We start from the raw sequence: 48,596 nt of genomic DNA, 5'->3' as shown, positions 1-48,596 counted from the left end.
TTTTTATTCATAAAAAAACTATTGATTATCTTATCAATACTTTTAGTTTATTATTCTCTATTTTTATAAATTAAATCATTTTCAGATCATTATTTATGACGAAAATACTTAAATATTTATACTATAATTTAAAAAGATTTTTTATAATATCACCTATATCATCTGAAAAATCCTTATCAAGGTTAATATTTTTTCCTTTTATACTATTATTCTCAGACAATGTATTTTTCACCACTTTATTATATTTATTCACTAAACTTCCTAAATTATTTATATCTAAATTGTGTTTGTTAGCTTCTTCTACTTTATGAGCTTTTGCCTCTTTATTACTAATTCTATTTATAAATGCTTCCCATTTTCCCTTCGCGTTATTTTCAACACATAGATTTTTTAAATTCTTATTTTCAACTTGTTTAAAATTAATTACTAATGCACCACATTTCCTACAGTACTCTTCATTATGTTTAATTACAGCTCCACATTTTCTACAAATCATAACTATCCTCCCTGTTTGTTTATAAACGCTACCTCCTGAAACTATATTATAATTTTAAATCATTGCACAATAAATGTCTTTATTTTAATTTAGAAATTAAATTATTTCTACTTAACATATGCTAAATATGGTTTTATACTTATTATATAAAATGAGTAAAAGTTATATAATATATTAAATTGTAATTGGAGGATTATTATGATCATCTATAAATTCTTTGCCCTTGGCGAGTATGAGAAAGAAGAAGAATGGATAAACAACATGTGCTCAAATGGTTATGCTTTAAAAAATTTTAAATTTTGCAGATATAATTTTGAAAAATGTATTCCCAATGAATATTATTATTTTCTTGAATTGATTGAAAATCTTCCCTCTTCTCCCAATCAGGAGGACTTTCTTAATTATTTAGAAGATGAGTGGAATGTTGAATATGTCTGTCACTACAGAAATTGGGTTTTTTTTAGAAGAAAAAGAATGCTTGGTAAATTTAGTTTATTTTCTAATGTTCAATTTAAAATTTATTATTTTAGGAAGATATTAATTTTCAGATTTTTAGTAGTTATAGCATTAATTTCTTTTGGAATATTAAATATTTTGTTTTCTCCTAAAGAGTCCACAGATGCAACTTTCGCCCTATTATTAATTCTAATAGCAATAATAGTTATAGCTGTTAATATACCTACTTTTATGAAATATAACAAATTAAAAAAATCAGATAAATCCTAAGATTATCTTAGTTTTTATCTGATTTTCCTATTATATAATCATTTGGTAAAAATACAGAAAAAGTACTCCCTTCTTCCGTAGATAATACTTTTATGTATCCATTTTCTTTCTTAATAATTTCTCTACTTAAATAAAGGCCTATACCTATACCTTCCTCCTCTGATACGTTTTTACCTCTATAAAATCTAGAAAATATTTTAGGTATCTCTTCTTCTGATATCCCTCTTCCTTCATCTTTAATATCTATCTTTGTGAAAATTTCATATTTCTCAATAACAATATTTATAACAGTATTTGAAGGCGAATACTTTATGGCATTTTCTATTATGTTAAAAATAGCTTCACAAGTCCATTTTTTATCGTGATATATATTAACTTTATCTTTTTCTTCAAAGTTAATATGAATATTTTTCAGCCCAGCTTTTTTATGAAGTTGAGAAATAGCTAAAATAACTGTATCATTCAAATCGCTAAGCTTAGGTTTAATACTAATCACTGAACTTTCTAATCTAGACATTTTTATCATGCTTTCCACCAAAAAACAAAGCTTATCTAATGATAAAAGTATAATTTTATTAAATTCTTCTTGCTCTTCTTTTGTTAAATTTTCATCTTGTAAAAATTCACTATACATTTTCATATTTGCTAGAGGAGTTTTTAATTGATGAGCGATATCAGAAATCAATGTTTTTATCTCATTTTTATCTTTTTCAATTCGCTTATTTTGTGACTGTAATACTTTTGTTAGTTTTATAGTTTGGTGTTGTAGTTTTGAAAACATCGAATCATCTATCATTGTAAAAACTTCTTTTTCTCTTAAATCACTTATGGTAGATATCATGTCTGATAGTTTCTCAAGTATTTCAATCATATAATTTTCAAAAATTTTGTCATAAATAAAAAATCCTATTATAACAATTAAGGAAAATCCTATTGTTATATACATTATTAGGCTATCCTCAGTATTTAAATATATTAATATATTAAAAAATAAACACAATACAATTAGTAAAATCTTAAAAAGTTTACTTTTTTTTTCAAAATCATTATTCATTTTCTACTCTCCTAAAATATATCCAATACCAAATATAGTAATTATATACTCTGGATTTTTTGAATCATCTTCAATTTTTTTACGCAGTCTTCTTATATTAACAGACAAAGTATTTTCATCCACATAATTCCCATTATTGTCCCACAACTTATCTAATATTATTTCTTTTGTCATTGCTCTTCCCTTATTTTTACTTAGTAGCTCTAAAAGCTTATACTCCGTTACAGTTAGATATATTTCTTTATCTTTTTTATAAACTTTCCTACTATCAAAATCTATTTTCAAATCTTTATATTTAAAAATATTTTTAGTTTCTCCACCCTTTCTTTTTAAAATCGCATTTATTTTCAGTTTTAAAATATCTATGGAAAATGGTTTCGATATATAATCATCGCATCCACTCTCAAATCCTTTTATCATATCTTCTTCTGTATCATTTGCTGTTAAGAACACTACAGGAAAATCCATTTTATCACTTATTTCTTCACAAAAATCTAAACCACATCCATCAGGTAGATTTACATCTAAAAGCAATAAGTCTATTTTATTTTGCAAAATAGCAACTTTTCCTTCTTCCTTTGTGTATGCACTAATCACGTTGTAGCCTTCTTTATTTAGAAAAAAACTGACTCCCTTATTTAAAATCTTATCATCTTCCACTATTAAAATATTTTTCATTATACTCCCTCCTACCCATGTCTTATTTTTCTAATGTTATCTTTAATTATATCAATAGTAGTAGATTATTCAAACCTACCACTACACTTTAACTACTTTTCAATTTCTCTAAGTCTTTCTGTTACAGTTTTTTTACTACTATATTTGTAAGCCATAACCGGTGTAATTAAACAAACAGTAAATATTAAAGTTATTAATGATATAAGTTCCATGCCTGGGAACACAAACTCTGCATAATCTGCTATATTTTTAGTCAACTGAGCTATAAGGTAAACCATCCCCATGCCTAAAGTACATGTTAGTAGGGTAGTAATGCTTGCATAATATGCTCCTTCTATGGTTAACATATTTTTAATTTGTTTCTTTGTCATTCCTATGCTTTCCATTATGGCTAATTCTTGTAATCTTACATTAACATTTGTAACCATAACATTTATAAAGTTTAGCAGTCCTATAAATATTAGTATTATGGATATTCCTCCACCTACAACATTCATCATCACGGAACTTTTATTGAAACTTTCTATCTTGTCTGTTTTTGATTCTAATACTAAACGACTTTCACTTGCTATTGTTTTTAATTTACTTTTTACCTTGCTATCATATTTATCATCCACATCAATGTATATTTTATCAACATTTAAATTCTTGTCTAATTTATTAAGAGCAGAAGAAGATACATATATTGTAGGAACTCCAAGTACATTTGATCCATTAAAACTTAATATTCCACTTTCATCATTGAAAAACATTCTAGTATTAAAACTCATCGTTTTATTCTTATCTGCATTCTTTAAAGTTATTTTTTTACCTGAAAAATCTAATTCCTTCCCTTTAGAGTAATAAAAACTTTCTATTAATGCTAATTTCCCATTTTTAAATGCTTCAAGATCTATCTTCTCTTCATTCTCTTCATTAAATCTCTCTATGGTTTTATCTTCTACTCCTACCACCCATGGCGAGAATTCACTTGGATTCTTCTTCACCTTATCTAAATAAGTTTGAAGTGCTGATTCATCTTCTCCATGTCTTTCATATGCTGCTTTTAATAATGGTTTTATTATTTTTTCATTCATATCCATTTGTAACATGGAAGCCTTTAAAGTTTCTACAGAGTTAATTCCTTCTATTTTTTCAATTTCATTTATTACTTTATTATCAATACCACTATTATCATCATAATAAGCCTGCAGTTCAAAATCATTATTTAAATATCTATTTGCATAATTTTCTACGCTTACACTATTTATAAATGTATTAACTCCTAAAAATGCCATAATTCCCATAAATAATGATAAGAACACTAATATAGCACGTTTTTTATCTCTAAAAACATTGTACCAAGCCATTTTGTAAAGTTTTCCACCCTTAGTAGAATTTCTATTTTTCTTTTCTTTTTTTGTTTTTTGTCCACTATATTTCATAGCTTCTATAGGAGATATACTACTTGCTATTTTAGATGGTTTTTTGCAACTTATAAGCACTGTGAATAGTGAAAATAATATTGATAGTATAAATACTATTGGCTCAAAATATATTTTATTTTCCATCATTTTTTCATAATAAGTACCACTAGCCATACCTTCTAAAGCAAGAGGTACTATTAAGTAAGATACTATTACTGCTAATATGATTCCTATCGGTATACCTATAATAGATAATTTCAGTCCTTCTGACTTAACTATCTTTTTAATCTGCTTTGGTGAAGTTCCTATGGTTTTTAATAGTCCATAAAATTGAATATTTTTAGTTACTGCAATATATAAAATATTATAAATAATTAAATATCCACTTATCACAATAAAAGCACCTATAATACTACCTATCATCACAGCTGCAACTTTTATACTATTTGAGTCTTCTTCTGCATCGTAATTATATTCAAATTTTTGATTTTCATTTAAAGATACTTTTGATTTAAGAAGATTTGGTGCTTCAGCTTTTTTGTTGTTTTGTAAAGTTATTAAAAGTTGTCCATTTTTCTCCAAAGATAAATTCTTGTTATATACAAATTTTTCAGATACAAACATATATCCACTATCTTTTATATAATCATAAGAAGTGAAGTAACCACTTAAAATAAATTCTTTTTCAACAGTTTTTCCATTCATATCATAAGATATTTTTATTTTATCTCCTATTTTAGAATTTTCTTTATTTAAAAATTCCAAAGCTAACTTTGATAACATAATTTCATTTTCTTTTGTAGGATAATTTCCTTTTATACCACTTATACATGGAGTTAATTGATTTTCCCAGTTTTCTTTATCCAAATATTTTATAAATATATTGGTTTTATTGTTATCCAAAGATTCTTTAGATACGTTACCTACATTAATTTCTTGACCTATGTTTTTAGATATATCCAAGTTTTCTATTTCTTTAATTTGTTTATCTGTAGGATTAGCAAGAAAAGTTGTAGCTGTTGTTCCTTGATCCCTTAAATTCATTATCTGATAATTTTTTGCATAACTTATAGCTAAAGTAAATATGGCAGAAATCATAAATGTTGTTAAGACTATGGCAATAACTGCAAATATATTTCTAATTTTATTTGCTTTTAAAGACCTTTTTGTAATTTTCTTTATTATATCTTTATTATTATTTTCAAATTTCATCCTTATACCCCCGTTACTTACTTACAACTTTACCGTCTTCTATTCTTATAACTCTGTCAGCAAGCTGTGCTATTTCTTCATTGTGCGTTATCATAACCATAGTTTGGTTAAATTTTTGTGAAGTCATTTTCAGTAACCCTATAACATCCATGCTCGTTTTGCTATCAAGATTTCCTGTAGGCTCATCTGCTAAAATTATGGCTGGCTTTGTTGCTAAAGCCCTAGCTATTGCCACACGTTGTTGTTGTCCTCCTGATAAATTATTTGGCATATTTGTAAGTTTTGAACCAAGCCCTAAAATGTTTATTATTGAATCCACATATTCTGTATCAACCTTCACACCATCTAATTCTATGGGAAGAACTATATTTTCATATACATTTAAAATTGGTACTAAATTATAATTTTGAAAAATGAAACCTATATTTCTTCTTCTAAAAATTGTTATTTCCTCATCACTCATATTGCTTAATTTTTTATCATTTATAATTACTTCTCCATCAGTTAATCTATCTAAACCACCTAACATATTTAATAATGTAGACTTTCCACTTCCAGAGGTACCTACTATAGCAACGAACTCGCCCTCATTTATTTCAATATTAACATTATCTAAAGCTTTTACTGTATTTGATTCTTGACCATACATCTTTACTAAATTTATTCCTCTTAATATACTCATATAATTCACCTCTATATTTGTTTTTATTTTCAATTTATATATTAATAAACACTTATTACAATCTTGTGACATAAATAAAAATATTTAATTTATTGGTATATCTACAATTGATTTATAGATACTTATAGATTCATCTAATGTTTTTGCTGGAGCTGAAATCATATAATTACCTTTATAAATACAGATTTCTTTTAAATCTTTGGTTAAAGTAATCTCATAGTCAGATACTAATTCATCTTTCTCCTCTGTCAATATACCTTGCATAATTCCATCTTTCATTACACTAGAAGCAGATATATAGTATTTTTTACTACCAATACTTACAGATCCTTTTAACTCCTTACTAAATTGAAAATACCTATATACAAAGTGTGTATCAGACAAAGCACCTTCAATTTTTATATCTGTATTTTCTATGATTCTATCATCTTCAACCACAATAGTGTTTTTAAAGTCTTTATTAATCTTTATTACTTCTTTATGGTAGTTAAGATATAAGTTAAAACAAAGGAAAATCGATATTAATATTAATATCACCACAATAGTTTTGTTTTTTATTTTCATAACTATTTACCTCCATATCAATTTTATAATTATATAATATCTATCTCTTCTGGCAATCTTGTGACAGAATAAAAAAAGAGTTATTACACAAAACTTGTGTTATAACTCCATCTTAGATTGCTTATTTAGCTTTGATTTCATAATATTTTATAAGTATCTCTATACAATATACTATAATATTTTTTCTTTTAATTTTTCAAATAAATTACCATTATAATATCCTAAAGTTCTTGCATCCTCCCCAAAACTTGCTAAAATATGAAGTTCGCCACTACATAAACCAAGCTTGCTACTAATAGGCGTTTCTCTTACATTAATATACTGTACTTTTTCATATTTAATAATACTAATTTTCTTTGCAAAAATCCCCCAGGATACAGCCATATTTTCATCTCCCATATAAACTCCGCGAGTTATATATGACAAATAAGTAAATAAAACAAGAATTAAAAATATAAATAAATCTACAAGCAGATATATTATCCATGGTACTGTTGTATTAATCATATAAATAGCAAATAAAATTAAACTGCATATACTCATACCTATTATAATATTAGCGATTTTTATTATATGATGATTTTTAGATTCTCTTTCTAATTTAAAATCCCCCTCCAAATTTAATTCTGGGAGTAATATTTTCATATTTTTTATAAAATCTTCTTTATCACTAGACAACAAAATTTGTGATCCTTCAGTATCATTATCTCCCACACCAATAGTTACTATATCGCTTTGATATCTTTTAAATATTCTAGATATGGCAGATTGTTTAATATTTAAAGCATTTATTCTATCTATTGGAACAGTAAATTTTTTAAGTCTAAATAAACCATAACTTATATATAGTTTATCTTTTTCACGTTTAATTGAAAATTTATAGTATTTAAATAAATCTCCAAGGAAAAATTTTAGTATAGAAATACATGAAGTAATTGCTATTAACCCTACTGCAACAAAACCGTCTGAGCCGTCTGCCCGTATGGAGATAAACACCACAAAACATATCATAGCTAAATTAAATATAAATCCAAATATTGATAAATTATAAAAGCAATGTTTTAGCACATCATTTACAGAATAAACTATATCATATTCTATATTTTCATCCTCTAAATAACTCTCATTTCCTATTTCACTACCATACATATTATTTTCATCATCTTGGATATTCTTTAATTTTTCACTATTCATAAGAGATATAACTTTATTCTTAAAATCATAAGCATTTTTCTTAGAAAGTATAATTTCTATATCTGTGGAGTTTGCTGTAGACAAGCTGTCTGTATCAATCTTTATTTTATATGTACCTATTATTCTTTCAAAAATATTTTGCTCTAAATTTACATTGGATATATTCTTTATTCCAAAAGTGTTTACTTTAGAGTTAATTGTATTTCTTTGAATAACTATTGTATTTTCTTCTATGGTTATAAAAGTTTTAGCCCAAACTATAATATTGTAAATCAAAATAAGAGTTAATACTGCAAAAACACCACCTGCAATTAATAAGTTCTCACTACTAAACCCTTCTTTTACTATTTCTTTCACATCATCTAAACTTGTTATAAAGATAAAAAACAATGCTGTAATAACTCCGCATGTCTTTTCCACAATAATACTTGGATGACATCTAAATTTTTCTTCATTCATAAATGTCACCTCTTATAATAAATTTTCTTGCTTTTCTAATCTTGACTTAATTGCTATCTCATTAATCTTTTTCTTAAGAGCATCTGCAATAAACTCTGACTTTTCATCTTCTAAAAATCTAATTGTTACATCTCCACCAGCTGTAGTAACAATTACTTTTGCCAAGTTAAACATTCTGTCTATAGGACCTTTTTCTATGGCTATTTTGTGCAACCTTTCAATAGGAACTATACTTCTTTCTATAAATATAAACCCTTCTCTCACATCTATAGAATCTTCTGTGATGGAATATCTATACCTTTCATACCTAACCTTTGGTGATACTATTAAATATAAAAAATCTAGGATTACTAGTCCTATCATAATATTTATAACTATTTGTGGTAAATATTCCCCAAATATAAACCAAATCACAAATAAAATACTTGTACTTATTAAAAATTGCACTAAGGTAGCTACAAACATACAGCTTGTAGCTTTTTTACTTAACTTTTCATATTTCATTAAATTTCCCCTTTCAAAATAAATTACTTATCTAATTAACAACTTATTTTTTATTATATTATAAAAAACAGCTGATTCCCATAAAATTATAGTCATCAGATGTTAATATTTAGTTAATTATGAATTTATATCTAAAGTCCTTCTTCTTATAAATAGATTCTCATACATATATTCTTTTCTATATTTATATATAAAAGCAATAGAAACTAACAATGTGATAACCTCCACGAAAGGAATTACAAGCCATACTCCATTTACTCCCATAAATTTAGGTAAAATCATTATCCCCAGTGCAAAGAATACGAAAGTTCTAAGTAAAGAAAGCAATGCCGAAACTTTTCCATTAGAAAATGCTGTAAACATGCCTGATGAAAATATATTTATTCCTCCAACTAAAAAACTAGTTGAAAACAACATTAATCCATTACGAGTTATACTAAATAATTCTGTTCCTCTATCTGAAAATAAAGATATTAAAACATCTGCCATAGCTCTACACATTATAAAAGTACTCACTCCAAATACGCTTATTATTAAAATACTGTATTTTATTAACTTTTCAAGTTGTTCTTCATTCTCACTTCCATAATTATAACTTATTCTTGGTTGTACGCCTGAAGTAAATCCTATATATGCTGCATTTAATAACATTTGTAAATATAAAGTAATTGTTATTGCTGCCACACCATCTTCACCTAAGTACTTAATCATTACTATATTAAAAATAAAAGTAGTAATAGCTGATGCCAATTGTGTGACCATCTCTGAAGATCAACTATCTTTTATCACTTTAAAGTTGAATTTCGGTTTTACAAAGTGAAGTGCATGCTTCTTATTCATAAAATATATTATTCCAACAAAAGATGGAACTATATATCCTATACAAGTAGCAAGGGCTGCAACCTTCACCCCCAAATTAAGCTCTACTATAAATACATAATCTAGTACTATATTTATAAGTCCACCAACTATACCACTAATTAATCCTAAGTTTGGTACACCTGCTGTAACAAGAAAATAATCAAAATATAATTTTAGTACTACAAATGGTGTAAAAATAACCATATAAAATAAGTATTCTTTGCAATTATCATACAATGCCTCTGTAGAACCTAAAACATAAATAATTTCTTTCATAAAAGCAATACTTATAACTGCAATAATACATCCTACAACTAAAGCACTTATTGTAATAAGAGTAAAATCTTCTTTTTCCTCTTTATTTTTTCCTTCTCCCATTTTTTTTGCAACAATGGCGCTACATCCTATTACAAACATAATTCCAACACCTAAAATAAGACTTATTACAGGGAAAACTATATTTGTAGCAGATAATGCATTAGACCAGATAAACTTAGAAATAAACATCCCATCTATAATTGTATAACATGAGAAAAGTACCATCATAACAATCGTAGGAAGTATATATTCAACTAATGATGTTAGTGTCATTTTTTTATAATGAATTTTCCATAATACCCTCCTTGAAATTCATATCGATGTAATATATAATAAACTATCCCGCAACAGGATAGTAAATAAGGAGGATTGTAGTAATTGAACGAGAATAATACAAAATATTTTTCCACTGGTGAGTTTGCAAAATTATGCAAGGTACATAAGAAGACCCTTTTTTATTATGATGAAATAGGACTTTTTAAACCTGAAAAGGTTCTTGAAAATGGGTATAGATATTATTCAACTTATCAGTTAGAGGTTTTTAATGTAATTTATACTTTGAAAGATTTAGGAATGCCACTGAAGGAAATAAAAGAATTTATGGATAAAAGAACTCCCCAAAATGTGGTTGAACTTTTTACTTATGAAACTAATGAAATTGAAAAAGAAATAAATAGACTGAAAAGAAAACAAGAAATAATCTTCAATAAGATAAAGGTTATAAATAAAGCAAAAAATATTACAGATAAAATTTTTATAGAAAAACAAGATGAAGATTATATTATTCTTACTTCTCCCATAGATAAAAGTAAATACCCTTACGATACAGATACCTATATGAGTCACTTGGACTATTGTTATAGTAATGATTTGTATATAGGGTATCCCGTAGGTTCTATAAAAACCATAGAAGACTTAAAAAGTGAAAATCCTTATGATTATAGTTATTACTATACAAAGGTAAATAAAAATTCAGTTGATGAAAACGTGATTATAAAGCCAGAAGGTACTTATGTAGTTGGATACTTAAAAGGTTATTATGAAAACACACCTACTATTTACAATAAAATTTTAAAGTATATTAATGAAAACAATTTAACTATTATTGGATATGCTTATGAAGATGTTTTACTTGATGAAGTAACCGTAAAAAATATTAATGAATATGTAATAAAAGTTTCTATACAGGTAATGTAAAAAAGATGAGCCTAAAACTCATCTTTTTATTATCTTAATATTAATTTTAAATGTTCTTGTAGGATATGTATACCTGTAGTATTTTCTCCACCTCTTGGTATTATTATATCCGCATGCTTTTTAGAAGGTTCCACAAATTGCTCATGCATTGGTTTTACAGTGTTAACATATTGTGATAATACTGACTCAACACTTCTACCTCTTTCTTTTGTGTCTCTTAAAATACGACGCATTAAACGCTCATCTGCATCTGTATCAACAAATACTTTTATATCCATCAGATCTCTAAGTTCAGGATCTTCAAATATTAGTATTCCTTCTACTATTATAACTTTTTTAGGGTGAGCAAGTACTGTTTCTTTAGCTCTAGTATGTTTAGTGTAATCATAAACAGGAACTTCCACTTCATTTCCTGCCTTTAATTTTTTTATATCTTCTATCATTCTTTTTGTTTCAAAAGATGATGGATGATCATAGTTTAAATTTTTTCTTTCTTCAAGAGTTTTGTCGTCGTTAGCTTTGTAGTAGCTATCATGACATATTAACTCTATATCATCCTTAAAAAACTCTTTTATATAACTTACTATAGTTGATTTTCCTGATGCAGTTCCTCCTGCTATACCAACAACACTCACTTGTTTCATATTATCTTCCACCTACTCATATATTTTTACACTTACTTTTACCCAAATGTAAAAGTCCGTTAATTATCTATATCTGCAATATTTTATCACATTTTTATATAGAATTAACATGGGAAAAATAACCATATATTTTTAATTATACAAATAATTTCATTCCACTTATGTTATGTATCTTATAAATTTTTATTAAAATTCTTTTAACATAATTAATTTTATTTGTATTATAAATAGTTACCATTTCAACTTATTATAACATAAGAGATTAATATTTTACCATTTTTTTACTTAGGACTAATTATTATTAATATTTTAAAATAATCAATTTTTAAGACAAAAAACTACTGGATTAATTTCCAGTAGTTTTTTATATTAAAATTGATCATTACTATAATGAACATCTTCATAGGAAGGTAATTTTAAATTCCCTTCTTTTTTTATTTTCTTGCTTACTTTTTCATTTTCATCTTCTATTAAATCAGTTAAATCTTCAAAAGTTCTTGCATGGTTAACAAAGTCAGTTATATTACTTTCATGGAGTTCTTTTTTACTTTGATTTACTTTTCGCATTTTTACCTCCTTTTTGAATCTACAATAATCATAGATTTATTATAGATTTCCACATAAAGATCTTTTTATTACTAATAAAAACAAGAAGTCATTTCCAAAGCTTAAAGTTTTTTAACTTTTATGGTGTTTTTTTGAATATAATTTATGTTTATCATTGAAGGATTTTTTATAAATATAATAGAAATTATACTTATATCACAATAAGAATCGCAGCTCCCCCAAATAGCTGTGATAATACAATACATCTTTTTAAATTTCCCTAAAAATAGTTTATTTTAAAATGGTTAAACTTAGCCATTTTAACAACTCTTTTATATACGAAAAAAAGCTACCTCCATGCAATGATTATTGTATCATTCATCAAGATAGCTTTTTTTTTATATATTCTTCCATAAACCGATTGGTGTCCATATTATTACCCTTTTATTATATCCTTGTTTTTATTAAATATATTATTTACCAGTTCTTTATCTAAATCCCATATTGATACAGGATCTTTTATATCATCTTTAAATTCCTGTAATGCTTTATTCATCCAAATTACATCTATCCATTTATTATGTTTATACACAGAATTTTGGAAAATACTCATAACTTTAAATCCATACTTCTCGTGGAATCTCATACTTTTTTCATTTATGGATAATATGCATGCATACACATTGTAATAACCTTGCAGTTTTAATAATTCCAATAAACATTCATATAGTGCAGATGCTAATCTTCTCCCATGATATTTCCCATCAGTATATACAGAAACTTCTGAATTCCATTTATATCCCTCTCTTTTAAATGGTTTTCCTGCATATGCATATGCTGCAACTACACCATCTATTTCACATACTAACCATGGAAATTCTTTAGTTATTAAATTAAATCTTTCATTTAGCTCTTCCATAGTTGGTACTCTATGCTCCGAGTTTACAACAATATCTTCTTGTTCAACATAAGGTCTATATATTTCTTGTATTCTCGCTAAATCTTCTACTGTTGCTAGGCGTATCTTCTTGCTCACTCTTTTCCTCCTTATTATTATTGTTGTTGGCATAGTAAAATAAGTCCACAAGTAATTTTATAATATAATTAAAGTATAATGCAATATTTATTTTATTTTTTTTGTATGATAAAATAATTTTTTTAAATTATAATAAGTTTTGAGTATAATTAAGGCTAAATATGTTATTATATTTAATTATGATACATATTTATTATAAATATAGTAAGGAGATGAAAATTTGATAAAATTAGGACAATATAATAAGCTTAAAGTTAAAAGAAAAGCTGAATTTGGATATTTTTTAGATGCAGAAACTGGACGTACTAGCGATGATGTGCTTCTTCACAATAGACTACTTAATAAAAACAAAATTGAAGTTGGCGATGAGGTAGAAGTATTTATATACAAAGACTCTGAAGGAAGACTTGCTGCTACTATGGAATATCCAAAAGCTGCTGTAGGAGATATTGCTTATTTAAAAGTAGTAGCCCACACAAAAATAGGAAGTTTCGTTGACATAGGACTTCCAAAAGATATCTTAGTACCTTTCAAAGCACAAAAATATGAAATGACTAAAGGAAATAGATATTTATTCTATATATATGAGGATAAAACTGGTAGGCTTGCTGCTACTACAGATATATTCCCATACTTATCTGTTGAGCATTCATATAAAGTTGGTGACAGCGTTAATGGTATAGTTTATGGATTCCAAACTAATAATTCTGCAACTATATGTGTAGATAATAAATTCGACGGTGTTATCCTAAAAAATGAATATTTCACTGAATTAAATATAGGAGACAAGTTAGAAAATCTTAAAGTTATAAAAATTTATGAAGACGGTAGACTTGGACTTACTCCTAGAGGTGAAAGAAAAGTTGAGCTAGATGTATTAGAAGTTGCTATCATGAACTATATGGAAGGAAACGATGGATACATGAGATTTAACGATAAATCTGCTCCAGAAGAGATAGCTACTGTATTTAACTCAAGTAAGAAAAACTTCAAAAGGGCTTTAGGCGTTCTTATGAAAAAAGGATTAATCGTACAAAAAGAAGATGGAACTTATCTTAGTTAAATAAAAATAAGTAAGGAGTAATAGTTATTCTATTACTCCTCTTTTAATTACTCATGTTAACATCCCTTTTATTTAATTGATTTATTATATATTAGATAATATATCCCCTTTATTTTTCAAATGTCCAAGACCTATACTCTCTAAAGTTAATCCTTCTTTATAAAAATCTCTTCCTATTAAAGTTCCACCAAGAATTATTATAGAGTCAATATTAGGAGTAGGCACTTTTAAAATCCTCCCTAAATCAGACCAAAGTACAAGACCTGTAGATATATCTTCTACTATATATCTTCCTTCCACACTTGCTGGTCCTTTTATATATTGAAAAACTGGGCTAGTGTTAAAAAGTTCATGTAAAGGTTTGTCTTCATCTGCAAAATATCCTCTATTTATACGAGCTTGTTTAGTATCTTCCAGTTGAATATCCAAAGCTTTTGCCACAGCTTCTCTTTCATTTTCTACTGCTTTTACTATATTTACTGTATGCTCTGTTATCCCTTCTTTATATAACCAAAAATCACCTTTAGTATAGTCTATTCTTCCTGCATTTAATAAAGTTGGACCTGGATGAACTAGTGGATTTGGATTTTCTAAGTTTACCACAATTACATTATCTGCTTTTACAAAACAGTCATAAATTTGCACACAAGCATTAAACACTTCATCTGTATGACATGAAGGATAAGCTGCTAGATATACTTTTCCTGCTTTCAATGAAATTTCTACTCTCGCCTCATTTACATAAGCTCTTGTGGCATAAGTCAATGAATTAGTCTCTCCAATTTTAAAATCTTTTTCTATTCCCATTTCTTTTGCTTTTTTTACAAATCTAACAGAAGCCATAGCTGGAGCAGAATTTATTAAAATTATTTGATCTTCTTTAACTACTGGCGCAAGTATTTCTGCAAAATACTCAATTCCCATTCCGGGTACCGTTATCATAACAATTTGACAATCTTTTATTGCATCTTCTATATTGTTTGTTATTAAGTTTATTTTTTCAACTGATTTGCTACCCTTATATTCCATAGCTATTTGGTTGCTCTTTTTAATAAATTGCAAGTCTTTGCAAAATCTTTGCGACTCAAACATATTTACTAAAAATCCTTTTTGTGTTAAATCAGCAGCTGCAGTAATTCCACCATTTCCGCCACCTAGTATTGCTATTTTTTCAACTTTCATATAATATATTCCCCCTTATGATTTTTGATAATTTAAAATATATAAAAATTAATTTTGTGAATTTTGCATAATTATTATAAATTTATTCATAATACATAGTAATTCTACATAAAATTAAATAAGTCTTTTGCCATGCATTATACTTGTTGCTTTATTCTTTTTTAAAAAAGAAGTGCTATTAATATCTTATTATTTTAGCACTTCTTTTGTTTATGTTATCTTTATCTAAACAGCATCAATTAAATCCTGTTTAGAATTTGCATTAAATATTCCTAACTTTTCAACTGTTAATCCTTCTTTGTAAAAATCTCTATTTAGTAAGGTTCCTCCAAGTACTATGATTGCATCTATGTTTGGAGTTGGTACTTTAAGTATCTTACCAAGGCTTGACCAAAGAACAAGACCTGTTGATATATCTTCTGTTATATATCTGTTAGTAACACTTGTAGGCCCTTTTATAGCACAAAATACTTCACTTGTATTAAATAACTCTTGTAAAGATTTATTTTTATCATCTTCTAAATATCCTCTATTAATACGAGACTCCCTCGCACCTTCTACTTCAAACCCTAGAGCTCTTCCTAAGGCTTTTCTTTCACTCTCTACAGCTTTCAATACATTTATAGTATGTTCTGTAATTCCTTCTCTATATAGCCAAAACTCACCATTAGAGTAATCTATTCTTCCTGCGTTAAGTAAAGCTGGCCCTGGATGAACTTCTGGATTACCATTTTCTAAGTTAACATGCCAAATGTTATCTGCTGGCACAAAACAATCATAAATTTGTGATAAAGATTCAATTATTTCCTCTGTATCACATGCTGGATATGCTCCTAGAAATAATTTTTTTACACTTAGTGACATTTCTACTCTAGCCTCATCGGCAAAAGCTCTACATCCATAAGTTAAGGAATTTGATTCACAAATTTTAAACTTCTTATCTATGCCCATTTCTTTAGCTTTATTTATAAACCTTATGCATCCCATAGCTGCTGCACTATTTATGTATATAATTTGCTTTTCATCAACTACCGGAGCGAGTATTTCTGCAAAATATTCTATAGCCATTCCAGGTATAGCTAGCATTATTATTTGTGCTCCCAATATAGCTTCTTTTATGTCATCAGTTACTAAATGAACTTTCTCAACACTTTCTTCTTCCAATGTTTGAAGTATAATTTCTCCTTTTTTCTTTATAACATCTAAGTTCTTACAGAATTTATCTGATTGAAACATACTCACTTCAAATCCTTTGTTTGAAAGATCCGCAGCAGCAGTAATACCACCATTACCGCCACCTAATATGGCCACTTTTTTAACTTTCATCATAATACCTCCTAATTCATGTTACTACTTTAGTTTACCCAATTTGCTAAAAGGCTACTGTTGCCAGCTTTATAAAATTTTATAAAGTTTTTTCTTCAATCAAGACACTGCTTTGACGAAACATTTTTCATCACATCAGACAACTTGTTAACTTTATATAAATTGGTTGTTATTATGAACTATCTACAAATTAAATAATTTATAATCACCGTATTTAAAAAATAACCTATTAAATTAATTTAATAGGTTATTTTGCATAATATTCTATATAATAACTCATTTTGAAAAAAATTTCAATAATGTCAATTGTTAATATTTTTTGAACCACTTTGTCATATCCTCCATAGTTTTAATATCAATGGAGTTATCCACAATAAAGAATATACTACTAGTATTATTTCCTACAAAATCTATATAGTAGCTATCTACCTTGATATTATTCAAATAAAAAGTACATGATTGATAGCGAGAACCATTGGAATAAACGTTGCCATTACCATATGGAGATATGAATATCTTTTCCACTGAAAGTATATCTTCCAAATAGTAGTTGTCCAAAAAATAGCCTGATTCACCCTGATTATTATCTAAAGAATAATCCTGAACAGAATGCTGAATAAAATAAATCTTGCTCCCTTTATTTTCTATGGGCATATTTGCGAAATAAAGTAATCCATCCTTAGTCTTTCCACAATACCAATCATCTGGAACCTTAGCCACTCCTATGTTTGGTATCTCCACTTCTTTATATCCATCATATCTATAATGTTCATTCACAAAAAATAAAAATGCTATAGATATTAATATCATAAAAATGCCGCTCTTTTTCATTTACTTCGCTCCTTTATTTATAATACTAAGTATATTTATACAAATAATATAAATATCCTTTTAAATTATCATAAATTTTATGCCAATTTTATTCCCCCCTACGTTTTAACTAGTACCTATATTTATTTTTAATTTTTATATGCAACTTTATCTTGTGAATAAAATTTACTTTCCTCTGCTTCTTTAAACGATACTTTTAATAAAATAGGCGATATAACTGTAGTGGCTATAATGACAATCAAAATAGCTATAAATAAATTTCCTGCTATTAAGCCTAGGTCCACGCCCTTGTTTGCAATAATAAGAGCTACTTCTCCTCTACACACCATACCTATACCTATTTGTGCAGATTGCTTATTCGAGTAGTTAAATATTTTAGCCCCTACTCCTGCACCTATTATTTTAGTTGCTATGGCTACAATGGATAATATAATTGAAAATACAATAATACTCATATTGATTGCAGGAATTACTAATTTTATACCTATACTAGCAAAAAATACGGGTGATAAAAATGCATATGAAACAACATCTAATTTTTCTGCAATAAACTGTTTTTTATCTAATGAAGATAAAATCACTCCCGAAACAAAAGCGCCTGTAATATAAGCCACGCCAAAAACTTTTTCAGTTATGTATGACATTAATAAACAAAATACCAATGATCCTATAGTATATCGTCTTTTATTATCCTCATTTTTACCAAACCAAAATTTAAATGATTTATGACATAGAATACCTATCATAAAAATGAAAACAAAATATCCCAATATCTTTACAACTACAATTCCCACATTGACATTATTATCTGTAAAACTGGTTATTGCAGTTAAAGCAAGAATACCTAGAATATCATCAATTATAGCTGCAGCTAGTATCGTATTTCCTACATCAGAACTTAATTTACCTATTTCTTTAAGTGTCTCTACAGTAATGCTTACTGATGTAGCTGTCAAAATCACTCCAACAAAAACCTTTTGTAAAAAAGCTATTTCACCTTCATACATAGAAAATACGCCTATTTTATAAAAGGTACTCGTCACTATATATCCTCCTATAAGAGGTATAATAACCCCAAGTAGTGCAATCCAAAATGAAGCTTTACCTGCTTTTTTAAGTTTATTCAAATCATTTTCTAATCCTGCATAAAACATCAATAAAATTACACCTATATCAGCTAATTGAGAAATAAATTCTGTCTCTTGAACTAAATTTAAAATACAAGGTCCAATTATTATTCCTGCTATTAATGCTCCTAATACCTGAGGCATTTTAATTTTCTTCGTAGCTATTCCTAAAAATTTCGTACTAAATAAAATCAATGCTATATCTAAAATAAATTTATACGAATCCACCTCTCTCATCCCTTCTTTTCAGATTAGTTTCCTAAAATTTAATTGAATATTTTCTGTTATAAAAAAATCATTACTATATTAATATAGTAATGATTTTTTTATATTTTTGCTCATAAATGGGTATTTGCATGTTCTAGTTAAATTAATATTGTCTTTTATTTAAAAATATAAATATTTTTAAACCTCAACGCTATTTTTACTTAAAAATTTTTCTATATTTTCTATTATTTTTTCTGCAAATCTAAACTTTTCTTGATGCGAACCTCCTGATGCTTTATGCGAACATATTACATTGTCAAGTTTAATAAGTTTTCCATTTTCATCTCCTAAGGCCATATCTGAATCACATATATAATAATTTGATTTGTCACTTAACCATTTTTCTAAGGCATCAATATCATAAGTAGGACTTATTGATGTATTAATTAATATTTTTCCACTACCCATTATTTTAAATTCTTCTTCAAAAAGTACCTTAGTATTTCTATTTAAACAAGTTATAATTACATCTGAGTCTTTTAAAACATGGTATAATGAACGTAATTCAAAACCATCATTTTTACAAAATTCTTTTTCAACTCTATCATAGTAAGAGATATTTGCTCCAAAATAATTAAGAGCTTTAGCTGCATTATAACCCGTATTCCCCATACCAATTACACCTATATTTAATCCATCTAATTCATATGGTTCTTCTCTCCACTGATGACTTCCAAATCCATGTATTAATCTAATAAGTCCTCCCACTATAAACTCAATCACTCCGTTGTCACCATAATGACTTATTCCTAATACTTCTATCCCCATTTTCTTTGCTGTTATTATATCCACATTTGCACTTTCAGCAGAGTATAATGTACAACACATACCTATGTATTTTAGATTAGTACAAGCTTTTATAACAGCTCCACCAATAGAACCCCTGTATGAAACAAGAACAGCTTCTGCATCTCCTATACGCTGAATTTTTTCTTCATCAGTTTCTGCTAATGTATCAAAGAATATTACTTCCTTAGCAAGATTATTAAGTTTATTTTTGCTTTCTTCTACTATTTCCATTGGATCTATAACTATTATTTTATTAAACATATTCTCCTCCTAATTTTTAACTAGATCAATTTATACTGTTTCATTTACAAGTAGTTCATTTAATACTGCTCCTAAACGTTTTACACCTTCAACAATTTTATCCTCTGGCATATTGGAAAAATTCATTCTAAATGTATTATCATGTCCTCCTCTTGGGAAGAATGGATTTCCTACTATAAACGCTACTTTCTTTTCTAATGCCTTTTCACTTACTTCTTCAGCATTTATATGTTCTGGTAATTCAACCCATATAAACAATCCACCCTTCGGATAAGTGTATTTTACTTCTTTAGGAAATACTTCTTTCATTGTACCTAGCATCAAGTCTCTTCTTCTTCTATAAACTTCTATAATTTTATTTATGTGTTCCTCTATATCGTAGTTATCCAAAAACTTGGATAATTCCATCTGTGATATAGTACTTGATTGCAAGTCTGCTCCTTGTTTGCATAAATTGAATTGATGAATTATTTCCTTTCCAGATGCAGCCCAACCAATTCTTAATCCAGGAGAAAATATTTTTGAGAAAGTACCTAAGAATATAACTCTATCTTCTGTATCAAAATGTTTTATGGCCGGTAGCATTTCCCCTTCAAATATAAGTTCTCCATATGGATTATCTTCTACTATTACTACATTATATTTATTAGCTAATTCTACTAATTGCTTTCTTCTCTCTAGAGACCATGTCTTTCCTGATGGGTTTTGAAAATCTGGAATAACGTAAATTAGCTTTACATTATCATTATTTTTTAATGCATATTCTAGATCTTCCATTACCATTCCATCATCATCTGTTTTTATATCTATATAATCAGGTTCATAAGCATTAAAAGCATTTATAGCTCCTAAATAACTTGGACTCTCGCATATAATAATATCACCAGGATTTATAAATATCTTAGCTGAGAAATCTAATCCTTGTTGAGATCCACTAGTAATTAAAATATTAGAAGGATCTATTTCTACACTTGATTTTTTCATTCTTTCAGCTATCTGTTTTCTTAATGGCTCATATCCTTCTGCTGGTCCATATTGCAATGCATTTGCCCCATTTTCTTCTAAAACTAATTTAGACATTTGTTTAAATTCTTCAACTGGGAATAATTCTGGTGCAGGTAATCCTCCTGCAAATGATATAACCTCTGGATTTCTAGTTATTTTTAACATTGCCCTTGCTGCTGATCCCTTAACATGTGACATACGGTTAGCATAATTAAAACTCATATTTACTCCTCCTAATTAAAATATAATTATTAACAATTACTATGTTCTTCTTTTATTTTTAATTTAAATAGCTTTTCACCTCTAAATAATGGTGTAAACACACCTAACTTAGTCAGCACTATACTAATTACTAAGTTTAACCAACAAAATATGGTGAAAGGAACAAACTGCATATTAGTTAAATTAAATAACTGAGTATAATATATATAACTTGAATGCCACGGTATTAAAGGTGTAGTGATTGTTGTTGACTCTTCTATTGAACGAGATAAAATACTTCTATCTATATTTCTCTCATCATAATTATTTTTGAATATTTTACCAACTAAAATTGCTGATACATATAATGATGATAATGTTATTACTGTAATACTTCCACATATTAAGGTAAGTACTACTAAACCTTCATCAGTTTTTACTACTTTCTTTAATCTTTCGATTATGGGATTTAATATTTTTAAATCATTTAAAATACCACCAATACCCAATGCAAATATAATTATGCATACAGTAGGAAACATTGAAACTAGTCCACCATTAGTAAGCATTCCATCAACTATCTCTATTCCTGTTGATGATATGTTACCTTTATACATAACTTGTAAAACATCAATTATCTTATTCCCCTGTACAACAACAGCTGCTATAGCACCCAGTATTCCAGATATTAGTAATGACAATATTGCTGGTGTCTTTTTAATACTCATTATAAATATAGAAATAGGAAGTAATAATAATAATGGACTAAATTTAAACTGTGAATATAATACATCTTTTATTTCAATAGTCGCTTGAGGATCAAAATTGCTTCCTCCAAAATATTTTCCTATAAAAAAGTATGCTATTAAGCAAATTAAAAACGTGGGTGTTGTAGTATACATCATTGATTTAATATGTCTATAAATATCAACTTCTGCTATGCTAGATGCTACTATGGTAGTATCTGATAGTGGTGAAATTTTATCACCTACTGTTGCTCCTGATATTACTGCACCAACTATTACATATGTTGGTACGCCAAGGCTTTCTCCTATACTTACAAATGCAATACCAATCGTTCCACATGTTCCCCATGAACTACCAGTGCAAATAGACATTATGGCACAAAGTATAAAAGTTATAGGTAATAATATATCTGGATTTAGAGTATCTAGTCCATAGTATATTATCATGGGTACTATACCACTTTTTATCCACGTAGCAATAATTACTCCTACTAATAAAAGTATTATTATTGCGTTGTTAACACTCTTAACACCATTTATCATTGCTGCTTCAATATCTTTATAAGGTACTTTATTTAACAATGATATTACGAAAAGAAATATTAAAATTATAAGCAATAATACTGATGTTGGTACTGAAAATGAAATTCCTAAAGTTAAAATCATCGATATGATTAATAATATAAATAAAGAAAATTTAAACGAAAATTTGTATCTCTTGTCCATGCTCTTATTATCCATCCCCCAGCTTCACCTCAATTTAAGTAAAAGTAATGGAAATCTTTAATTGTCATTCCCTGCAGATTTATACAAGCCTACAGGGAATAATCTATATAAAGGGTAGAATTTGGGCCTATTTTCATATTGAAACTGGTTCTGCAATTTTATCATCTTTAAGCTTAATTATACCTATTCCTAAATAGCCAAATATAATATTAACTATTATTGGAACATACACCAAAGTTAAATATGGTATCCATTGTATAGCTTCTATACCCACTATACTTTGAGCATACATTGTTACTGCACACCAAGGGAATAAAAGTACCCCATTAGTACAAGAAAACTGAAATGCTGTTACCATATTTCTACGACTTATTCCTGCTTTTTCATATACACTAGTAAACATTCTAGATCCTAACATTCCAGGTGCCATTACACTACCTGTAGCTGCACATAGAAATAATGATGAAATAGTATTTACTGCAATTGCATTTCCTGGTCTTTTTACATCCTTTAAGAAAGTCTCTGATATAACTTGAGCCGCACCTATTGTTGATAAAGTTCCTACATAAGCCATCATCAATGGAATTGATATTAAGAAATCTGCCATAGACATCATCCCACCTCTAGTAATAAGGTTTTGGAACTCTGGCATTAACTCAGTTCCTTCTGCTAAATTAAGCATTTCTGGATTAAATCCACCATAAGCTACTGAAAATGCATCATTTATAGAAAAACCTTGATATAACATTCCTACTAACAATGCAGCTATACCTGATACAAATAAAGTTGGTATAACATCACATTTTTTTATTACCATAAAGAATAATATTATTACAGGTAATAAAACTATAATTGATGATTTATAACTTATAAAAACTGTATCTACTAATAATTTTATTTGATTTACAGACTCTGGAGTTGCAGCTGAATCTAATCTTAAACCTACTATAAAGAAAAATACTAGTGATACTATAACTCCTATAGCTTCTGCTGGTAAACAAAGCATAACTGTTGATTGAGTAGTGTTACCTGTTATACTTGAATTCCAGTTAACCATATCCGATACTACTGATGTTATTTGTCCTAAGAAAGATCCACATATAACTGCAGCTGCAGCTATTCCAGGAGATACACCTTGTATTGTTGCAACGCCAAGCATTATAACTCCTATAGTACCCATAGTTGCACTAGAAGTTCCTATTATAGCAGCTATTATTGCACAGAATAAGAAGGATAAAACTAATACATACTTTACACTTATTAAATTAGCAAGCCATCCTATCATACAAGGAACTGTGCCTGAATAAATCCAACTTCCTATTAAGAAACCTATACCTAACATTATTACAAGTATTTCCGCATTATCGGCTACAGAGTCCAACATACCTTTTTTAATTTCTTTATATGTAAACCCGCATCTCTTACCTATGAATCCAACAAATAAAGTACCTAAAACAAACATTAGCTCTACAGACAATTTCATAATAACACTGCCTACAACTATTATTACTAATAAGAATAATACTCCTATAATCGATTCAGCAGGCGTTGGTTTACGCTTAACAATGTTTTTTTCTTTTTTATCCATAACATCCCTCCATGTTATTCACTAACCCAAAATTTTATAGATTTATTCATTTATTTCTAAACTCATTTAATTAAGTTTATTGATTTAAAACTATAAGAGCATCAGCTATTCCAACGCCTTCTCCCTCAGGATATACAAAAAGTGGGTTTATATCTAACTCTTTAATATTATCTTTATTTTTGTATGCAAAGTCAGAAATGCTTACTATCATTTCTGTTAATGCATCTATATCAGCCACATCTCCACCTCTATAACCATTTAATAATTTAAAAGATTTCAGAGATTTTATCATATGTTCTGCTTCCTTTTTGTTTAATGGTACTGGATATAAGGATACATCCTTAAACACTTCTACAAATACACCACCCATGCCAACTAGAATCATAGGTCCAAATTGTGGATCATTGTTTAATCCAACTATCATCTCAGTACCTTTGTTAAGCATTTTTTGCATTAGTATTCCATTTATTTTAGCTTTAGGTGCTTTTTCTGATACACTACTCATTATTTCCTCATAAGCATTTTTAACTTCTTTTTCATTTCTAATATTCAGCTTAACGCCTCCAACATCTGATTTATGAAGTATATCCGCCGATTCAATTTTCATTACAAGTGGATAGCCAATTTTATTTGCTTCACATATCGCTTGTTCTTTACTTGTAACTATCATTCCTAAATCTACATTAACTCCGTAATCAGAAAGCATTTTTTTACTAGCATATTCACTTAATGCTATTGTTTCTTTTTTATTTGTCATATCTGGTATTGCAAGCTCAAGATCTTTATCCTCTGATGTGTATTCTACAAATTCAACTAAATGTTTTAATGCGCTGAATCCATATTTTGTCGTTGGTAATACTGGTATGCCTATATTAATAAATCTTTCTACAAATTCTTTATTTCTTGATGTCTCCATAAAACTCATTAAAGCAATTGGCTTATCCATTCTCTCTGATGCTTTTTTTATTCCTTCAAACATAATTTCATTCGATACTGTAACATTTTCTGATATTGTAAATCCAATTAAACACATATCTACATTTTCATCACTCATAACTGCCGTAATTCCATCAGCAAATCTATCAGTGTTATAAGCTAATGTAGATGTCATATCCAATGGATTTCTTGGTGTTGCATATGGTGGTAATAGTTTTGATAATTTTTCTAGAGTTTCATGAGAGAAATTTGGAAACTCTATTCCATACATATAACCTGTATCTGCTGATACTGCTGTTTCTCCACCTGAAACACACATAGCCCCAAATTTATTATTTTTAGGTAGTGTCTTAAGAGTAGCAAGTATTGCCGAAGTACTTCTTAAGTCTTGCATATCGTCAACTCTTATTACACCAAATTTTTCAAATATTGCATCGTACGTTTTATCACTACCTGCCATACTTCCCGTATGAGAAGCAGCTGTTTCTTGCCCCTTAGGACTTCTTCCTGCCTTTAAAATTACAATTGGTTTTTTTATCTGAGCAGCTTTTCTTAGGCATTCTTCAAATTTAATAGGATTTTTTACTCCTTCTAGGTACATTGCTATTACTTTTGTATCCTCATCCTCAAGTAAAAAATTCATATAATCTTCCATTTGAACTATTCTACTATTTCCAGCAGATATAGCATAAGAATACTTCATTTCTGGGTTTTTCAGCATATCTATACAAAACTGACCGCTTTGAGATATAAATCCTATTTTACCTTTTTTGTTTGCATAATCTCCAACAAATGCAAAACTAAATGTGCTATCTATAAAATTTATATATCCTCCACAGTTAGGTCCCATTACAGCTATATCTAACTCTTTAGCTGCTTCTATAAGATTTCGTTCTTGCTCTTTGCCTTCTTCATCTCCAACTTCTGAATATCCACTCGCATAAACAACAGCTCCTCCAACTCCCTTAGTTTTAGCTTCTTTTAGTAGAGGTACTACTGTTTTTTGAGAAGTACAAATAACTGCAAGATCTATTTCATCATCTATTTCACTTATACTTTTGTAACATTTCTTCCCCATTATACTTTCTTGTTTTGGATTTACAAAATAAACATTATCTATATTAGATTGATACTTTATTATATTTCTACAAGTATCTCCTCCAAATCCAGACTTTTCACTAGCTCCTATAACTGCAACTTTTTTAGGTCTCAATAATTTAAATATATCCATATTTTATTTACCTCCAACTATACACAGCTAACTCCTCTATCAAAACAAAGGGCATTTTTAGGATTAACTTTTCCTTTATCTGCAAAGAATTTATCAATTGACTTTTTTAAATACTCAGTATCAAACAATCCAGTAGACTTAGCCATTGCCCCAAGTGCCACAATATTCATTCCTCGTGGATTGTCAAGTTCATTTGCAATATTTGTTGCATCTACTTTAACAACATTTATATCATCTCTATAATCTCTATTTTCAGATACTAAAGAACTATTTACTACTAAAGTACCTCCTGGTTTTAATTGATTTTCAAATTTATTAATAGATACTTCATTTAACGCAATTAGAATATCCAATTTTTTAGAATAAGGGCTGGCAATCTCATCCTTATTTATTTTTACAGTACAATTTGCTGTTCCACCTCTCATTTCAGCCCCATAAGATGGAAACCATGTTACATTTTTACCTTCATCCATTCCTGCATAAGTTATAATCATACCGGCTACAAGAACACCTTGCCCCCCAAAACCAGCACATATAATTTCAGCCATTATAAATTCCCTCCTTTATCAATGTATTCACCTACAGGATAAAATACTTTTTGTTGATCTTTTATCATTTTCAAACTATCCACAGGAGTTTTATTCCAGTTAGTTGGACAAGGACTTAGTATTTCTACTAAACAGAATCCTTCTCCCCTCATTTGTTTTTCTATAGCCTTTTTTATGTATTTTTTTGCTTTTGTAACTTCTCCTGGACTATCTACAGACCCTCTAGCTAAATAAGCTATATCATATTCTTTTAATGTTTTTACCACATCAAATGGTGAACCGTTGTAATCCTTATCTCTTCCTTTTGGAGAAGAAGTTGTTTTTTGACCAATTAATGTGGCTGGTGACATTTGTCCTCCTGTCATTCCAAATACACTATTATTAACTATCAAAGCTAATATATTTTCATTTCTTAAAGCTGCATGTATAGTACTCTCTATCCCTATAGAGTAAGCTGAACCATCTCCAGGATGAGCTATTACAATGGAGTCTTTTCTAGCCCTTTTTGCACCACATGCTGTAATAATAGGTCTACCATGTGCTCCACCAATATTATTAAATTCAACAACTCCACTAACCATAGCACCACATGCCACATCTCTTACCATGACAACTCTATCTTCAACTTCTAACTCTTCCGCCACTTCAGCAATTAGTCTAGCCACTATACCATGACCACAACCTGGACACCAACCACTTTCATTAGAAGTTATTGCATTCGGTATCTTATAACTCATATTTAACTCCCCCTTCATACTTAGATAACATTTCTTTTGCTTTTTGAACAATTATTTCAGAATCAGGTACATTAGCAAACTCGTTATAGCATTCAACTGGGTACTTATTTAAAGTAGCTAATTTTATATCATCTACCATTTGACCAAGTATACTCATTTCTACACTTAAAAATCCAACTACATCTTCACCTAAAGCATCAAATGCTTTTTTAGGGAATGGCCATAATGTTTTTGGTCTTATAAGACCTAGTTTTATACCTTCACCCCTAGCCATTTTTACTGCTTCCTTACTAACTCTAGAGCTTATTCCATAAGCAACTAAAACTAACTCTGCATCTTCAGTTTGAACACTTTCCCATCTTTGTTCAGTTTCTTCTATAGTTCTATATTTATCTAGCAAATATTCTTTATAATTATCTGCTCCCATAGCATAATATGTATTTTCAAGTACTCTTTTCTTTTCTCCTGGTTTTCTACCTCTTATAACCCAATCGTATTTATCTATATCATGTTCCTTGTATTCCGGTAATTCTACTGCTTCAACCATTTGACCTATTGCCGCATCTGAAGCCACGATAACTGGATGTGTATATTTTTCAGCTAAATCAAATGCTTCATAAGCCATGTCAGCGTTTTCTTGAACACTAGCAGGCGCTAATACTATAGTTCTATAATCTCCATGACCTCCACCTCTAGTCATTTGCCAATAATCACCTTGACCTTGAAATACATTCCCTAAAGCTGATCCTATTCTCATAACATTTGCTATTACTGCTGGTAAATCACTTCCACAAAGATAAGATATTCCTTCTTGTTTTAAAGAAAATCCTGGCCCAGATGAAGTAGTAAGAGCTCTTGCACCTGTTGCTGCTGCTCCAAAAACCATATTTATACCAGCTACTTCAGACTCTGTTTGGACAAATTCTCCACCAAACTCTTTCATTCTCCAAGACATATACTCTAAAATTTCCGTCTGAGGAGTTATTGGGTAACCACTAAAAAATCTACAACCTGCCCTCATGGCAGCTTCTGCGAAGGCTTCATTACCTTTCATTAAAACTTTTGCCATTGTATTTCCCCCTTTTTTTATAATATTTCAAACACATAGTCTGGACACATCTTATAACAAGCTCCACATTGAACACATTTTTCTTCATCAACTTCAATAGTATGATAACCCTTTGCACTCATTTCTTTTGCAATACTTATAGCTCCCTTTTTGCATACACTTACACAAATGTGACAACCTTTACATCTTGAAATGTTAATTTTAAGTTTCTCCATTTTTATCCCCCTTCAAGTTTTTTATTTCTTGCTTGTCATATTTCATTAAGTAAATTTATGGTGATAATTCCTATTTCCAAAACAGTGTTCCGCTTTTTTACATTTTAAAAAAATAATTGTATTATTTTAGATAATTTATATATTTATTTTTTTAAAATTATTTTTAGTTGTTCCGTTATCAGGAATATCTTTCCATTTTTATACTTACATAGTATCAGCATATATTTTAAATAGCAACCATAATTCAAAAATTCGTAAAATTTTTTTGCACAAAAAAAAGAACCCTAATTTTTTAACAAATTTAAAGTTCTTTTAATTATCTATTATTTTATATTTTCTGATATTAATTTTGCTGTTTCTATAACTCTTTTTACTCTATAATCAAAATCATCTGTTTTCACACGATAAACAGGACCTGATAAACTTATAGTTGCTATTGCCTCACCTTCGCTATTAAGTATTGGAGCTGCTATACAAATAAGTCCAACTTCATATTCTTCATCATCAATTGAATATCCATTTTCTTTAATCTTTTTCAACTCATATTCTAATTCTTCCCAACTAATTATAGTTTTATTTGTATATTTTTTAACATTTAGATCATTAAATTTTTCTTCATTTATCAGTTCATTATTAAAAGCTAACAAGCATTTTCCTGCTGCAGAACAATGTATATCCATTATACTACCTTCATAAGTATTAACTGTCTGTAACCTAGTTTTGCCACAGTTTTTATAAACAACTATACAGTTCAGGGAATTCTGACTGTGATCTGATAAAACGCTTACTGATACAACTTCATTAAATTCTTTATTTAACTCTTCAACAAAAGGTTTAGTAATTTCCTTTATCGAAATTTTTTGTCCTACTGCCATTCCAATAGAGTAAAACTTTAATCCTAGCCAGTACTTCCCTGTTTCTGGATTTTGGGTTACAAATCCTCTATTTTCTAATGTAGCTAAATTCCTATGTATAGTACTTTTAGACAGACCCAATTCTTTGCTTATTTCAGTTATCCCCATTTCTTTCCTCTTGCTATATAAAAACATTATTATATCTAATATTCTGTCTACAGCATTTATTGTTTCAGTCATGTTTATATCCACCCTTTACATTAAAATATTAGTTTGCTTTATTATATAGTTTAAAAAATATTAAAATTAAATTATATAATTAGCTATATTATAAGAGTATTATTTTTTATACTTATTTTCAATATAAATTTTCAAATATCTATGAATCAAAAAATTGTTAATTTTCGAATATTTTTATTCTATTATATCTTTTTAAACTTCATATTAATTTAATTTCTTAATAAAAAATTCGCTTCGCTCATGTGGCCAAAATTGAGAAATATATCGTCAACGATATATTATCGTTATCACTTCGGATAAATTATTTACTCAAATGAGATACCTTTAAGCAACCTGTTGGAGAATCATTTTGTTGCCACTTCAGGCAACTCCGTTGGTCAAAAATCGACTTTTTACATCTCAACATTTGTGGATATTACTTAATTTCACGATGTTCTCATAAATTTGAAAGCAGTATAATTTCCTTATATATAAAAAATGTCACACTAATTTATAGCGCGACATTTCTTTTTAACTTATTTTAATTTAAATTCATATTCTTTTACACCATCTATTGAATTAACAACATTAGTATATCCATTTTTCTCTAAAATTTGTGATGCTTCAGAAGTTCTATTTCCAGTATTACAGTATAATAATATCTCTTGATTTTTATCTTTTAATTTCTCACTAGCTTTTGCTTCAAATTCATCCATTGGTATATTTACTGCATTTTCTACTGAGCTTTTTTCAAAATCTTTAGCATCTCTAAGATCTAAAACAACTGCATCTGTTTTTTCTGCTGCTAATTTTTCAAATTCACTTCCAGTTACATTTGTATATGTAACTGTATCATAATCATATTCTTCCATTCCATCTTCTGCATTGTAAACTTTAGTAAATCCTTTATCTACTAACATTTTTCCTGCTTTACCACTTTTATTCCCCGTATTACATATTAATACTATAGTTTGATCTTTATACCCTTCTAAATCACTTATTTTCCCCTCAAATTCATCAAAAGGTATGTTTATCGCATTAGCTAAATGTCCCTTTGCGTATGCATCAGCACCTCTAACATCTATTACTAATGTTTCTTTAGTTTCATTTACTAGTTCTATTGTTTTTGCTGAGTCTATTTCATTATACGACTCTCCACTTCCCTTTGAAGAACATCCTATTGCAGAACTTAATGTTACAACTAATAACATTCCTATTGATAAAACTTTAAATCTTTTGTTCATTTTCATGATTATCCCTCCAGCTACATTCCTTATTATAAGATATTTTAATAATTGAGCTTCTCAATTCATCTCATTATAACAAATTTGTCTTATTTAGGTAAATTAATATAGAAATAATCAATACTTTATAGTCATTTATAAATTTCATCTATATGTTGTAACACTTATCTCTTTTATATATTCCTTTATTTTCAATTCAACATTTCCACATGTAAATAAAGTACTCATAATCGCAAAATCATCTGCATAGTTTAGAACTTCTTTAACATTACAAGGTAATATGCCTCCTAATGCTACAATTTTAATATTAGTGATTTTCTTAGCATCTTTTAAAATATTTATTCCTTTAGGTTTTAAGTCTTTCTTACACTTAGTTTCGTATATATGTGACAATGTTATATAGTCTACATTTAAATGATTATTTTTAATTATTCTTTCTAAATCACTAATTTCACTTACGCTATGCAAAGATAAGCCTAAAATTTTATTTTCCTCAAAAATAAATCCTTCTTTTATTAATTTTAAAAAATTTTCAAAAGGTAGATGAATACCACTAAAATTAAGTTTTTTGTATAAATTTAAATTACTATTAATAATTAAATTAAACTTATCATCGGAATAATTTGTTTTATTTACAACCTTCCAATATAAATCAGTTAACTCATCATCACTCATATCTTTTTCTCGTAAGATAATATTCTTTATGCCACTATTTATAGCCTCATCAATAACTTTCAAATAATGATTTTCATCACATAAATGTCTATTAGTTATCAAGTACATTAAAATCTCACCCAATCTTTAAATACATATTGGTATCCAATAGACTTCAGCATATTAGCAACTTCTTCAATACTGTTATCATCATTTGTTTTAAATTGAGCTGTATTTTCTTCTCCCTGAGAGTGACCTCCCACATCTGTTGATACTGCTGCACTTAGTTTTGTAACTCCAAGAGGCATTAAATGTTTTCTCATATCTAAAGTTTCTCTACTTGAAACATTTAATGCTGCATGAGGATCAAATAACCTCATAACAGTTAAAATTTGAAACTCTGTAGCATCGTCAACCTCTACTATATCACTAAAACTTCCTTTAAAGGGTCTGATTCTTGGAGCAGAGTATGCTAGTTCTATATGAGGATATTTTGTTTTCAAATACTCCCCATGTAGAATTGAGAAAAACGCATCTCTTCTAAAGTCACTAAGACCAAGTAATGCACCTATTGATAAAGATCTCATTCCTGCGATAGCTCCTCTTTCTGGTGCATCTAGCCTGAATCTATAATCGGCCTTAGGTCCTTTTATATGTACTTTTTTATAAACTTCCTCATCATAAGTTTCTTGATATATAGTTAGTGAATCTGCACCCTTATAAACTAAGTGGGTATATCCTTCCACATCCATAGGATAAACTTCTATTGCTATTGATGGAAATTTTTTTGATAAAATCTCCACTGCATCACCTATATATTCAATACTCGACATTGTTTCACTTTCTCCAGTTAAAACAATAATATGTTTAAAGCCCTTAGCCGAAACTGCTTCCCCTTCTTTTTCTACTTCTTCTAAAGATAATTTTTTTCTTTTTATTCCACTATGACAATTATAACCACAGTAAACACAGTGATTTTCACAATAATTTGCAATATAAATAGGAGTATATAAAGTAGCAGTTTTTCCACAGTATTGTAATGCTAATTTACTAGCTTTTTGGGCCATAGATTCTAAATGTTTTCTTGCTATTGGCGAAAGTAAATTAAGTATATCTTCGTGATTTAACTTATCCTTTGATAAGCTTCTAAGTACATCTCTATCGCTTACCTTCTCAAAATATCTATCAAAGTCAAAATATCTATATTTTTCAATTACCTCATAAAAACTCATTTTATATCCCTCCTATAAGTTCCCTAAAAAACCAGTAAGAGGAGATGATGCATTCGCAAATTCTGATACAGCTCCAGTTTTTGCAAGAAATGCTGCACGTCCACCTTCTACTGCCATTTTAAAAGCTTTTCCCATAGCTACAGGGTCACCTGCTGATGATATTGCTGTATTTACTAAAACTGCTGCCGCTCCCATTTCCATAGCTTCCATAGCTTGAGAAGGCTTACCTATTCCTGCATCAACAATAATAGGAATATCCAATTCTTCTATCATTATTTTTATCATTTCTTTCATTTTAAGCCCTCTATTAGAACCAATTGGTGCGCCAAGTGGCATAACTGCTGCTGCTCCTACCTCTATTAATCTTCTTCCTGCATATAAATCAGGGCTCATATATGGAAGTACTACAAATCCTTCATCTGCTAAGATTTTAGTAGCTTTTATTGTTTCTTCATTGTCAGGTAATAAATATCTAGTATCTGATATTACCTCTATTTTTATAAAATCTCCACATCCCATTCTACGAGATATTCTTGCTATTCTTACTGCTTCTTCAGCCGTTGTTGCACCTGATGTGTTTGGAAGAATTGTCATCTCTTTTGGTATATATGTAAGAATATTTTCATTGCTGTTGTCTAAATCAACTCTTCTTAGTGCCATAGTTATTATTTCACTACCACTTTCTTCTATTACTTTTGGAAGTATTTCATTAGATCCGTATTTTCCTGTCCCAATTAAAAGTCTGCTATTGAATTCGTGCCCACCTAATATTAATTTATCCATTAATTTATCCCCCTAGATATAATCTATAAGTATTTTACTTGCCAAATTTGCCATGTGATTTGCACAAATAGCCACACGAGGCGCCATTAACCCCTCACCTTCTTTTGCTTCATGTACAAAATCACCACATATATAAAACTTATCTCTTATTTTCTTAGTTATAATAATATTTGAATCGTAATATCCTGCCATACCAGAAGATGCTATTAAATATTTATCTCTCATATGAAGTAAAACAAAATTACTTATTTCAGCTTTACAATTTGGATCATCAAAAGCTTCAAGTATTATATCTACTTCATGTAAAAAATTAATATTTTCTCTAGTAATATAAGCATTATGTATTTCAACATCTATGAAAGGATTAATTTTATCTAAATGTTCTTTCATGGCCTCTGTTTTGTACTTTCCAATATCATCAATAAAATATTGCTGTCTATTTAGATTGGAAGGCTCTACAACATCATAATCAACTAGAATTAACTTACCTACACCTATTCTAGCCAACGAAATGGCTATATTCGATCCAAGTCCTCCTAGACCTAAAATAGCTATCTTTCCTTCTTTTAACTTTTCATGCACTTTCGGTGTATGCCTTGCAATCATAAGGTTTTCTAGTTCATTCATAGATGGTTTCTTCCCTTTTTCTATTAAAGTTACTCTATCATTTTCTTTTAATATTTCATCTTCTTTAATAGGAAAACCATTCAAGACTACAACATCACTGCATTTATTGAAAATATTCTTAGCTTTAAAAACACTTATATTATCTTCAACTTCTTTTTCTATTTCATTAACAAATATTTTCAAATCAACCACCACCAATAAAGCTAATAATTTCTATTGCATCATGTTCCTTTAATATATAAGTTTCATACTGCTCATTTTCTAATATTTCTAAATTTATCTCTACTACAACCCTATCTTTGTTTAAGTCGTAATCATTTAATAAATCTAATACAGTTTTATTATTTTGGAATTCTACTACCTTTCCATTTATCTTCATCGTTACACCTCCTCACTTTTTATTTCAATAAAAAATTCGCTTCGCTCATATCGCCAACGGCTTCGCTCGTTGTTCAAGTCACAAAGTTGGAAATTATATGTTATCCACAGAGCAGATAACATATAATTTCCTTCAATATAAAAAAGCCTTACCCGTAGGTAAAGCTTGTAGTAATCACATATCATATGTAAAAGTTCACATATTTCATTATATAACACTCTACTCTTTCCTACGCTGGTATTATCCAGATCAGGTATAAGGGTTAATGTTTCCATCTCTCAGCCTTTTAGGGCACCCCTAGGTAAAACTTTTGAATTTATTTTAATTGTAGTACTTAAATTTATTTTTTTCAAATCAAAATATTTTTATTTTTATATTAATTTATTTTTCTATCCTTGCCACACCAGTTTTTATAGCAGCTTCTCTTACTGCTTTTGCCACATTCTTTACTACATTTTTATTGAAAGCGTCTGGAAGTACGTAATCTGGAGTCAATTCATCTTCACTAACTACATTTGCTATGGCATAAGCTGCTGCAACTTTCATTTCTTCATTTATTTCTCTTGCTCTAACATCTAAAGCTCCTCTAAAAATTCCGGGGAAAGCAAGAACATTGTTAACTTGATTAGGGAAATCTGAACGACCAGTACCTACTATAAATGCTCCACCTGCTTTAGCTTCGTCTGGGAATATTTCTGGAGTTGGATTTGCCATAGCAAATACTATTGCTTTATCTGACATAGTTGCTACCATTTCTTTTGTAACCATTTTTGGTGCAGAAACACCTATAAATACATCCTTATTTTTAATAATATCTACCAAAGTTCCTACTTCATTGTTTTTATTAGTTACTTTTAGCATTTCTTTTTGTGCCCAATTAATATCTTTAGAATTTTCATGAATCGCACCATTTATATCACATAAAACTACATTTTTTACATTTAAATTAATTAACATTTTAGCAATTGCCATTCCTGCAGAACCTGCTCCATTTATAACAATTTCTAAATCTTCTATTTTCTTTCCTGCTAATTTTGCTGCATTTAAAATTCCAGCAGAAACAATTATTGCTGTACCATGTTGATCATCGTGGAACACTGGAATATCTAATTCTTCTTTTAATCTATTTTCTATTTCTATACATCTAGGAGAGTTTATATCTTCTAAATTAATTCCTCCAAAAACTGGTTCCAGTAATTTAACAGTTTTTACAATATCATCAATATCCATAGTATTTATACAAATAGGAAAAGCATCTACTTCTCCAAATTCTTTAAATAATATTGATTTACCTTCCATAACAGGAATTGAAGCAGCAGCACCTATATTACCAAGTCCTAAAACTGCTGTTCCATCACTAACTACTGCCACCATATTACTTTTACAAGTATATTTATAAACCTCTTCTGGATTTTCTTTTATTTTTAAACAAGGTTCTGCAACACCTGGAGTATATGCAATAGATAAATCATCTTTGCATTTTACTTCTACTTTACTTTGTATGCTTACCTTTCCTCCATGATTTTCATGCATTTCTAATGCTAACTGTGCAAAATTTTTGTTTCCCATTCTAGTTCTCCTTTATTAGTTCTGATTTATTCCGATGTTTTTGCAAACATTGCTCTTCCTTTTTCATATATATTGTTACCATAACAATCTATGGCTACAATTAATTGTAAATCTTTTACTTCTAGTCTTCTTACTGCCTCTGGTCCTAAGTCATCATAAGCTATTATTTCACATTTTTTAATAGCATTAGAAATATATGCTCCAGCGCCTCCAATGGCCGCCAAATATACAGCTTTATTTTTTATCATAGAGTTTATTACTTCTTCACTTCTTTTCCCTTTACCTATCATAACTTTTAGTCCCCTATCTAATAAAGGTACTGTTAAGTCATCCATTCTATAACTTGTTGTTGGTCCTGCTGAACCAATTATTTGACCCTCTTTTCTAGGTGATGGGCCTACATAATAAATTCCTGCTCCATTCACATCAAAAGGTAATTCTTCTCTGTTATTTATTGCATTTATCATTCTTTTATGAGCTGCGTCTCTACCCGTATAAATTACACCGCTAAGTTTTACTATATCTCCGCAAACTAACTTTTCTATATCTTCATTTTTAAAAGGTGCTTTTATCTCTATCATATTCCCCTCCTATATAATCACTTGCTTATGTCTAGCAGCATGACAATTTATATTAACCACAACAGGAAGTCCTGCTATATGTGTTGGGAAAGTTTCAATATTCACTGAAAGTGCTGTGGTATTTCCTCCAAGACCTTGAGGTCCTATTCCTAAATCATTGATTTTTTCAATCATTTCTCTTTCTAAATCCGCTATTGTATCATCTTCATTATGCTGACCAATATTTCTAAATAGAGCTTTCTTAGCAATTTGGGCACATTTATCTACTGTTCCACCAATACCTACTCCCACAACTATTGGAGGACATGGATTAGGTCCTGCTTCACTTACAGCCTTCACTATAAATTTTTTCACACCATCAATTCCATCAGAAGGCTTTAACATTTTTAGCTGACTCATATTTTCACTTCCAAAGCCTTTTGGTGCATATTGAATTTTGATTTTATTCCCCTTCACCATTTCATAGTGAATTATGGCAGGAGTATTATCCTTTGTATTTATTCTAGTAATGGGGCTTACTACAGATTTTCTAAGATATCCCTCTGTATATCCTTCACTTACACCTTTATTAATAGCTTCTGTTAAAGTATGGCCCTTTATCATAACTTCCTGACCAACCTCCACAAAGAACACTGCCATTCCTGTATCTTGGCATAAAGGTGTATGACTTTCTTTAGCTATTTGAGCATTTTCTATCAATATTCTTAATATATCTTTTCCTAATTCACTTTCTTCTTTTTCTAAATTTTTCTCAAAAGATTTTATTACATCATCTCCAAGAAATATATTTCCCTCAATACAAAGCTTCTTAACCTCTTTAGTTATTATTTTTGAATCAATTTCCCTCAAACGAACATACCTCCCAAATAACCTTATAATTATTCGTATTTATATTTTAACTGTACCACTTTTTTCTAACATAAACAATATTTTAAAGAATAAAAAATAAATCATAATAAAAAAAAAAGGGTATTCATTGCCCTTTATAGAATAGTAATATATTGTTAGTCCTATGCTTTTTTAGGATTTATTATAAAACTTGGGGAGTGAAATATATGAGTGTTACAACAGTAGATTTTTGGGTTAAATCATTTGATAATACTTATTTAAAATGTGCAAAAGAATTAGTAAATAGTCCTAAAGCTACTATCTTGATCCTGCATGGATTAGCAGAGCACTATAGAAGATACGATTATATCACTAGCAAATTTGTTGCAAATAATTTTAATATATATAGATATGACCACAGAGGACACGGTGATTCAGACGGTAAAAGAGGATATGTAGATGATGTTCATACATTTGCAAAAGATTTAAAAATTGTTATTGATTTAATTAAAGAAGAAAATCCCAGTCTTCCTTTATTTATTTTAGGTCAAGGCATGGGAGGACATATAATGAGTATTCTAGGAGGACAATATGATAACTTAGTAAATGGTATGATATTTTGCAGTCCTCTAGTTTGTGATTATGGTAATTATACAAATTGCAATTCCAATGAATATGATAGTGATTTTGACTTTGTTTCTGTGGGAAGTATTCATAACTTGAGTCATGATTACGATTTTATTCAATCTTATGATGAGGATGAATTAGTTCTGAAACAAGTAACTGTAGGTCTTTATCATGCTCTCAAAAAAAGTTGTTCGCACATTCTTGAATATTTATATAAATTTAAATATCCTTGTTTAATATTCCACGGATCTATGGATGCAATAACTGATTGTGAAGATAGTAGGTTTTTATTTAATAATATAATTTCTAAAGATAAAGAAATTAGAATTTTAAATGGTTTGTATCACAAACTTTTAGACGAATTAATCAAAGACGATATAGTTACAGAAATAAGCAAATGGATAGAAAATAGAATACAATTAATTTAGGAGAGTTGAAATTATTCAACTCTCTTTTTAAAAATATAATCCTTTAAAGAATAAACATCTTTCACCCTCCTTTTATTCTATTTTCCCAATTTATTTAGTTAAAAATTCAAGTAGGAATTGTATTAGATATGCTATAATTTCAGTGAAAAGTATTTTTTAAGGGGTTTGTTATGTCTGATACTATTAATGAAAAAGATTTGAAAAAACAAGAAGAAATAAAAAGATTTGAATCAATTAGGGAGGAAATGATAAACAAAGGATATAAAGAAAATCTAGGTATAATTACTGTTCAGCAAGCTAATATTTATTCACTACTTACTGCTGGTCCTATAGCTCTTATTTGTTTTATTATTTATATAAATAAATGGGATAGTATTTTCTTTGAGTTTACACCAAACACTCTTTTATTATATTCATTTTCTATAATTGCTTCTGTTGTTATTCATGAAATTTTACACGGAGTTGCTTGGAGCTTCTTTTGTAAGGGAGGATTTAAAAGTATTGTGTTCGGAGTTATGTGGAAATCTTTTACTCCTTATTGCCATTGTAAAGAGCCTTTAGACTTTAACTCTTATCTTACTGGTGGAATTATGCCACTTCTTATATTAGGAATTTTAGTATTTATTATTTCTTTTTTTACAGGAAATTCCTTAATATTAATTATAAGTTTAATAAATATTTTATGTGCAGGCGGGGATACTACTATTTGCCTATTATTATTAAAATACAAAGATGGTCTTTTTATAGATCATCCTACAGACTGTGGTTTTGTAGCATTCACTAAACAATAATATTTAACCCTCATAACTAGGAATTAAATTTTTCCTTCTTTATGAGGGTTAAATTATAAAAATCTTAGTTTTATATAAATAGCAGGTTCATATTGTATAGTCGTATATTTTCTGCTTTTAATGCTTCTTTTGCAACTTTCTTAGAGTTTTCTAATTATTGACGAATAGTATACTTTAAAGCTTATTTCTTTGGTCTTTTATTACATCTATCATAGATTTGAAATCCGTTGAATTATACATAAACATTACTATATCAGCATCACTATCTCTTATAATATCATCCATAGATAAACCTAGCTTGTCTGTATATCTAGGATCTACTAGTTGAACTTCAGAAAACACATCAGCAAATAGCCATGATGTAGGTGCTTGATAAGAGTCTCTTAATATAAGAATTTTCTTATCTGTTAAGGAATCTTCATTTCTGATTTTTAAAATATTACACGCATTACCAAGCATATATGCACCTCCGTATAATATTTCTTTTTCATTTCTACGGATAGCTACAAAGTCTTCTTCTTTTCCTTTAGTTTCTTTTTTTCCATCATATTTATAATACTCGTAGTTTCCTCTGTTTTTTAAACGAACGTAAGGTATCGTTTCATCTTCTTCAATTATTTTATTTAAATTCATATTGTAACTTCCTAAAAAATACCCTCTGTCAAAGTTTATCTGCTTATAATCATCCCAGTTTACATTTTTCACTTCATTCATTTGTTTAACAATAGTTTTAAAACCTTCAAATCCGCCTATTCCATTCCAGTGATGATCCGTTTTGAAGTATAATTTTTCTCTTTGATTTTCATTAAATCTAATTAAAAAATCTTCATCTATATCTATAAAGTTTATATTATCTAAATCTAAATAATCTTTAAATTTATTTTTATTAATAGTAGCATTTTCTAATCCGTCTGTATATTTAGGATATAAATGCGACAACATACTTTCTTTATGCGGAGTAGAAGCATAATACACTTTCTTATTTGAATTTATTGCTATTTTAGATAATTCATTTATTTCATTTGCTGTATCTTTTAACGCTTTATCTGATATTTTCTTTGCTGGCGTTGGCATAATCCAGTTATTTTCTAATACATAATAATTTTTTATTTTATTTTTTCCAAGCATTAATTGTAATTTAGAATATATTTCTGATAGTTCTTCTCTAAAAGGAAATTGATCTGAAAAATAATTTTCAAATTTACTTGTAAAGTCTTCTTTTTTTATATCCTTTATAGTGGGTATCTGAGTTAATGTTCTATTTTCAGATGCACTAGACTCTTTATCTTCACTTACTATATGAATAAGAAACATAGTCATGATTACAGTAACAAATGGAATAACTATATATTTTGCTTTTTTATTGTTCATAATGATTCTCTCTCCTAAAATCTAAAATATAAAAATGGGTTATATGTTGAATTTACTAATATCACAACAATAATAAACATTATTGACATTAGACACGCTGAATGTGTAAAATACATAAACCTACTTTCAACTAGTTTTTTATGATTCAACTCTAACATTGATTTGACCTTTGGAAGTACAGGTACTGAAAAAATTATAGCTAAAATCACAATAAATCCAGATTCATTTATATAACTAATAAATGAATTATTATATATTCCATTAGCCCCAATTCCACCTAAAACTCTTATAAAATCAATTGCCTGTGTTATATTTTCCGCTCTGAAAAATACCCATCCAATCATTACTATCAACACTAAATATATATGCCTAAATATTTGTGGTAATTTTTTCAATAATTTATCTAAAAATGCTTTTTCTAAAGCAATTAATATGCCATAATATAATCCCCATGCCATGAAAGTCCAGTTAGCACCATGCCATATTCCTGTTAAGGACCATACTATAAATAAGTTTCTATATTGCTTAATAGGAGAAACTCTATTACCACCTAAAGGAATATAAACATAATCTCTAAACCAACTTCCTAACGATATATGCCATCTTCTCCAAAATTCCGATACACTTTGAGAGATGTATGGATAGTTAAAGTTTTCAAGAAAGTCAAATCCAAACATTTTACCTAACCCTATGGCCATATCACTATATCCACTAAAATCAAAATATATTTGAAGTGTATAACATATTATTCCTAACCAGGCTTCCAATGTTGATAATTCTGAAACTTGAGCTGCAAACACACTGTCTGCAATTAAACCTAACTGATTTGAATATATAACCTTTTTTCCAAGACCAATTATAAATCTGTTAACACCATCAGCAAATTTGTCCATTGAATGTTTTCTATTGCTTATTTGATTATCAACTGTTTCGTATCTGACAATAGGTCCTGCCACAAGCTGTGGAAATAAACTTATATAAAGTGCCAAATCAAAAATATTGTTTTGAACTTTTCCATCATGTCTATATACGTCAATTACATAACTCATGGTTTGGAAGGTAAAAAATGAAATCCCAAGAGGCAATGCTATTGTAGGTATGTTTAGATTCATATTAAATAAACTGTTAATATTATCTATAAAAAAATTACTATATTTAAAAATACCTAATAATGAAATATTAAAAACCACAGCTATTATAATCCATAACTTCTTTTTCTTAACTTTATCCGAGGCTACTTTAAGTCCAAATATATAATTAAATCCTATGGATCCTAACATTAAAAAAACGTATTTGGGTTCTCCCCAGGCATAAAAAAATAAACTAGCAAGTAATAATACTAGGTTTTTCAACTTATTATTACATAAATAATAAAATATAAGTACTATTGGTAAAAATGCAAATAAAAATACTAAGCTACTAAAAATCATATTTACTTTTCAATTTTCATTAATAAAAATTGATTCCTCCCTCTTTTAATCTCTCTCTGACTTAAATATATCTTAAATTTTAATGAAAAAACTGTATTTAAAGGTATTGTGCATTCTTTGTTATAAAATCTTAGTAAATATCCATTTTCGTTATAAATTTGTAATAAAATTCTCAACAAATAAAATAATCATTATTTATATCTAATAAGCATAAAAATAGGAGGCTAAACTGAATAAAAGTATTAGACTCCTATATGAATTTATTTTATATTAAATATATACTTACTTTAAATTAATTATTATTGATTCTTCCTCTATTACTTTGTTACTGTTAAATTCTGTGATTATAGGTGTAATTTTTAATTTTTTACTATTTTTAAAAATATTTTTATATTCTACTTCTACTTCACAGCTTTGTTTTTCATCATTAAACTTAGGAGTCTGAGAATCATTTTGATACTCTTTTCCATTTTCATTCTCTAATTTAATTTTAAGATGTTGATTCTCTCCCACAGTATAACCATCTATATCAGTAGTAAATTTAAGCTTTATATAAATCGGTGATACATAAAGACTGCCAATATGAAGCTCTTTTTCTATTCCTTCTATATCGAACTTTATATTTTTATCTATTTTATACTCCTCATATTTAACTGTAGCTTTTATTAAATCTTCACCTTTTATAGGTATATCTACACTCCAATTACTTCTTATTGCACCACCATAACTTACTTTTTCTCCTTCTTCCATCTCGGCTGATAAATGTATTTTCTTTGCATTCAATGTTATATTATATGTTTTATCTTTATCTATTGTATATGGAAATTTGTCTTTTCCTACTTTTATAATATTAAAATCTTCTTCTATTTCATTTAAAGGAATAATAGAAACAACACTAGTTACTCCTTTTGAATCTCTTTTTTTATTCTCGTAATCAGCTTGTCCTGCATGTACCATAGGAAGTTTTTCTTTATCTACATAAGCCTCTATATTTCCCAAACTAACAAATGTTTCTCTATTCCCCCATTTATCTACATACCACTCTTTTTGTTGCTTTTGTGTAAAGTCTTCAAGTGGATTAAACTTGCTATCATCTATATCCATTTCAACTATTAAATTTCCATCATCAATCATCAAATTCTTATATGTTACTTTTATATCTTTACTTTCTACACTCTTATTTATTTCATATTTATAATTTGTAACTTCTTCATTTTTGAAATCTAATATTCTTTGCATTGTGTACCACATTTTTTCCACATTTGCCCACACAGTCTCATTTGATACTACCCCACAACCTAATATAGCTACTAAAGATGCTGCTACTATTGTTTTTTTATAATTTAATTTTCTACATTTTATCTTTGATTTCATTCTACTTTTTATCTCATCATTATCATCAAATTTAATCTCTTTATATTCATCAATGTCTATTTTTACATCATTTAATATTTCAAACTTATCCTTCATTATTTTCCTCCCTTATCTCATCATACTTTTTCTTATTTTTTTTCGCCCTCTTGATAACCGGTTATATAAATTTGATATTTTTGTATTATTTTTTACAGCAATTTCTTCTAAAGTTTCCCCATTCAAATAATGCTGTTTAAATAATTTTCTATCATTTTCATTTAAATGACTTAATATATCATTCACTTCTTCTTCTATTTCAGATTTCAATAATTCTTGGTCTATATAGTAAATCTCTTCGCTAATATCCATATATTCAACTTTTGATAAATACTTTTTCTTGTAGTCTATTGCTTTATATTTAGATACTGCACATATCCAATTTTTAAAGCTATTTTTGCTATCATCAAATTTTGTTATATTATCCCAAATAGATAACAATATATCGTCTACGCATTCCTCTTCATAGTTTATTAACACACCTAGGTGCCTTCTTACTACAGCAGTTATGATTCCTCTATAATTATCTATCAAAAGCTCCATGCCATTTTCTTTTTTCTTTTTTATATACTTAATCATTAATTCATCTTGCAAATTTGTCTCCTCCTTATATATGTAAAAGCTTTTACAATAACTAATACGATAATCTATATCAATTTCTATCATTTTTTTAAATTTTTATTATAAATATTATATTTTCATACTATCATAAAAAAAGAGTTATAAATTATTATTCATAACTCTAAAAAAACTATTAAATTTATCTTTCCTCTTGATTTAAATCTTTTAATTTTCCATCTATTATTAATAAAACTCTATCTGCTTTTTTTGCTATTTCATTATTATGAGTTATCATAATTAAGGTTTGATTATATTTTTTTATGGATTTTTTCATCAAATCCATAACTTCTTCCGTAGTCTTGCTATCTAAGTTTCCCGTAGGTTCATCTGCTAGTATTATGCTTGGTTTAGCAGCAAGTGCCCTAGCTATGGCAACACGTTGCTGTTGACCACCTGATAGCTGGTTTGGTAGATGACCCTTTCTTCCTTCAATTCCAAGCAATTTCATAAGATCTTCTATATAATTTTTATCTATTTTTACATTGTCTAATTTTAATGGCAATTCTATATTTTCTTTTACATTAAGAACTGGTATTAAGTTATACTGTTGAAATACAAAACCAACTTTCTGTCTTCTATATTTAGCTAACTCTTTATCAGATAAACAACATATATCTTTTCCATCAACTTTTATAGTTCCGTTACTTGGTCGCTCAAGTCCTCCTATTAGATGTAAAAAAGTACTTTTTCCACTTCCACTTGGTCCTACTATTGCCACAAATTCACCTTTATTTATTTTTAAATTAACATCATTTAAAGCATTTACTTTTGTTTGTTTTTTTCCATATATTTTACCTAAATTAATAGTTTCTAATATCACCATAACAATTCCTCTATTCTATAATATTTATAGCTTCCACTATGCTACTTTCTTTTATTTTTCTAGCGGGTAAATAAGTTGCTAACAATCCAACTGCAATATTTACTAAAACAATCAATATATAAATCATATAATTTACTTCAAACTCCATACCATAAGTTTCAAATCCAAATGTTTTATACATTCTTATTTGCATTAATAAAGAAGCTACTACTACTATTGCACTGGAAATCACTCCGTAAAATAATCCTTCAGAAGTTATCATTTTTCTGAAATCTTTGTCACTTATTCCTATAGCTCTAAGCATACCAAACTCACTAGTTCTCGAAGTTAAGTTATAACTTACATTGTTAATTATATTAAATACACTTATGGCAAACATAATTGCTACTACACCAAAATCCAAAAGCTTTTTTTGCTTAAGACTTCGCTCATTCATGGCTTTATCTTCAGTCATATCTGTAGTTATTGTTCCAGGCACCTTACTTCCAATTTCACCTAGTTTTTCATTTATCATATTATGATTCGCATTGTTGTCCATATTTGCATATACAACATCATAATTACTGTTACCCATTATTCTATTTAAATACTGATCACTTACTATAACATCTATTCCATCATCACCAGTATACATATTATCATCTGCATAAGGATAATTAACTATAGCTCCTACTCTAAAAGTATGATCTTCATAGTCATAATTATCTTTTCCTTGCCAATACTTCTGAGTATCTTCTATTTTACCTTTAGGATATTTAACTGTAACCGTATCTCCCACTTTTATGTTAGCAAGAGGTGTCCCCGTATTTCCTCCTAAGACCTTGCTTTTCATACCGTTATCATCATATATATAAGGCATATATACTACTGCTAAATTTTCTTTTTTCATCTTTTCTATATCAATTTTTCCACTTACTAAATAATCCTTTAGAGATTTTAACATCTCATCATTATATCCTTTTAACTTTTGTTTCATTAAATAAGCGTCATTTTTTTTGTCATCTATTAAACTTCCATTTAATACATCTCTTACATATACTTCTGAATCGAGTTGTTTATTAAAATCCTTCTCTAATAGGTCTTTTTTAGGTAAAACTAATCTACTTTGTAAAATTCTAGCTGTTTTTACTTCATTTATTCCCTCAGTATTTCTAATTTCCTTTATATCTTCATCACTTAAACCAACTCTTTCATCATTGGCAGAGTTTACTTGCATGATAAAATCACCATTTAAATACATTCCCTTTGCTTGCTGTTCATACATAGTATCAGATATTGTATAAGAGTAATTGTTTCTGATTACTAATACGCCACCTATGCTCATTGATAGCATTATTAAAATAAAAGCTTTTTTATTTCTAAATATATTCTTCATGGAAATTGCTTTTGTTGATGATATATGATTACTTATTTTAGCTATTATAAAATTACTTTTCTTAACCTTACTCTCTGCCCCAAAATTACCTTTTATAGCTTCAATAGGAGAAATTCTTTTTATTTTAAAATAAGTAAATATACTAATAATTAATATGACCACTAAAGTACATGATACGGATAATAAAATCACTTCTGTTGGTATAACAAAAGGTGTTGATTCTAACTTACCTTCAACAGTTATATTTCCACCAAACTTATTGAATAACTGGGCCCCACCCATACCAAGAAGCATTCCAATTGGCAATGATACTATCGCAATAATTAATAACTCATAAACCATAAGTCTAAATACTCTAAAATTAGTTGCACCTACAGCCCTTAGCATTCCATAATCCCTAATCCTTTGGTATACAGATATGGAGTAAATACTATAAATTACAAGACCTGCAAATATACTCATTGCAATAGCTGTACTTTTACTAGCCATATCTATTCCACCGTTATCTTCTACTGCTTGTACCAGAGATTTATTTACTCCAACCTGCTCTTTCAAATCTATGTTTGCTGTATTTGCAATAGATTCTATATCACTACTGATGGGACTTCCTTCATCAAACTCCACATTGGCAGTAAATTGACTAACCTTATTCTCATCAAGATGTAAAAACATTTCGCATCTTCCAACAACTTTATCTTTATATCTATCCTTTAGAATTCCCACAACTTTAAAAGTCTCAGTTTTATCTTGGTTATAAAGTTTAAAAGTTAATTCCTGTCCAACTTCAGGCTTCAATCCCATACTATTTAGTATACATGCTTCTAAGACTACTTCATTTTTTCCTTTTGGTAATCTACCTTCTATAATTGCCGATTCATCATTTAAATAATTGTTATCGGCATAAAGTATATTAATTGGTAACTTTTCATTCACATCAGTAGATGCATAGTAAGAAGTTATGCCAATATTCTTTATATCCTTTCCCTCTTTAACTATTTTCAACTGATTCTTATCTATATCTTTATAGTAAACATGATAAGTTCCCATTTCCCTTTTAGTTCTATTCACATCTGCTTGTTGTGCACTCCTTGATAAAGTACCTACCCCCACAATAAGTGATGTCCCTAAAATTATACTAAGCATTATTGCTATTGATCTTGATTTAAAACTTTTTATATATTTGATTACTATATTAAAATCTTCTTTCATTTATTTCACTTCCCTTCGCTTGAATAAGTTCATTATATCTGTGAAAAATAATTCTATCAAATCACGTTTTTACAAATTTATTATAGTTGTTTGTATATTTTCATGAGTTTATATAC

General features: G+C 28.4%; 47 protein-coding genes and 1 riboswitch. Of the genes, 5 read left to right on the top strand and 42 right to left on the bottom strand.

Translation table 11 applies throughout. The features are described from left to right. Positions 1 to 121: 121 nt before the first annotated feature. The gene (locus QX51_RS17850; protein ID WP_039681257.1) at positions 122 to 496 is read right to left on the bottom strand and encodes a hypothetical protein; all 375 of its coding nucleotides are present in this window, start codon (positions 494 to 496) and stop codon (positions 122 to 124) included. Between the two features lie 198 nt (positions 497 to 694). Here QX51_RS17850 and QX51_RS17845 point away from each other — a divergent pair, with 198 nt between their 5' ends. Then, positions 695 to 1,222, top strand: coding sequence for a DUF2812 domain-containing protein (locus QX51_RS17845; protein WP_039681256.1), 528 nt, complete (start codon positions 695 to 697; stop codon positions 1,220 to 1,222). 7 nt (positions 1,223 to 1,229) lie between these two features. Here QX51_RS17845 and QX51_RS17840 read toward each other — a convergent pair whose 3' ends face one another. The 9 genes from QX51_RS17840 to QX51_RS21320 all read right to left on the bottom strand — a co-directional run bounded on the left by QX51_RS17840 (position 1,230) and on the right by QX51_RS21320 (position 10,427). Further along, positions 1,230 to 2,168 carry a sensor histidine kinase gene (locus QX51_RS17840; protein ID WP_242842774.1) on the bottom strand — a complete coding sequence of 313 codons (939 nt, stop codon included), beginning with the start codon at positions 2,166 to 2,168 and terminating at the stop codon, positions 1,230 to 1,232. A 111-nt stretch (positions 2,169 to 2,279) separates the two neighbouring features. Continuing rightward, positions 2,280 to 2,954, bottom strand: a complete 675-nt coding sequence (locus QX51_RS17835; protein WP_039681254.1) for a response regulator transcription factor — start codon at positions 2,952 to 2,954, stop codon at positions 2,280 to 2,282. A 92-nt stretch (positions 2,955 to 3,046) separates the two neighbouring features. Next, entirely contained in the window at positions 3,047 to 5,572 is a 2,526-nt protein-coding gene (locus QX51_RS17830) for an ABC transporter permease (RefSeq protein WP_039681253.1), read from the bottom strand. A gap of 13 nt (positions 5,573 to 5,585) precedes the next feature. Beyond that, positions 5,586 to 6,254 (bottom strand): ABC transporter ATP-binding protein, encoded by a 669-nt coding sequence (locus QX51_RS17825; protein WP_039681252.1) that lies wholly within the window; start codon positions 6,252 to 6,254, stop codon positions 5,586 to 5,588. A gap of 84 nt (positions 6,255 to 6,338) precedes the next feature. Beyond that, the gene (locus QX51_RS17820; protein WP_039681251.1) at positions 6,339 to 6,818 is read right to left on the bottom strand and encodes a hypothetical protein; all 480 of its coding nucleotides are present in this window, start codon (positions 6,816 to 6,818) and stop codon (positions 6,339 to 6,341) included. Positions 6,819 to 6,989: 171 nt separating this feature from the next. Next, the gene (locus tag QX51_RS17815; protein ID WP_039681250.1) at positions 6,990 to 8,471 is read right to left on the bottom strand and encodes a PH domain-containing protein; all 1,482 of its coding nucleotides are present in this window, start codon (positions 8,469 to 8,471) and stop codon (positions 6,990 to 6,992) included. A gap of 12 nt (positions 8,472 to 8,483) precedes the next feature. After that, the gene (locus QX51_RS17810; RefSeq protein WP_039681249.1) at positions 8,484 to 8,975 is read right to left on the bottom strand and encodes a PH domain-containing protein; all 492 of its coding nucleotides are present in this window, start codon (positions 8,973 to 8,975) and stop codon (positions 8,484 to 8,486) included. A 117-nt stretch (positions 8,976 to 9,092) separates the two neighbouring features. Then, on the bottom strand, positions 9,093 to 9,725 hold the full coding sequence (locus QX51_RS21325) for an MATE family efflux transporter (RefSeq protein WP_242842773.1): 633 nt from the start codon (positions 9,723 to 9,725) through the stop codon (positions 9,093 to 9,095). A 21-nt stretch (positions 9,726 to 9,746) separates the two neighbouring features. Continuing rightward, complete coding sequence (locus QX51_RS21320) at positions 9,747 to 10,427, bottom strand: MATE family efflux transporter (protein ID WP_242842772.1); 681 nt, start codon at positions 10,425 to 10,427, stop codon at positions 9,747 to 9,749. A 105-nt stretch (positions 10,428 to 10,532) separates the two neighbouring features. On the opposite strand from QX51_RS21320, the gene QX51_RS17800 reads away from it, so the two are divergent. Further along, the gene (locus QX51_RS17800) at positions 10,533 to 11,351 is read left to right on the top strand and encodes a MerR family transcriptional regulator (protein ID WP_039681248.1); all 819 of its coding nucleotides are present in this window, start codon (positions 10,533 to 10,535) and stop codon (positions 11,349 to 11,351) included. A gap of 29 nt (positions 11,352 to 11,380) precedes the next feature. On the opposite strand, the gene udk is transcribed toward QX51_RS17800, so the two are convergent. The 3 genes from udk to QX51_RS17785 all read right to left on the bottom strand — a co-directional run bounded on the left by udk (position 11,381) and on the right by QX51_RS17785 (position 13,577). After that, positions 11,381 to 11,995, bottom strand: coding sequence for a uridine kinase (gene udk / locus QX51_RS17795; protein ID WP_039681247.1), 615 nt, complete (start codon positions 11,993 to 11,995; stop codon positions 11,381 to 11,383). A 369-nt stretch (positions 11,996 to 12,364) separates the two neighbouring features. Then, positions 12,365 to 12,562, bottom strand: coding sequence for a hypothetical protein (locus QX51_RS17790; RefSeq protein WP_039681246.1), 198 nt, complete (start codon positions 12,560 to 12,562; stop codon positions 12,365 to 12,367). 415 nt (positions 12,563 to 12,977) lie between these two features. Further along, positions 12,978 to 13,577: a GNAT family N-acetyltransferase gene (locus tag QX51_RS17785; RefSeq protein ID WP_039681245.1), complete on the bottom strand. Its 600-nt coding sequence runs from the start codon at positions 13,575 to 13,577 to the stop codon at positions 12,978 to 12,980. 220 nt (positions 13,578 to 13,797) lie between these two features. Here QX51_RS17785 and QX51_RS17780 point away from each other — a divergent pair, with 220 nt between their 5' ends. Next, positions 13,798 to 14,640, top strand: coding sequence for a CvfB family protein (locus QX51_RS17780; RefSeq protein WP_039681244.1), 843 nt, complete (start codon positions 13,798 to 13,800; stop codon positions 14,638 to 14,640). 84 nt (positions 14,641 to 14,724) lie between these two features. On the opposite strand, the gene QX51_RS17775 is transcribed toward QX51_RS17780, so the two are convergent. The 23 genes from QX51_RS17775 to QX51_RS17665 form a co-directional block, all read right to left on the bottom strand. Then, positions 14,725 to 15,822 (bottom strand): NAD/NADP-dependent octopine/nopaline dehydrogenase family protein, encoded by a 1,098-nt coding sequence (locus QX51_RS17775; RefSeq protein WP_039681243.1) that lies wholly within the window; start codon positions 15,820 to 15,822, stop codon positions 14,725 to 14,727. Between the two features lie 225 nt (positions 15,823 to 16,047). Then, entirely contained in the window at positions 16,048 to 17,148 is a 1,101-nt protein-coding gene (locus QX51_RS17770) for an NAD/NADP octopine/nopaline dehydrogenase family protein (RefSeq protein ID WP_039681242.1), read from the bottom strand. Between the two features lie 309 nt (positions 17,149 to 17,457). After that, complete coding sequence (locus QX51_RS17765) at positions 17,458 to 17,979, bottom strand: hypothetical protein (protein WP_039681241.1); 522 nt, start codon at positions 17,977 to 17,979, stop codon at positions 17,458 to 17,460. A 128-nt stretch (positions 17,980 to 18,107) separates the two neighbouring features. Then, positions 18,108 to 19,334: a cation:proton antiporter gene (locus QX51_RS17760; protein ID WP_052233153.1), complete on the bottom strand. Its 1,227-nt coding sequence runs from the start codon at positions 19,332 to 19,334 to the stop codon at positions 18,108 to 18,110. A 177-nt stretch (positions 19,335 to 19,511) separates the two neighbouring features. Continuing rightward, the gene (locus tag QX51_RS17755; protein ID WP_039681240.1) at positions 19,512 to 20,423 is read right to left on the bottom strand and encodes an NAD(P)-dependent oxidoreductase; all 912 of its coding nucleotides are present in this window, start codon (positions 20,421 to 20,423) and stop codon (positions 19,512 to 19,514) included. A 30-nt stretch (positions 20,424 to 20,453) separates the two neighbouring features. Then, complete coding sequence (locus QX51_RS17750) at positions 20,454 to 21,650, bottom strand: aminotransferase-like domain-containing protein (RefSeq protein WP_039681239.1); 1,197 nt, start codon at positions 21,648 to 21,650, stop codon at positions 20,454 to 20,456. 29 nt (positions 21,651 to 21,679) lie between these two features. Then, complete coding sequence (gene nhaC, locus QX51_RS17745) at positions 21,680 to 23,116, bottom strand: Na+/H+ antiporter NhaC (RefSeq protein ID WP_074429689.1); 1,437 nt, start codon at positions 23,114 to 23,116, stop codon at positions 21,680 to 21,682. 118 nt (positions 23,117 to 23,234) lie between these two features. Continuing rightward, a complete protein-coding gene (locus QX51_RS17740) occupies positions 23,235 to 24,689 on the bottom strand; it encodes a Na+/H+ antiporter NhaC family protein (protein ID WP_039681238.1) in 1,455 nt (484 codons plus the stop codon). A 76-nt stretch (positions 24,690 to 24,765) separates the two neighbouring features. Further along, the gene (locus QX51_RS17735) at positions 24,766 to 26,856 is read right to left on the bottom strand and encodes an acetate--CoA ligase family protein (protein WP_039681237.1); all 2,091 of its coding nucleotides are present in this window, start codon (positions 26,854 to 26,856) and stop codon (positions 24,766 to 24,768) included. Between the two features lie 17 nt (positions 26,857 to 26,873). Beyond that, positions 26,874 to 27,404: a 2-oxoacid:ferredoxin oxidoreductase subunit gamma family protein gene (locus tag QX51_RS17730; RefSeq protein ID WP_039681236.1), complete on the bottom strand. Its 531-nt coding sequence runs from the start codon at positions 27,402 to 27,404 to the stop codon at positions 26,874 to 26,876. Continuing rightward, on the bottom strand, positions 27,404 to 28,141 hold the full coding sequence (locus QX51_RS17725) for a thiamine pyrophosphate-dependent enzyme (protein ID WP_039681235.1): 738 nt from the start codon (positions 28,139 to 28,141) through the stop codon (positions 27,404 to 27,406). The genes QX51_RS17730 and QX51_RS17725 overlap by 1 nt, the downstream gene beginning before the upstream one ends. Then, positions 28,131 to 29,210, bottom strand: a complete 1,080-nt coding sequence (gene vorB / locus QX51_RS17720) for a 3-methyl-2-oxobutanoate dehydrogenase subunit VorB (RefSeq protein ID WP_039681234.1) — start codon at positions 29,208 to 29,210, stop codon at positions 28,131 to 28,133. Before vorB ends, QX51_RS17725 begins: the two co-directional genes overlap by 11 nt. 17 nt (positions 29,211 to 29,227) lie before the next feature. Then, a complete protein-coding gene (locus QX51_RS17715) occupies positions 29,228 to 29,425 on the bottom strand; it encodes a 4Fe-4S binding protein (protein ID WP_039681233.1) in 198 nt (65 codons plus the stop codon). 323 nt (positions 29,426 to 29,748) lie between these two features. Further along, positions 29,749 to 30,519, bottom strand: coding sequence for an IclR family transcriptional regulator (locus QX51_RS17710; RefSeq protein WP_039681232.1), 771 nt, complete (start codon positions 30,517 to 30,519; stop codon positions 29,749 to 29,751). Positions 30,520 to 31,034: 515 nt separating this feature from the next. Then, a complete protein-coding gene (locus QX51_RS17705) occupies positions 31,035 to 31,748 on the bottom strand; it encodes a rhodanese-like domain-containing protein (protein ID WP_039681231.1) in 714 nt (237 codons plus the stop codon). Positions 31,749 to 31,886: 138 nt separating this feature from the next. Then, positions 31,887 to 32,525, bottom strand: coding sequence for a thiamine phosphate synthase (locus QX51_RS17700; RefSeq protein ID WP_039681230.1), 639 nt, complete (start codon positions 32,523 to 32,525; stop codon positions 31,887 to 31,889). Next, a complete protein-coding gene (thiH, locus tag QX51_RS17695; RefSeq protein ID WP_039681229.1) occupies positions 32,525 to 33,628 on the bottom strand; it encodes a 2-iminoacetate synthase ThiH in 1,104 nt (367 codons plus the stop codon). Before thiH ends, QX51_RS17700 begins: the two co-directional genes overlap by 1 nt. 12 nt (positions 33,629 to 33,640) lie before the next feature. Continuing rightward, complete coding sequence (locus QX51_RS17690; RefSeq protein WP_039681228.1) at positions 33,641 to 34,411, bottom strand: thiazole synthase; 771 nt, start codon at positions 34,409 to 34,411, stop codon at positions 33,641 to 33,643. A 12-nt stretch (positions 34,412 to 34,423) separates the two neighbouring features. Continuing rightward, positions 34,424 to 35,230, bottom strand: coding sequence for a sulfur carrier protein ThiS adenylyltransferase ThiF (thiF, locus tag QX51_RS17685; RefSeq protein ID WP_334291557.1), 807 nt, complete (start codon positions 35,228 to 35,230; stop codon positions 34,424 to 34,426). Then, positions 35,223 to 35,417 (bottom strand): sulfur carrier protein ThiS, encoded by a 195-nt coding sequence (gene thiS / locus QX51_RS17680; RefSeq protein ID WP_039681226.1) that lies wholly within the window; start codon positions 35,415 to 35,417, stop codon positions 35,223 to 35,225. The genes thiF and thiS overlap by 8 nt, the downstream gene beginning before the upstream one ends. A gap of 208 nt (positions 35,418 to 35,625) precedes the next feature. Continuing rightward, positions 35,626 to 35,726, bottom strand: a riboswitch (TPP riboswitch). Between the two features lie 72 nt (positions 35,727 to 35,798). Further along, positions 35,799 to 36,986 carry an NAD(P)-dependent malic enzyme gene (locus QX51_RS17675; RefSeq protein WP_039681225.1) on the bottom strand — a complete coding sequence of 396 codons (1,188 nt, stop codon included), beginning with the start codon at positions 36,984 to 36,986 and terminating at the stop codon, positions 35,799 to 35,801. A gap of 26 nt (positions 36,987 to 37,012) precedes the next feature. After that, complete coding sequence (locus tag QX51_RS17670; protein WP_039681224.1) at positions 37,013 to 37,567, bottom strand: Fe-S-containing hydro-lyase; 555 nt, start codon at positions 37,565 to 37,567, stop codon at positions 37,013 to 37,015. A 9-nt stretch (positions 37,568 to 37,576) separates the two neighbouring features. Continuing rightward, the gene (locus tag QX51_RS17665) at positions 37,577 to 38,416 is read right to left on the bottom strand and encodes a fumarate hydratase (protein WP_039681223.1); all 840 of its coding nucleotides are present in this window, start codon (positions 38,414 to 38,416) and stop codon (positions 37,577 to 37,579) included. Positions 38,417 to 38,622: 206 nt separating this feature from the next. On the opposite strand from QX51_RS17665, the gene QX51_RS17660 reads away from it, so the two are divergent. Further along, positions 38,623 to 39,450 carry an alpha/beta hydrolase gene (locus QX51_RS17660; protein ID WP_039681222.1) on the top strand — a complete coding sequence of 276 codons (828 nt, stop codon included), beginning with the start codon at positions 38,623 to 38,625 and terminating at the stop codon, positions 39,448 to 39,450. Between the two features lie 170 nt (positions 39,451 to 39,620). Then, positions 39,621 to 40,241 (top strand): DUF3267 domain-containing protein, encoded by a 621-nt coding sequence (locus tag QX51_RS17655; protein WP_039681221.1) that lies wholly within the window; start codon positions 39,621 to 39,623, stop codon positions 40,239 to 40,241. A gap of 174 nt (positions 40,242 to 40,415) precedes the next feature. Here the strand turns inward: QX51_RS17655 and QX51_RS17650 are convergent, their stop codons facing one another. The 6 genes from QX51_RS17650 to QX51_RS17625 all read right to left on the bottom strand — a co-directional run bounded on the left by QX51_RS17650 (position 40,416) and on the right by QX51_RS17625 (position 48,480). After that, positions 40,416 to 41,612, bottom strand: a complete 1,197-nt coding sequence (locus QX51_RS17650; protein ID WP_039681220.1) for an alginate O-acetyltransferase AlgX-related protein — start codon at positions 41,610 to 41,612, stop codon at positions 40,416 to 40,418. Between the two features lie 14 nt (positions 41,613 to 41,626). Next, entirely contained in the window at positions 41,627 to 43,042 is a 1,416-nt protein-coding gene (locus QX51_RS17645; protein WP_039681219.1) for an MBOAT family O-acyltransferase, read from the bottom strand. Between the two features lie 282 nt (positions 43,043 to 43,324). Then, positions 43,325 to 44,512 carry a DUF4179 domain-containing protein gene (locus QX51_RS17640; protein WP_039681218.1) on the bottom strand — a complete coding sequence of 396 codons (1,188 nt, stop codon included), beginning with the start codon at positions 44,510 to 44,512 and terminating at the stop codon, positions 43,325 to 43,327. A gap of 12 nt (positions 44,513 to 44,524) precedes the next feature. After that, complete coding sequence (locus QX51_RS17635) at positions 44,525 to 45,046, bottom strand: sigma-70 family RNA polymerase sigma factor (RefSeq protein WP_052233150.1); 522 nt, start codon at positions 45,044 to 45,046, stop codon at positions 44,525 to 44,527. A gap of 166 nt (positions 45,047 to 45,212) precedes the next feature. Next, on the bottom strand, positions 45,213 to 45,896 hold the full coding sequence (locus tag QX51_RS17630) for an ABC transporter ATP-binding protein (protein ID WP_039681217.1): 684 nt from the start codon (positions 45,894 to 45,896) through the stop codon (positions 45,213 to 45,215). A gap of 10 nt (positions 45,897 to 45,906) precedes the next feature. Next, entirely contained in the window at positions 45,907 to 48,480 is a 2,574-nt protein-coding gene (locus tag QX51_RS17625) for an ABC transporter permease (RefSeq protein ID WP_039681216.1), read from the bottom strand. Positions 48,481 to 48,596: the final 116 nt, after the last annotated feature.

This window comes from Terrisporobacter othiniensis, from assembly GCF_000808015.1.
GTDB classification, from domain to species: Bacteria; Bacillota; Clostridia; order Peptostreptococcales; family Peptostreptococcaceae; genus Terrisporobacter; species Terrisporobacter muris.
This window is presented reverse-complemented; position numbering and strand designations above follow the sequence as displayed.

Excerpts from the sequence above, each read along its gene's own strand:
- QX51_RS17850 (WP_039681257.1), bottom strand. The coding sequence starts at position 496 with ATGATTTGTAGAAAATGTGGAGCTGTAATTAAACATAATGAAGAGTAC.
- QX51_RS17845 (WP_039681256.1), top strand. The coding sequence starts at position 695 with ATGATCATCTATAAATTCTTTGCCCTTGGCGAGTATGAGAAAGAAGAA.
- QX51_RS17840 (WP_242842774.1), bottom strand. The coding sequence starts at position 2,168 with ATGTATATAACAATAGGATTTTCCTTAATTGTTATAATAGGATTTTTT.
- QX51_RS17835 (WP_039681254.1), bottom strand. The coding sequence starts at position 2,954 with ATGAAAAATATTTTAATAGTGGAAGATGATAAGATTTTAAATAAGGGA.
- QX51_RS17830 (WP_039681253.1), bottom strand. The coding sequence starts at position 5,572 with ATGAAATTTGAAAATAATAATAAAGATATAATAAAGAAAATTACAAAA.
- QX51_RS17825 (WP_039681252.1), bottom strand. The coding sequence starts at position 6,254 with ATGAGTATATTAAGAGGAATAAATTTAGTAAAGATGTATGGTCAAGAA.
- QX51_RS17820 (WP_039681251.1), bottom strand. The coding sequence starts at position 6,818 with ATGAAAATAAAAAACAAAACTATTGTGGTGATATTAATATTAATATCG.
- QX51_RS17815 (WP_039681250.1), bottom strand. The coding sequence starts at position 8,471 with ATGAATGAAGAAAAATTTAGATGTCATCCAAGTATTATTGTGGAAAAG.
- QX51_RS17810 (WP_039681249.1), bottom strand. The coding sequence starts at position 8,975 with ATGAAATATGAAAAGTTAAGTAAAAAAGCTACAAGCTGTATGTTTGTA.
- QX51_RS21320 (WP_242842772.1), bottom strand. The coding sequence starts at position 10,427 with ATGACACTAACATCATTAGTTGAATATATACTTCCTACGATTGTTATG.
- udk (WP_039681247.1), bottom strand. The coding sequence starts at position 11,995 with ATGAAACAAGTGAGTGTTGTTGGTATAGCAGGAGGAACTGCATCAGGA.
- QX51_RS17790 (WP_039681246.1), bottom strand. The coding sequence starts at position 12,562 with ATGCGAAAAGTAAATCAAAGTAAAAAAGAACTCCATGAAAGTAATATA.
- QX51_RS17775 (WP_039681243.1), bottom strand. The coding sequence starts at position 15,822 with ATGAAAGTTGAAAAAATAGCAATACTAGGTGGCGGAAATGGTGGAATT.
- QX51_RS17770 (WP_039681242.1), bottom strand. The coding sequence starts at position 17,148 with ATGAAAGTTAAAAAAGTGGCCATATTAGGTGGCGGTAATGGTGGTATT.
- QX51_RS17765 (WP_039681241.1), bottom strand. The coding sequence starts at position 17,979 with ATGAAAAAGAGCGGCATTTTTATGATATTAATATCTATAGCATTTTTA.
- QX51_RS17755 (WP_039681240.1), bottom strand. The coding sequence starts at position 20,423 with ATGTTTAATAAAATAATAGTTATAGATCCAATGGAAATAGTAGAAGAA.
- QX51_RS17750 (WP_039681239.1), bottom strand. The coding sequence starts at position 21,650 with ATGAGTTTTAATTATGCTAACCGTATGTCACATGTTAAGGGATCAGCA.
- nhaC (WP_074429689.1), bottom strand. The coding sequence starts at position 23,116 with ATGGATAATAAGAGCATGGACAAGAGATACAAATTTTCGTTTAAATTT.
- QX51_RS17740 (WP_039681238.1), bottom strand. The coding sequence starts at position 24,689 with ATGGATAAAAAAGAAAAAAACATTGTTAAGCGTAAACCAACGCCTGCT.
- QX51_RS17735 (WP_039681237.1), bottom strand. The coding sequence starts at position 26,856 with ATGGATATATTTAAATTATTGAGACCTAAAAAAGTTGCAGTTATAGGA.
- QX51_RS17730 (WP_039681236.1), bottom strand. The coding sequence starts at position 27,404 with ATGGCTGAAATTATATGTGCTGGTTTTGGGGGGCAAGGTGTTCTTGTA.
- QX51_RS17725 (WP_039681235.1), bottom strand. The coding sequence starts at position 28,141 with ATGAGTTATAAGATACCGAATGCAATAACTTCTAATGAAAGTGGTTGG.
- vorB (WP_039681234.1), bottom strand. The coding sequence starts at position 29,210 with ATGGCAAAAGTTTTAATGAAAGGTAATGAAGCCTTCGCAGAAGCTGCC.
- QX51_RS17715 (WP_039681233.1), bottom strand. The coding sequence starts at position 29,425 with ATGGAGAAACTTAAAATTAACATTTCAAGATGTAAAGGTTGTCACATT.
- QX51_RS17710 (WP_039681232.1), bottom strand. The coding sequence starts at position 30,519 with ATGACTGAAACAATAAATGCTGTAGACAGAATATTAGATATAATAATG.
- QX51_RS17705 (WP_039681231.1), bottom strand. The coding sequence starts at position 31,748 with ATGAAAATGAACAAAAGATTTAAAGTTTTATCAATAGGAATGTTATTA.
- QX51_RS17700 (WP_039681230.1), bottom strand. The coding sequence starts at position 32,525 with ATGTACTTGATAACTAATAGACATTTATGTGATGAAAATCATTATTTG.
- thiH (WP_039681229.1), bottom strand. The coding sequence starts at position 33,628 with ATGAGTTTTTATGAGGTAATTGAAAAATATAGATATTTTGACTTTGAT.
- QX51_RS17690 (WP_039681228.1), bottom strand. The coding sequence starts at position 34,411 with ATGGATAAATTAATATTAGGTGGGCACGAATTCAATAGCAGACTTTTA.
- thiS (WP_039681226.1), bottom strand. The coding sequence starts at position 35,417 with ATGAAGATAAATGGAAAGGTAGTAGAATTCCAAAATAATAAAACTGTA.
- QX51_RS17675 (WP_039681225.1), bottom strand. The coding sequence starts at position 36,986 with ATGGGAAACAAAAATTTTGCACAGTTAGCATTAGAAATGCATGAAAAT.
- QX51_RS17670 (WP_039681224.1), bottom strand. The coding sequence starts at position 37,567 with ATGATAGAGATAAAAGCACCTTTTAAAAATGAAGATATAGAAAAGTTA.
- QX51_RS17660 (WP_039681222.1), top strand. The coding sequence starts at position 38,623 with ATGAGTGTTACAACAGTAGATTTTTGGGTTAAATCATTTGATAATACT.
- QX51_RS17655 (WP_039681221.1), top strand. The coding sequence starts at position 39,621 with ATGTCTGATACTATTAATGAAAAAGATTTGAAAAAACAAGAAGAAATA.
- QX51_RS17650 (WP_039681220.1), bottom strand. The coding sequence starts at position 41,612 with ATGAACAATAAAAAAGCAAAATATATAGTTATTCCATTTGTTACTGTA.
- QX51_RS17645 (WP_039681219.1), bottom strand. The coding sequence starts at position 43,042 with ATGATTTTTAGTAGCTTAGTATTTTTATTTGCATTTTTACCAATAGTA.
- QX51_RS17640 (WP_039681218.1), bottom strand. The coding sequence starts at position 44,512 with ATGAAGGATAAGTTTGAAATATTAAATGATGTAAAAATAGACATTGAT.
- QX51_RS17630 (WP_039681217.1), bottom strand. The coding sequence starts at position 45,896 with ATGGTGATATTAGAAACTATTAATTTAGGTAAAATATATGGAAAAAAA.
- QX51_RS17625 (WP_039681216.1), bottom strand. The coding sequence starts at position 48,480 with ATGAAAGAAGATTTTAATATAGTAATCAAATATATAAAAAGTTTTAAA.